The sequence below is a fragment of the Gordonia oryzae genome (genome assembly GCF_003797185.1).
In the GTDB taxonomy this organism is placed as follows: domain Bacteria; phylum Actinomycetota; class Actinomycetes; order Mycobacteriales; family Mycobacteriaceae; genus Gordonia; species Gordonia oryzae.
Map to the genome: position 1 here is coordinate 1 of NZ_RKMH01000019.1, position 57,671 is coordinate 57,671.

At 67.1% G+C, this 57,671-nt stretch carries 54 protein-coding genes and 1 pseudogene (1 of these 55 running past the window's edge); 22 read left to right on the forward strand and 33 right to left on the reverse strand.

What is annotated here, in order from left to right; all coding sequences use genetic code 11:
* The first annotated feature begins 172 nt into the window (after positions 1–172).
* From EF294_RS19240 to EF294_RS19260, 5 genes are all read left to right on the forward strand, one after another.
* Entirely contained in the window at positions 173–592 is a 420-nt protein-coding gene (locus EF294_RS19240) for a YbaB/EbfC family nucleoid-associated protein (RefSeq protein ID WP_246007969.1), read from the forward strand.
* An 89-nt stretch (positions 593–681) separates the two neighbouring features.
* Positions 682–2,340: an NCS1 family nucleobase:cation symporter-1 gene (locus EF294_RS19245; RefSeq protein ID WP_123932553.1), complete on the forward strand. Its 1,659-nt coding sequence runs from the start codon at positions 682–684 to the stop codon at positions 2,338–2,340.
* A 46-nt stretch (positions 2,341–2,386) separates the two neighbouring features.
* Positions 2,387–3,118 (forward strand): aspartate/glutamate racemase family protein, encoded by a 732-nt coding sequence (locus EF294_RS19250; RefSeq protein ID WP_123932554.1) that lies wholly within the window; start codon positions 2,387–2,389, stop codon positions 3,116–3,118.
* Positions 3,119–3,203: 85 nt separating this feature from the next.
* Entirely contained in the window at positions 3,204–3,779 is a 576-nt protein-coding gene (locus tag EF294_RS19255; protein ID WP_123932555.1) for a sigma-70 family RNA polymerase sigma factor, read from the forward strand.
* Positions 3,780–3,917: 138 nt separating this feature from the next.
* The gene (locus EF294_RS19260) at positions 3,918–6,218 is read left to right on the forward strand and encodes a heavy metal translocating P-type ATPase (RefSeq protein WP_123932556.1); all 2,301 of its coding nucleotides are present in this window, start codon (positions 3,918–3,920) and stop codon (positions 6,216–6,218) included.
* Between the two features lie 139 nt (positions 6,219–6,357).
* Here the strand turns inward: EF294_RS19260 and EF294_RS22800 are convergent, their stop codons facing one another.
* A complete protein-coding gene (locus EF294_RS22800) occupies positions 6,358–6,777 on the reverse strand; it encodes a zf-HC2 domain-containing protein (RefSeq protein ID WP_123932557.1) in 420 nt (139 codons plus the stop codon).
* Positions 6,778–6,911: 134 nt separating this feature from the next.
* The gene (locus tag EF294_RS19270; RefSeq protein ID WP_246007980.1) at positions 6,912–8,846 is read right to left on the reverse strand and encodes a cytochrome c oxidase assembly protein; all 1,935 of its coding nucleotides are present in this window, start codon (positions 8,844–8,846) and stop codon (positions 6,912–6,914) included.
* Between the two features lie 451 nt (positions 8,847–9,297).
* On the opposite strand from EF294_RS19270, the gene EF294_RS19275 reads away from it, so the two are divergent.
* Together EF294_RS19275 and EF294_RS19280 are read left to right on the forward strand one after the other, a co-directional pair.
* On the forward strand, positions 9,298–10,032 hold the full coding sequence (locus EF294_RS19275) for a DsbA family protein (RefSeq protein ID WP_123932559.1): 735 nt from the start codon (positions 9,298–9,300) through the stop codon (positions 10,030–10,032).
* A gap of 38 nt (positions 10,033–10,070) precedes the next feature.
* A complete protein-coding gene (locus tag EF294_RS19280) occupies positions 10,071–10,739 on the forward strand; it encodes a vitamin K epoxide reductase family protein (protein WP_123932560.1) in 669 nt (222 codons plus the stop codon).
* 21 nt (positions 10,740–10,760) lie between these two features.
* Here the strand turns inward: EF294_RS19280 and nicT are convergent, their stop codons facing one another.
* From nicT to mftE, 7 genes are all read right to left on the reverse strand, one after another.
* On the reverse strand, positions 10,761–11,879 hold the full coding sequence (nicT, locus tag EF294_RS19285; RefSeq protein WP_246007970.1) for a Nickel transporter NicT: 1,119 nt from the start codon (positions 11,877–11,879) through the stop codon (positions 10,761–10,763).
* A 225-nt stretch (positions 11,880–12,104) separates the two neighbouring features.
* The gene (locus EF294_RS19290; RefSeq protein WP_246007971.1) at positions 12,105–13,739 is read right to left on the reverse strand and encodes a copper resistance CopC/CopD family protein; all 1,635 of its coding nucleotides are present in this window, start codon (positions 13,737–13,739) and stop codon (positions 12,105–12,107) included.
* A gap of 50 nt (positions 13,740–13,789) precedes the next feature.
* A complete protein-coding gene (locus tag EF294_RS19295; RefSeq protein WP_246007981.1) occupies positions 13,790–14,431 on the reverse strand; it encodes a YcnI family copper-binding membrane protein in 642 nt (213 codons plus the stop codon).
* Between the two features lie 114 nt (positions 14,432–14,545).
* Positions 14,546–15,181, reverse strand: coding sequence for a DUF5134 domain-containing protein (locus EF294_RS19300; RefSeq protein WP_246007972.1), 636 nt, complete (start codon positions 15,179–15,181; stop codon positions 14,546–14,548).
* A gap of 128 nt (positions 15,182–15,309) precedes the next feature.
* A complete protein-coding gene (gene mftG / locus EF294_RS19305) occupies positions 15,310–16,695 on the reverse strand; it encodes a mycofactocin system GMC family oxidoreductase MftG (RefSeq protein ID WP_246007973.1) in 1,386 nt (461 codons plus the stop codon).
* Positions 16,696–16,723: 28 nt separating this feature from the next.
* On the reverse strand, positions 16,724–18,136 hold the full coding sequence (mftF, locus tag EF294_RS19310; RefSeq protein ID WP_246007982.1) for a mycofactocin biosynthesis glycosyltransferase MftF: 1,413 nt from the start codon (positions 18,134–18,136) through the stop codon (positions 16,724–16,726).
* Positions 18,137–18,162: 26 nt separating this feature from the next.
* Positions 18,163–18,876, reverse strand: coding sequence for a mycofactocin biosynthesis peptidyl-dipeptidase MftE (gene mftE / locus EF294_RS19315; protein WP_123932563.1), 714 nt, complete (start codon positions 18,874–18,876; stop codon positions 18,163–18,165).
* A gap of 183 nt (positions 18,877–19,059) precedes the next feature.
* Here mftE and EF294_RS19320 point away from each other — a divergent pair, with 183 nt between their 5' ends.
* The 3 genes and pseudogenes from EF294_RS19320 (at position 19,060) to EF294_RS19330 (ending at position 21,418) form a co-directional block, all read left to right on the forward strand.
* On the forward strand, positions 19,060–20,172 hold the full coding sequence (locus EF294_RS19320; protein WP_123932564.1) for a CaiB/BaiF CoA transferase family protein: 1,113 nt from the start codon (positions 19,060–19,062) through the stop codon (positions 20,170–20,172).
* Positions 20,173–20,195: 23 nt separating this feature from the next.
* A pseudogene (locus EF294_RS22805) lies at positions 20,196–20,498 on the forward strand (prolipoprotein diacylglyceryl transferase); the annotation flags it as partial.
* 104 nt (positions 20,499–20,602) lie between these two features.
* The gene (locus EF294_RS19330; protein ID WP_123932565.1) at positions 20,603–21,418 is read left to right on the forward strand and encodes a mycofactocin-coupled SDR family oxidoreductase; all 816 of its coding nucleotides are present in this window, start codon (positions 20,603–20,605) and stop codon (positions 21,416–21,418) included.
* Here EF294_RS19330 and EF294_RS19335 read toward each other — a convergent pair.
* The 5 genes from EF294_RS19335 to mftA all read right to left on the reverse strand — a co-directional run bounded on the left by EF294_RS19335 (position 21,343) and on the right by mftA (position 24,955).
* On the reverse strand, positions 21,343–21,795 hold the full coding sequence (locus EF294_RS19335; protein WP_123932566.1) for an SMP-30/gluconolactonase/LRE family protein: 453 nt from the start codon (positions 21,793–21,795) through the stop codon (positions 21,343–21,345). The two genes, EF294_RS19330 and EF294_RS19335, sit on opposite strands and share 76 nt — an antisense overlap.
* Before the next feature lie 55 nt (positions 21,796–21,850).
* Complete coding sequence (gene mftD, locus EF294_RS19340; protein ID WP_123932567.1) at positions 21,851–23,053, reverse strand: pre-mycofactocin synthase MftD; 1,203 nt, start codon at positions 23,051–23,053, stop codon at positions 21,851–21,853.
* A 97-nt stretch (positions 23,054–23,150) separates the two neighbouring features.
* The gene (gene mftC, locus EF294_RS19345) at positions 23,151–24,428 is read right to left on the reverse strand and encodes a mycofactocin radical SAM maturase (protein WP_123932568.1); all 1,278 of its coding nucleotides are present in this window, start codon (positions 24,426–24,428) and stop codon (positions 23,151–23,153) included.
* Between the two features lie 54 nt (positions 24,429–24,482).
* Positions 24,483–24,833 carry a mycofactocin biosynthesis chaperone MftB gene (mftB, locus tag EF294_RS19350; RefSeq protein ID WP_123932569.1) on the reverse strand — a complete coding sequence of 117 codons (351 nt, stop codon included), beginning with the start codon at positions 24,831–24,833 and terminating at the stop codon, positions 24,483–24,485.
* Positions 24,833–24,955 (reverse strand): mycofactocin precursor MftA, encoded by a 123-nt coding sequence (gene mftA / locus EF294_RS19355; protein ID WP_006367871.1) that lies wholly within the window; start codon positions 24,953–24,955, stop codon positions 24,833–24,835. Before mftA ends, mftB begins: the two co-directional genes overlap by 1 nt.
* A 130-nt stretch (positions 24,956–25,085) precedes the next feature.
* Between mftA and mftR the strand changes: the two genes are divergently transcribed.
* The 4 genes from mftR (at position 25,086) to EF294_RS19375 (ending at position 29,023) form a co-directional block, all read left to right on the forward strand.
* Positions 25,086–25,682 carry a mycofactocin system transcriptional regulator gene (mftR, locus tag EF294_RS19360; protein ID WP_123932570.1) on the forward strand — a complete coding sequence of 199 codons (597 nt, stop codon included), beginning with the start codon at positions 25,086–25,088 and terminating at the stop codon, positions 25,680–25,682.
* Positions 25,683–26,094: 412 nt separating this feature from the next.
* Entirely contained in the window at positions 26,095–27,165 is a 1,071-nt protein-coding gene (locus tag EF294_RS19365) for a ferredoxin--NADP reductase (RefSeq protein WP_123932571.1), read from the forward strand.
* A 1-nt stretch (position 27,166) separates the two neighbouring features.
* Positions 27,167–27,544 (forward strand): DoxX family protein, encoded by a 378-nt coding sequence (locus tag EF294_RS19370; protein ID WP_123932572.1) that lies wholly within the window; start codon positions 27,167–27,169, stop codon positions 27,542–27,544.
* Positions 27,545–27,667: 123 nt separating this feature from the next.
* Positions 27,668–29,023, forward strand: a complete 1,356-nt coding sequence (locus EF294_RS19375; protein WP_123932573.1) for a chloride channel protein — start codon at positions 27,668–27,670, stop codon at positions 29,021–29,023.
* A gap of 27 nt (positions 29,024–29,050) precedes the next feature.
* Here EF294_RS19375 and EF294_RS19380 read toward each other — a convergent pair whose 3' ends face one another.
* The 9 genes from EF294_RS19380 to EF294_RS19425 all read right to left on the reverse strand — a co-directional run bounded on the left by EF294_RS19380 (position 29,051) and on the right by EF294_RS19425 (position 36,375).
* Positions 29,051–29,770: a DNA alkylation repair protein gene (locus EF294_RS19380; RefSeq protein WP_123932574.1), complete on the reverse strand. Its 720-nt coding sequence runs from the start codon at positions 29,768–29,770 to the stop codon at positions 29,051–29,053.
* 13 nt (positions 29,771–29,783) lie between these two features.
* Positions 29,784–30,992: an NAD(P)/FAD-dependent oxidoreductase gene (locus EF294_RS19385; protein ID WP_123932575.1), complete on the reverse strand. Its 1,209-nt coding sequence runs from the start codon at positions 30,990–30,992 to the stop codon at positions 29,784–29,786.
* 65 nt (positions 30,993–31,057) lie between these two features.
* Complete coding sequence (locus EF294_RS19390; RefSeq protein WP_246007974.1) at positions 31,058–31,741, reverse strand: hypothetical protein; 684 nt, start codon at positions 31,739–31,741, stop codon at positions 31,058–31,060.
* Positions 31,687–32,310, reverse strand: a complete 624-nt coding sequence (locus tag EF294_RS19395; protein ID WP_123932576.1) for a hypothetical protein — start codon at positions 32,308–32,310, stop codon at positions 31,687–31,689. Before EF294_RS19395 ends, EF294_RS19390 begins: the two co-directional genes overlap by 55 nt.
* Complete coding sequence (locus EF294_RS19400; protein WP_123932577.1) at positions 32,307–32,855, reverse strand: hypothetical protein; 549 nt, start codon at positions 32,853–32,855, stop codon at positions 32,307–32,309. Before EF294_RS19400 ends, EF294_RS19395 begins: the two co-directional genes overlap by 4 nt.
* The gene (locus tag EF294_RS19405; protein WP_123932578.1) at positions 32,852–33,448 is read right to left on the reverse strand and encodes a hypothetical protein; all 597 of its coding nucleotides are present in this window, start codon (positions 33,446–33,448) and stop codon (positions 32,852–32,854) included. The genes EF294_RS19400 and EF294_RS19405 overlap by 4 nt, the downstream gene beginning before the upstream one ends.
* Positions 33,449–33,500: 52 nt before the next feature.
* Positions 33,501–34,373, reverse strand: coding sequence for an SDR family oxidoreductase (locus EF294_RS19410; RefSeq protein ID WP_123932579.1), 873 nt, complete (start codon positions 34,371–34,373; stop codon positions 33,501–33,503).
* Positions 34,374–34,429: 56 nt separating this feature from the next.
* Positions 34,430–35,053, reverse strand: a complete 624-nt coding sequence (locus EF294_RS19415) for a TetR/AcrR family transcriptional regulator (RefSeq protein WP_123932580.1) — start codon at positions 35,051–35,053, stop codon at positions 34,430–34,432.
* 335 nt (positions 35,054–35,388) lie between these two features.
* Entirely contained in the window at positions 35,389–36,375 is a 987-nt protein-coding gene (locus EF294_RS19425) for an o-succinylbenzoate synthase (RefSeq protein ID WP_123932581.1), read from the reverse strand.
* Positions 36,376–36,445: 70 nt separating this feature from the next.
* Between EF294_RS19425 and EF294_RS19430 the strand changes: the two genes are divergently transcribed.
* Positions 36,446–37,396 (forward strand): oxygenase MpaB family protein, encoded by a 951-nt coding sequence (locus EF294_RS19430; protein WP_123932582.1) that lies wholly within the window; start codon positions 36,446–36,448, stop codon positions 37,394–37,396.
* Positions 37,397–37,408: 12 nt separating this feature from the next.
* Here EF294_RS19430 and EF294_RS19435 read toward each other — a convergent pair whose 3' ends face one another.
* Together EF294_RS19435 and EF294_RS19440 are read right to left on the reverse strand one after the other, a co-directional pair.
* Positions 37,409–38,167: an alpha/beta fold hydrolase gene (locus EF294_RS19435; RefSeq protein WP_123932583.1), complete on the reverse strand. Its 759-nt coding sequence runs from the start codon at positions 38,165–38,167 to the stop codon at positions 37,409–37,411.
* A 55-nt stretch (positions 38,168–38,222) separates the two neighbouring features.
* Positions 38,223–42,047 carry an NACHT and WD repeat domain-containing protein gene (locus tag EF294_RS19440; protein ID WP_123932584.1) on the reverse strand — a complete coding sequence of 1,275 codons (3,825 nt, stop codon included), beginning with the start codon at positions 42,045–42,047 and terminating at the stop codon, positions 38,223–38,225.
* A gap of 157 nt (positions 42,048–42,204) precedes the next feature.
* Between EF294_RS19440 and EF294_RS22620 the strand changes: the two genes are divergently transcribed.
* Positions 42,205–42,603, forward strand: coding sequence for a response regulator transcription factor (locus EF294_RS22620; protein WP_342774373.1), 399 nt, complete (start codon positions 42,205–42,207; stop codon positions 42,601–42,603).
* A 202-nt stretch (positions 42,604–42,805) separates the two neighbouring features.
* Here the strand turns inward: EF294_RS22620 and EF294_RS19450 are convergent, their stop codons facing one another.
* A complete protein-coding gene (locus EF294_RS19450) occupies positions 42,806–43,777 on the reverse strand; it encodes an alpha/beta hydrolase (protein WP_123932585.1) in 972 nt (323 codons plus the stop codon).
* Between the two features lie 760 nt (positions 43,778–44,537).
* Here EF294_RS19450 and EF294_RS19455 point away from each other — a divergent pair.
* From EF294_RS19455 to EF294_RS19465, 3 genes are all read left to right on the forward strand, one after another.
* Positions 44,538–45,518: a TIGR04222 domain-containing membrane protein gene (locus EF294_RS19455; protein ID WP_123932586.1), complete on the forward strand. Its 981-nt coding sequence runs from the start codon at positions 44,538–44,540 to the stop codon at positions 45,516–45,518.
* Between the two features lie 70 nt (positions 45,519–45,588).
* Positions 45,589–46,437, forward strand: a complete 849-nt coding sequence (locus tag EF294_RS19460) for an MbnB/TglH/ChrH family RiPP precursor modification enzyme (protein WP_123932587.1) — start codon at positions 45,589–45,591, stop codon at positions 46,435–46,437.
* Positions 46,434–46,727 carry an SCO6045 C-terminal-like domain-containing protein gene (locus EF294_RS19465; protein WP_123932588.1) on the forward strand — a complete coding sequence of 98 codons (294 nt, stop codon included), beginning with the start codon at positions 46,434–46,436 and terminating at the stop codon, positions 46,725–46,727. Before EF294_RS19460 ends, EF294_RS19465 begins: the two co-directional genes overlap by 4 nt.
* Before the next feature lie 198 nt (positions 46,728–46,925).
* Here the strand turns inward: EF294_RS19465 and tuf are convergent, their stop codons facing one another.
* The 6 genes from tuf to EF294_RS19495 all read right to left on the reverse strand — a co-directional run bounded on the left by tuf (position 46,926) and on the right by EF294_RS19495 (position 53,065).
* Positions 46,926–48,116, reverse strand: a complete 1,191-nt coding sequence (gene tuf / locus EF294_RS19470; RefSeq protein WP_123932589.1) for an elongation factor Tu — start codon at positions 48,114–48,116, stop codon at positions 46,926–46,928.
* A 131-nt stretch (positions 48,117–48,247) separates the two neighbouring features.
* The gene (gene fusA, locus EF294_RS19475; RefSeq protein ID WP_123932590.1) at positions 48,248–50,353 is read right to left on the reverse strand and encodes an elongation factor G; all 2,106 of its coding nucleotides are present in this window, start codon (positions 50,351–50,353) and stop codon (positions 48,248–48,250) included.
* 35 nt (positions 50,354–50,388) lie between these two features.
* A complete protein-coding gene (gene rpsG / locus EF294_RS19480; protein ID WP_005199940.1) occupies positions 50,389–50,859 on the reverse strand; it encodes a 30S ribosomal protein S7 in 471 nt (156 codons plus the stop codon).
* Between the two features lie 6 nt (positions 50,860–50,865).
* Positions 50,866–51,237 carry a 30S ribosomal protein S12 gene (rpsL, locus tag EF294_RS19485; protein WP_006367844.1) on the reverse strand — a complete coding sequence of 124 codons (372 nt, stop codon included), beginning with the start codon at positions 51,235–51,237 and terminating at the stop codon, positions 50,866–50,868.
* Between the two features lie 581 nt (positions 51,238–51,818).
* A complete protein-coding gene (locus EF294_RS19490) occupies positions 51,819–52,091 on the reverse strand; it encodes a hypothetical protein (RefSeq protein WP_246007975.1) in 273 nt (90 codons plus the stop codon).
* 68 nt (positions 52,092–52,159) lie between these two features.
* A complete protein-coding gene (locus tag EF294_RS19495) occupies positions 52,160–53,065 on the reverse strand; it encodes an exodeoxyribonuclease III (protein ID WP_123932632.1) in 906 nt (301 codons plus the stop codon).
* A 300-nt stretch (positions 53,066–53,365) separates the two neighbouring features.
* Here EF294_RS19495 and EF294_RS19500 point away from each other — a divergent pair, with 300 nt between their 5' ends.
* Positions 53,366–53,707, forward strand: coding sequence for a hypothetical protein (locus tag EF294_RS19500; RefSeq protein ID WP_123932591.1), 342 nt, complete (start codon positions 53,366–53,368; stop codon positions 53,705–53,707).
* Positions 53,704–55,365, forward strand: a complete 1,662-nt coding sequence (locus EF294_RS19505; protein ID WP_123932592.1) for a sigma-54-dependent Fis family transcriptional regulator — start codon at positions 53,704–53,706, stop codon at positions 55,363–55,365. Before EF294_RS19500 ends, EF294_RS19505 begins: the two co-directional genes overlap by 4 nt.
* Before the next feature lie 176 nt (positions 55,366–55,541).
* Here EF294_RS19505 and EF294_RS22310 read toward each other — a convergent pair whose 3' ends face one another.
* Entirely contained in the window at positions 55,542–55,754 is a 213-nt protein-coding gene (locus EF294_RS22310; RefSeq protein WP_246007976.1) for a hypothetical protein, read from the reverse strand.
* A gap of 484 nt (positions 55,755–56,238) precedes the next feature.
* Between EF294_RS22310 and EF294_RS19515 the strand changes: the two genes are divergently transcribed.
* Positions 56,239–57,671 carry the 5' portion of an aldehyde dehydrogenase family protein gene (locus EF294_RS19515; RefSeq protein ID WP_123932593.1) on the forward strand. The gene runs 64 nt beyond the window's last position, so 1,433 of the gene's 1,497 nt are visible here — the first part of the coding sequence; the start codon lies at positions 56,239–56,241; the stop codon falls past the right edge of the window.

The following is a 57,671-nucleotide window of genomic DNA, read 5'->3' on the forward strand; positions in this document are numbered from 1 at the left end:
TCGCAGCCTCGGCGAAAAGATCGGCAGCACCACCAAACTCCGGCCGCATCCAAAAATCGGACATACTTCCCCCACAATCGGATTCACTTCTCGTAACTGGTTATCGAAGCTAACACACCGACAGGGAACAGGCAGGTCGCCGACTTCGGCCGCACCAGGCACAATAGCGGCCATGGGTTCGCCTTTGGACTTCGAATCGATCGTCGGCGAGATCGCTGGCAGCGTGCATCGATTCCGCGAAGAAACCGCCGCGATCACCGAGCGCGTGCGCGCGCTCACCGCCGACGCGTGGTCGTCCGACGAGCACGTCCGCATCTGGGTCAATGCCCGCGGCGTAGTCATCGACACCCACATCGACCTCGACGATCTGCACACCGTCACCCCCGACGAACTGGCCGCCTCGGTCACCGAGGCCACACAGAAGGCCGCGCGCGCGGTCGCGGCGAAGGCCACGGCGCTGCAGGATCAGCTCTGGGAGCACGCCACCAAGGACGGCCCCCGAATTGAGGGTCTCGAGCAATTCCGCGGCATCGAACCCGAGGTGTCGCTGGCGCCACCCACTGCCGAGGAGCGACGCCACCGAACCACCTGACGGCCGGGAGAATATATCCGTCGAGTAATCGTCGGGTAACAATACATTCGTAGGTTGTTCCTCAACTATTCGTGTGAGGAGCCGATCCCATGTCCGCAACCACCGCTTCCCCCGCGGCGCAGACGCATCACAGCGCCGCAGGCGACAGCGTAATCAAGCCAGGCTATGACCCATCTCTGACCAACGAGGACCTCGCTCCGCTCAAAGAGCAGAAGTGGACCTGGTACAACATCTTCGCGTTCTGGATGTCCGATGTGCACAGCGTCGGCGGATACGTGTTCGCGGGTAGCCTCTTCGCGCTCGGCATCGCCGCCTGGCAGGTCCTCGTGGCACTGCTCGTCGGTATCGTGGCGGTCAACCTGCTGTGTAATCTCGTCGCCAAGCCCTCGCAGAAGGCAGGCGTGCCTTACCCGGTGACGACGCGAATTTGCTTCGGCGTCAAGGGCGCCAACATCCCGGCAATAGTCCGCGGTGTCATCGCGGTGGTCTGGTACGGCATCCAGACCTATCTCGCCTCAGTCGCCTTCGGCCTGCTGGCGTTAAAGTTCTGGCCTTCCCTGGAGCAATACGGTGACACCGGAACGCACTCGTTCCTGGGTCTGTCGCCCTTGGGCTGGGCCGGCTTCGTTCTGATGTGGGTGCTACAGGCGATCGTCTTCTGGAACGGCATGGACACCATCCGCCGGTTCATCGACTTCTGCGGTCCTGCAGTGTATGTCGTGATGATCGCGCTGGCGGCCTACCTGATCGTCAAGGCCGGATGGAGTAACGTCCACTTCGATCTGTCCGAAGGGTCGGGAACCAGCGGCTGGGCGTCGGTGACGGCGATGATCAGCGCGTTCGCCCTTGTGGTGTCGTACTTCTCCGGCCCGATGCTCAACTTCGGGGATTTCTCCCGCTACGGCAAGACCTTCGGCGAGGTCAAGAAGGGCAACTTCTGGGGTCTGCCGGTCAACTTCTTGTTCTTCTCCCTATTGGTGGTGTGCACCGTTTCCGCCGGAGCGACCGTCATCGGTCGCGACGACAAGGGCAAGATCGTCACCGATCCGGTGCACATCGTCGACAAGATTGACAACACGACGGCCGCTGTGTTGGGCGTATTGACCTTTGCCATAGCGACCATCGGCATCAACATCGTCGCCAACTTCGTCTCCCCCGCTTTCGACTTCTCCAACGTCGCCCCGACCAAGATCACCTGGCGGATGGGCGGAATGATCGCGGCCGTCGGTTCGGTACTGATCACTCCGTGGAATCTGTTCAACAACGCCAGCGCCATTCACTACACCATGGACACCCTCGGCGCGGTGATCGGTCCACTGTTCGGCATCCTGATCGCCGACTTCTATCTCGTCAAGAAGCAGCAGATCGTGGTCGACGACCTGTTCACCCGCAAGCCCGAGGGCTCCTACTACTACCGGAACGGCTGGAATCCGGTTGCGGTGGTCTCGGTGATCCTCGCATCGGTCCTGCCGATCTCCTTCGTCATCTGGGGCACCCCCTACGAGGCCAGCTTCACCTGGTTCATGGGCGCAGGCGCCGGGCTGGCCCTCTACTATCTCGGAATGCGGTTGGCGCCCAACCAATTCGTGTACGGGCGCACAGATGCTCCGCGCCCCGCCACCGCGGGCTCCACCGGAGACATCTCGGTGTCGGCCGACGGCACGATGAGTCTCGACGAACCACCGACGACCGTCTCGGTCGGCGACGGCGAGGACGACGGGGGCACCGCATCCCTCACCACCGCATGACGACGCCGGTGGCAGCGAGACCGGTCGACATGGTGAACTCGCTGCCATGAGGCTCGTCGTCATCAATCCCAACACCACCACAGAGATGACTGCGGTGATCTCGGCCGCCGCCCGCTCCGTCGCACGGGCCGACGCCGAGATCATCGCGGTCACCTCGGCAACCGGCCCCGAGTCCATCGAGAGTCATTACGACGAGGCGCTCGCGGTGCCCGGCGTCCTCGATGCGATCACCGCCCACCCCGACGCCGACGGCTACCTGCTGGCCTGCTTCGGTGACCCGGGACTCGACGCGGCCCGAGAGCTGGCCGTCGCACCGGTACTCGGCATCGCCGAGGCCGCAGTACATCTCGCTGCCCCCCTCGGCCGCGGGTTCTCCATCGTCACCACCTTGTCGCGCACCATCGGCAGGGCACGAGATCTGGTCTCGCACTACGGTTTCAGCGATCGATGCCTCGGCATCCATGCGTGCGAGATCCCGGTACTCGACCTCGAATCCAACCCCGATACCGAGGCCATTCTCGCCAAGGCCTGCGCGCAGGCACTCGCCGACGACGGCTCCGACGCCATCGTGCTGGGCTGTGCCGGCATGGCCGATCTGGCTACGCGGATGTCGTCGCAGATAGGTGCGCCCGTGGTCGACGGGGTTGCCGCTGGCATCGGCATGCTCTCGGCGATGGCGGCGATGGGGCTCCGGACCGGTACCGCGTCCGGAGAGTTCGCCTCACCACCACCCAAGCGCTACACCGGGGTGCTGCACAGCTGGGGTATTCCGGGGTGACACATCCCGCAGCTGCCGTGCCGAGCGTGACCGGTGCACGGGTGGGACGCCGGATACGGTTCGCCGACCCGATAGGGTGTGCGCCATGAATGTCTGCCCCGACGACGAGTTGACGCGTGCCGCGTTGCGTGCGGCAACCGGCGACCGGGCAGCACTGACGGAATTTATCCGCGCCACGCAGAAGGACGTCTGGCGGTTCATCGCGCATCTCGGGCACGCGAACACCGCCGACGATCTCACCCAGGAGACCTACCTCCGGGCGATGAAGAGCATCTCCCGCTTCCGGGCGGAAGCCAGCGCCAAGACGTGGCTGTTGTCGATCGCGCGACGGGTGTGCGCCGACGAGGTCCGGCACGACCGGTCGCGCCCACGTGTCAGCCCCGGCGTCGACTGGATCTCGGCCGCCGAGGCCCGCAGCTCCCGGCCTCGCTGGGAGGACATGGTGGAGGTGAACCTTCTCCTCAAGGATCTGCCCGCCGAACGTCGTGAAGCACTTGTCCTCACCCAGATCCTCGGCCTGTCCTACCAAGAGGCCGCCGAGGTCACCGGCACCCCCATCGGCACCATCCGCTCCCGCGTGGCCCGGGCTCGCGAGTACCTGATCGCCGCGTCAGCGGCTCCGCACCGTCGATCGGTCCGAGGCCACACCCCGCACCCTTGATTGTGAGGCAGATCACTAGACTCGTCGGAACCAGAAGGCCAACCGGCCCGACCTATTCTGAGGACGAGTCTGTGTGAGGCGCCGACGGCCCCGCGAGGCGAGGTGCCGGGACGCCGGAGGCGAGAGATCGAGGATGATGTGACCACCCTGCACGACGTGAATCGCCACGATGCAAACTCCGGGGCCACTGCGAACTCCGGGGCCACCCGGACCGACGACCCGGCGATCGACCCGCGGCGTCAGCTCGACGTCACCGGCATGACCTGCGGCGCTTGCGCGGCTCGCGTGGAACGCAAACTCAACAAGGTCGACGGCGTGAAGGCGTCGGTCAATTATGCGACGCGGGTGGCCACCATCGAGGCACCGCCACGGGTGAGCACCGAGGACCTCTGCGCCGTCGTCGACAAGGCCGGCTACGGTGCGACCCCCCGCCCGCAGGTGCCCACCACGATTCCCGACACCGACGCCGCCGACGCGAAGCGCCTGTTCCGGCGACTGGCTGTCGCGGTGGTGCTGTTCGTGCCCCTCGCCGATCTGTCCATCGTGTTCGCGGTGGTGCCCTCGACGCGGTTCACCGGATGGCAGTGGCTGCTCATCGCGATGGCCGCGCCGATCGTCACCTGGTGTGCCTGGCCCTTCTACCGGATCGCGGCAAAGAATCTGCGCACCGGGGCGGCGACCATGGAAACACTGGTCACCCTCGGCGTGCTGGCCGCGACCGGCTGGTCGTTGTACTCGATGTTCACCACCGACCCCAAGGCCACCACTCACGGTCTGTGGGATGCCATCTGGAGCAGCGACTCGATCTACCTCGAGGTCGCCACCGGTGTCACCGTCCTCGTCCTGGCCGGCCGGTACTTCGAGGCGCGCGCCCGCTCACGAGCCGGCGGCGCACTGCGGGCACTCGCGGCGATCGGCGCGAAGGACGTCGCGGTGCTCCTGCCCGACGGCCGCGAGATGCGCATCCCCGCCGAAGAACTGTCCGAGGAGCAACGCTTCGTTGTGCGGCCCGGCGAGACCGTCGGCACCGACGGCCTGGTGATCGAGGGCAGCGCGGCCATCGACATGAGCGCGATGACCGGTGAATCCCGGCCGGTCGAGGTCACCCCCGGCGAGGCCGTCATCGGCGGCACCACCGTCCTCAACGGACGGCTCATCGTCGAGGCCGCCGCGGTGGGCGCCGACACCGCCTTCGCCGGGATGATGCGGCTTGTCGAGGAGGCCCAGTCGGGCAAGGCACGGGCCCAGCGCCTCGCCGACCGGATCGCCGGGGTGTTCGTCCCGATCGTCGTGGCCCTATCCCTGGTGACCCTGGCCGTCTGGCTGGGTCTCGGTCAGCCCGCCGACCGAGCGGTCTCGGCGGCCCTGGCCGTGCTGATCATCGCCTGCCCGTGCGCGCTGGGATTGGCCACACCGATCGCGGTGATGGTCGCCACCGGACGCGGTGCACAACTCGGGATTTTCCTCAAAGGCCACCAGACCCTCGACACCTCACGTCTGATCGACACCGTCGTCTTCGACAAGACCGGAACCGTCACCGAGGGGACGCTGTCGGTCGAATCAATCCATCCTGCACCGGGATTCGACGCCGATGAAGTCCTCGCACGAGCCGCAGCGGTCGAGGCGGCCTCCGAACACGCAGTCGGCGCCGCGATCGCCGCCGCAGTGACCGAAGAACACCGCGCCGAGGTCACCGACTTCACCACCGAACCCGGACGCGGCGTGAGCGGCATCGTCAACGGTCAACGGGTCCGCGTCGGCTCACCCCGGTGGGCCTCGCATGCGCTGGTGGTACCTGCCGAGCTGGCCCGCGCCCGACGCGACGCCGAAGCACAGGGCAAGACCGTGGTCTACGTCGTCGTCGATGATGTACCCGCCGCGGCGATCGCCGTCGGCGACACCATCAAGACCTCAGCGGCCACGGCGATCGCCGCGCTCAAGGCCGCCGGCCTGCGTACGATCCTGCTGACCGGCGACAACGAGGGCGCCGCCCGTGCGGTCGCCGAGGCGGTGGGCGTCGACGACGTCATCGCCGAGGTACTGCCCGATGAGAAGGTCGAGGCCCTACGCGCGCTGCAGGACGAGGGGCATGCGGTTGCGATGGTCGGAGACGGTATCAACGACGGCCCGGCACTCGCGACCGCCGACCTCGGGCTCGCGATCGGCCGCGGCACCGACGTCGCGATCGGCGCCGCCGACGTCATCCTGGTCCGTGACGACCTCCGGGCCGTTCCGGCCGCACTCAGCCTCGCCGGGGCCACCCAGCGCACCATCCGGACCAACCTGGTGTGGGCGTTCGGCTACAACGTCGCCGCGATCCCGATCGCGGCACTCGGCGTTCTGAACCCGCTGATCGCCGGCGCCGCGATGGCACTGTCGTCGCTGTTCGTCGTCACCAACAGCCTGCGGCTACAACACTTCGGCGACTCCCGACGATGAGCGGCTTCGGCTCCCGCAGACGCTGACAAGCGGCACCCGCTGTCGTTCGGCCAGCCTTGCGTTCTTCCCCCCGGAAACGTCCCGCGAACTAACGGAGCGCTTCAGGAAGAACACGGTGCGCCAGTAGGAGCAGCCCGCATCACCGCCGGGCACGCACCGTCAACCCGACGGTCACCAGCATCGCGGCCACGAACAGACCGATCGTCACCATCGATCCGTGGGTCACCACCGCCGACACGGCAAGCGCACCGGACGCGAAGGCCGCACCCCCTGCCATCAACCACCATGTGCGCGAAGAATTCTCGATGCCTCGCTCCGGCGGCGCAGCGGCGTCCGCACGCGCCGCGAGCATCATCTCGACGAGATCGGGGCCGTCGTCACCACGCACCACCCGCAGCGGCTCACCGATCTCGGGAATCGTGAAACGCTGCAACGCCTGGTACCACTGAGCGCAGTCGGCGCATCCGGCTACGTGTTCGTCCACACGCGCCGACGGAACGGTCTCCCGTTCTCCGTCGACACGCGCCGACAGCGCCTCCCGCGCGACCTCGCACCGCATGAATCCATTGTCCCGTCACGGTCAAGTCAGGCTCCGCCTCAGCCACAATCACCGGCTCCGCCTCAGCCACAATCACCGGCTCCGCCTCAGCCACAATCACCGGCTCCGCCTCAGCCACAATCACCGGCTCCGCCTCAGCGACGTGTCCGGGCCAGCTCGTCGAGCATCTTGTTGTAGTCGTCGAGCTCGGCATCCTCGTAGGTTTCGGCATGCCGGTCGGCCCGGCGCGCCTCCCGCCGATCCGACTTGGCCCACTGCGTCACGATCGCGATGACGACGAGCACCACCGGGACCTCGCTGGCGCCCCAGGCGATCGCCCCGCCGAGCCACTGGTCGTGCAGTAGATCGGTGGCCCAGGGTAGACCGAGCTGGCTATAGAACTCGCCACCGGTCACCGATGACATCGTCATCAGCGCGATACCGAAGAAGGCGTGAAACGGCATGACCGCGAACAGCAATCCGATGCGCGCGAGGTAAGGGATGCGCCGGGGTCCGGGGTCGATGCCGATGATCACCCAGTAGAAGAGGTAGCCGACGATGATGAAGTGGATCGTCAGCAGCACGTGACCCCAGTGGTAGCGCACGAAGGTGCCGAAGATGGCGGTGAAGTAGACGACGTAGAGCGACAACACGAACAACAGCAACGCGACCGCCGGATTCGACAGCACCCTGGTCACCGTGGAGTGCAGCACCCAGAGCAGCCATTCACGCGGACCGGGTGGGCGCGAACCCGCTGTCGGCAGAGCACGTAGGGCCAGGGTCGCCGGCGCACCCAGCACCAGTAGCACCGGCGCGAACATGTTGAGCGCCATGTGTTCTGCCATGTGCACGCTGAACATCGCCGAACCGTAGGCACGCACCCCCGATCCGGTCACGACGACGAGGACCAGGCAACCCAGCATCCATGAGAGGGTGCGGGCCCACGGCCATTCGTCACCCCGGCGGCGCAGCCGTAGCGCCCCGATCCCGTACAGCACGGCCGCGGCAACGGCCGCGGTGCCGACGAGGAAGTCGAATCGCCAGAAGGTCGCCAACCGCCACGCGGTCGGTGATCCCGGCAACTCGTAGCCGAGGAACACATCCCACGCAGTGAATGGGTGCGCGAGCAGGCCGGGCGCCACCCGGGTGTCCATGATCGCCCAGCACACGTATACCGCCGCCATCACCGCGACGGCAGCCATCTCGATCCGCCACAGCCGTGTCGCCCCGTGCGCCGACCGCAGCGCGACAACGCTCGACGCGGTGGCCGCGACCAACCCCACCAACATCACCACCGAGGTCACCCCGAAGGTCGTGGTGAACAGGTAGCGCATCGGCACCAGGAACGCGATCAGGATCACCCCGGAAATCAGTGCCAGCACGTCGGCGACGCCAACGATCCAGGTGTGGCGGCGATCGAGGATCACGCGGTCGGCCTCGGGTGTCACGGCCGGGGCGGCCACGTACGCGACGCGGTATCCGATGGAGACCGCCATCGCCAGCACCAGAACGATCACCAGGCTGGTGCCGTAATCGTGGTTGGGTCCCTGCGCACCGTTACCGGCCATCGGCAACGCGGCGACGGCGATTCCGGTGGGGATCAGCAGAACCGCATGCGCAATCCAGGACAGGAAGAATCGAACGACGATCGCGACGAGGGTAGCGAGGATAGCGACCACCAGCCAGGCCACCGACTCCTCACTGATGCCGATCGCCTCGAACAGCGCTCCCGAAGACACGAGGGTGCCGAGCGGGAGACCGTACCCGTCGGATGCGGCGACGCCGACCATCAGCCAGGCCACCACCGCCCACACCGGCGCTGCGCGCGAGACAAATAGGTGCGCGCGATAAACGGTGGCATCGATGATCCCATCGGAATCCGGTCGCGACCCGGCGACCACGAACGCCAGTGCTCCGACACACAGCGCGGCAACGGTGGCACCGACGACGTATCCGGCCACATCGAGTACCGCGATGGTCAGACCCGGGTAAGGGTCGCCGCGCTCGATGTGGCGGGTGGGACCCGACACCAGCGCGTAGAGGACCACGACGAGCAATCCGGCGGCGAGTACCGCGCCCACCCCGCGCATCGCGGCCACGTTCGATCGTTGTGCCGTTCCCGCGGGCGTGGCGCCGGTGGCCACCGGATTGTCGGCGGGATCAGCTGTCCCGGCGGGCGAGGGTCCGGCAGGCGCCGTGTCGACGGTCGCGGCAGCGTCGGTCGAGGTCGGCTGCACGCCGGGATCGGCGTGGGCATCGTCTGGGGCGGTCACAGCAAGGTCTCCTAGCAACGCCGCTGCGAGACGGCATCGTCGTCAGTCTACGACGCGGTGTAGGCGAGCCGAACACGCCGCCGAGGCCCGAATTCCCCTCACGTGACGAGAACCACCCGGGACCAACGTCCCACCGGCCCCCACCGCTCAGATGCTCCTCAGATTCCTGCCAGTACCCTGAACACCGGCATGGCGGTCCCTCCGGCCCTGCGCACCGACCGGAGCCCCAGACCGATGCCGGAGAACCCGCGGACCAGGAGAAGAAGAAGTGGCAGACAAACGCCGGAAGCCGATCGTCGATCCGCGAGCCGCCGAACGGCGCCGTTCGCTCGTCATGAAGATCGGGGCGGGTGTCGCGATCGTGGCTATCGCCGTCATCGTTGCCGTCGCGGTGATCCACAAAAACAAGTCCTCCACAGGTGACGCCACCGCGCCGTCGGTTGCGACCAACAGCTCGTTCCGCATCACCACCGCCCCCGCGGGCAGCACCCCGCCGGTCACCGTGCAGATCTACGAGGACTTCCAGTGCCCGGTCTGCAAGCAGTTCGAGCAGGTCTACGGCGACGCGTTGACACAGGTCCGCAGCAATCCCAAGGTCGCCATGGATTATCAGCCGGTGGCCATTCTCGACCGGATGTCGAGCACCAATTACTCCACCCGTTCGGCCAACGCGTCGGCGTGTGTGGCTGAGGCCACCAAGGGTGCCGACAACTTCGCGATCTGGCTCAAGTTCCACAACATTCTGTACGCGAATCAGCCCGAGGAGAACGGCTCCGGTCTGTCCGACGATCAGCTCGCTGCTTTCGCCAACCAGGCCGGCGCGCCCAACGTCAAGGAGTGCATCACCAACGGCCAGTTCAAGAACTGGGTTACTCAGCAAACCAAGGCCTCCCAGGTCCAGGGAACACCGACGGTGAAGATCAACGGTCAGGATTTCAACATCCAGCTGGGCCCTGATGCCTTCCTCGCCAGGATCAACCAGGCCGCCGGCACCGCACAGTAATCCCGAGACAAATCCACCCCGAGGCGAAGCGACCAGCAATGAGCAGCACCCCCGCTCCTTCCGGCCCCACCGGCGACCCTGAGGAACCAGCGGTCGAACCGCCCAACGACGCGATCACCGATGACCGGCCGTGGTGGCTCCTGCGCCCCGAGGTGTCCCCCGCGACTGGCATCGTGATCCTGATTCTCGGTGTCCTCGGGTTCATCTCGGCGGCGACGCTCACGATCGAACGCATCGAACTGCTCATCAACCCGCAATACGTGCCGAGTTGCAGCATCAATCCGGTGCTGTCGTGTGGCTCGGTGATGGTGACCGAGCAGGCACGGGTCTTCGGGTTCCCCAATCCGCTGATCGGTATCGCCGCCTTCTCGGTGATCATCGTGACCGGCGTGCTCACCACCGCCCGCGTCTGGCTGCCGCGGTGGTATTGGGCGGGTCAGACACTCGGGCTCGCCCTCGGTTTCGTCTTCGTCAACTGGCTCGCCTTCCAGAGCATCTACCGGATCAATGCGCTGTGCCCCTACTGCATGGTGGTGTGGACGCTGACGCCGATCCTGCTGATCCTCAGCGCCGGAAGGCTTTTCGGCGACTCACCACGAGCGCGCGACCTGCGCGGCTGGCTGTGGGTGCTGTTACCCCTGTGGTACGCGATCATCATCGTCGCGATCGGTGTGCACTTCTGGGACTACTGGTCGACGCTGATCTGAACCGTCTGACTTCCTCCGGGGTCAACGGCCACCGGCGCTCGGGGGAGTCGTGACCAGCCGGCGCTCCAGCTGCGCGAGTTTCCAATAGGCGATGGCGATAACCCACGCGACGATGAACATGATCACGATCGCGATCCCCGCGGTGTTCAGATCGAAACCGCTGATCCAGTTGGTGATCGGGTTGTCCCAGCCGAGATCGTCGTGCAGCACGCCGACCAGTTCGATGGTCCCGATGAGCAGCGCCACCGCGATCGACAGGCCGGTGAGGGTCAGGTTGTAGTAGATCTTGCGACCCGGATGGGCGAACGCCCAGTCGTAGGCCACGGTCATGAACATGCCGTCGAGGGTGTCCACCAGACTCATCCCGCTCGCGAACAGCAGGGGCAGAACGAGAATCGCATACCAGGGCAGTCCCGCGGCGGCGCTGGTACCGGCGAGGGCGAGCAGAGCCACCTCCGTCGCGGTGTCAAAGCCGAGCCCGAACAACACGCCCACTGGATACATCTGGAACGGATGCCGGATACGCCGCATCACCGGCCCGAGGAGTCGCGCCAGAAACCCACGGCCGTTGAGCGCCTCGTCGAGTTGCGCCTCGTCGAAGCTCCCACTGCGTAACGAGCGGAACACCCGCCAGATGCCGATGAGCGCAACGATGTTGATCAGCGCTATCAGATACAGGAACGAGCCGGACGCGACGGTGCTGATGGTGCCCAGGGCCTGCCGGGCGCGTGAATCGTCGTCGGTGAGTGCCGAGACCGCATGGGCGCCGACGATCACGAGTATCGCCATCACGAAGACGATTGTGGAATGCCCCATGGCGAACCAGAATCCGACCGATTTTGGGCGTTTGCCGTCATTCATCAGCGTGCGGGTGGTGTTGTCGATCGCGGCGATGTGGTCGGCGTCGAATGCGTGTCGCAGACCGAAGGTGTACGCCGTGACGGCGAGCCCCACGCTGAAGACCTGTTTACCCAGGCTGTAGTGGTGCGGAACGATGACCATCAACAGCACACCGAATGCCACGGCGTGCATCGCGGCGATGACGCCGAGTTGTACTGCGGCGTGGACCCAGTCGGTCCGGGTCCATCTGGTGCTGTCGGCCGAGCCGATCGGGTCGGCGGGCGAGGATGCAGAATTCACGTGAGAGCCTTTGGATTGCGCGTCCGAACAAGGTGACGTGGGGCAGGGTCTGGCTGACCGTGCCCGTTCGGCACGGATGACAGTGGCGCGACCGCACCGGATTCTCACCGGTTTCCTGGGTTCCCACGCGCTGACGAAGGACGTTACACCCTCGACGGTGACATCAATAGAGGAGGTATCTCACGGACCCGGGAATTCGCGTCGGGAACCCACGACCCGGGGGCATCACCACACAACAAATCCGACCGTGGTGACCTGCGCGTCGGAATCGCTGAACTGCACGGTCAGCGTCAGTGTCCAGGCACCGGCGACCGGAACCGACGCCGCGACGCTGCGCCAGCGAGCCGCCCTGAGCGAGCCGGTAACCGTTGTGTCCGATTGGTCCGGAACGAATTTCAGCACCAACGACGGAATGCCCGCCGACTCCGAGGACAACGTCGCGCGCAACGATCGTGCCGCGATCGGCCCACCGCGACCGCCATCAAGGGCCACATCCACCACGGTCGGACCGCGGCGCGTGGTCGATACCGACACCTGTGCCGAGCCGTCGTCGAGCGGGGCAGCCACCTGCACCGGCGGACCATAGGTGGTGCGCGCGGGCGGTTCGGTGACCAAGACGGAGGTGACGACGAGGACGGCGATCCCGCAGGCCATCTCGAGCGGCACCGAACGCCGAACACGGCTGAGGCCGAGGCGACGACGCGCGTATGCCGCCAGGCCGAGCATCGCCAGTACGAGAGCCGATTTGACGAGCACAACGACACCGTAGGTGGTGTCCCACAGCGCTTGCACCGGCCAGATCTGCCGCCACGCCTGGAATTCCCCGGAGAGTACCAGGACGACCACCATGGCGAACGCCCACCGCGACCACCGATGCAACACCGCAGGTGTCAGCAGCTCGGGCGTCGGCGGCGATGCGGGTGTCGGCCATTCAGACGTCACCGCAGCTGGGTTTCGGGAGTGCTTGTCGGGCAGCAAGATCAGCACCATCGAGAGCAGTCCGCCGAGCCAGAGTGTCATCGCCACCACGTGCAGCGTGGTGACCGGCATGGCCAGCCATACCAGATCCCCCACCGACGCATGGCCGTCTGCGGCGATGGTAACGGCGATACCCAGCCCGCAGGCCCCGATCAGCGTTCCACCCCACGCATGTGGGACTCGTCGGCGCGCGGCCGCGAACAGCACCGGCCCGAGCGCCACGACCAGGGCCGCTCTGACGAGCATCACCGTCGCATCGCCACCGTCGAGGCCGGAGGAGAGTACCGAGCCCGAGATTGCCTGGCTCACACCAACATCTGCCCTCTCGGCGGCCCGGACGAGTACCGTGCCCGCACAGGCCAGAACCGCCAGGACCCAACTCTGCGCCACCGTCCACCGGAACCGTTTGAGCGCCAACGTTCTCGGATACAGCATCAGCGACACCACCGCGAGACCCACAGTGCCCACCAGCCCCGCGTAGAGCAGCGCCTGCGATCCGCGATCGAGTGCGGTGACCGAGGCGGCGACCGGCGGTGCGGCCGGTGCGGGGGTTCCGGGGTCGGCCCGCACGCCGAACACGATGGACCCGGTGACCACGTGGGTGTCGGCGGAAATGACTCGCCAGGTTGCCGAATAGCTTCCGGCCGGCAGATCGGGGCGCATCTGGATGGCCAGGGCGTTCCCGGCCGCGGTCAGGTGTGACGCCCCGGTGTCGACACGATCACCCTGCGTCGAGATGACACGCGCGGGATCGGCTCCCACGCTGATGTTCTCGTCGAAGGTCAACACGACCTGGGACGGCGAGACGGCGACTCGCGAGTCGTCGGTGGGCACGCTGGAGACCAGGGTGGCGTGTGCGCCGGCCAGGCCAGGAGTGGCCATCGCCCACGCACACACCACCCCGAAGAACACCAGGAGCGCTGTGCGCCATCTCAATTCGATGAACGCCCCTTGCGAATCAGGGCCAGGTTGGCGACCCCGACCAGCAGAGCGACGATCGCAATGACCAACCCGGCGATGCCCGGCCACGACGGTGAGGAACTCGAGTCATCCGACATCGACTGATCGCCCAGATGTCCACCGGATGCCGCGGCGAGGGAGAGCACGGGTGCCGGATGCTCCGGCTCGGCCTGCCCGGAAACCGCTTTCTCGTTCCAGTTCACCACGGTGCCGTCACTGTAGGTCTGCTGGGCGGGAAGCGAGAGCGCCGCCTTGTCTGGCAGCGGTCCCGCCGACACGCTGAACGTATCGAAGTTGCCCGGCGCGATGGCGGCCTGCGGGGTCTGCGCCTTCCAGATCACTTGGGAGACATACTGGGTGATCTCGTTGCCGTCGTCGTCCTTCTGCGGTGTCGGCAGGCTCTTCTTGACCACCTGCACCGTCCATCCCGGCTTCGGTTGCGTCGACACCGAGATGATCGGGGTGTCGTCCGGGAAGGTCACCGCCAGTTCGGTGGTCGACGCGGTGTCGGATTCGGTGGGCACCCGGAAGGTCAGCACGCCGTATCCGCCCTCGGTGGCGTCGACTCCCGATACCTTGACATGCGCCGACGCCGGCCCGCAGAGACCGATCATCAGTGTCACCGCGGCTCCCGCCAGGGCAAGCACTACTACCACTAGTCTTCTCATCATCGATTTCCTCGTTCTCTCGTAATTTCACTACTCTCCGGTGGCGAATGCACCGGGGTCTCACATCAGGAGGGCGAAGGCCGCACCCATCCCGGTGGCCATCAGCACCTCGCCCCAGGGGCGCGCGGGCCCACGGATCAACGCGTAGAACCACCACAGAGCAGCCGCGAGGTAAGCGGCTGCACAGACCCCGGCGATCACCGTCACGCCGGTTGGCTGCGCCCAGCCCGCGGTGCCCGGCACTCCCATACCGCTCATCGCACCCATACCGCCCGCCGAACCCATGCCGGTCATCGAGCCCATTCCGGTCATCGACCCCTGGGCCGAGTTCGCCTCCGCAGAGCCGGAACTCACCGTCGCCGGCACCGACATCAGCACCGACATCAGCACCATCGACGCCATCATGGCAGCGTGGTACGCCCCGACCAGCAGGTGACGTCGCGTCGTATCGGCGTCGACGACCACGCGATGAGCGAAGAACAGGGCACCACCACTGAACAGCAGTACCGACACGATCGGTGCCACCCGCGCACCCCACGGCCAGACCATCGCTATCATCGCGACGGCCATCAGGACGTGCAGAATTCCGGCACATCGCATCAGTGGGGTCGGCGACTGCCACGCACGCATGAGGTAAATCACCGCGCACAGCGTGAACACGCCGGTGATCGCCACGGTAGCGGCCAGTTCGCCCACCCGCCTCTCGTCCGTCAGATGTAGTCGAGCCGCAAGAGTGGTCGGATGCCGGTGCACAAAGGTTCCCGGGGATCGATGAACTTCTTCCCGAAAGCGTGGTCGGGCGCGCAGGGACGTGGTCGGTGCGGTCAGTGCCCCGCCGCGAGCGCCACACCGATCCGGCGCGCCATCATCATGATCGTGGCGTGCGGTCCGCTGCGGCCCGGACTCGGCAGGATCGAGCCGTCCACCACCCGTAGTCCCCGCACGCCGACCACCCCACCCAACCAGTCGGTGCGGACGCCCATCGGCAGGCTGCCGAAAGCGTGCTGCGAACTGCGGATCACCGGATCGACCGAAATCGAATCGGGCTCCACCACCTCGTCGAACTCGGCGGACGCCAACATGTCCACCACGTCCGACGCCGTGGCCCACAACGGGGCCGCCGCCGACTCGTCGAGGTCGTCGAACCGTACGCGCACCGAACCGCCCGACGCCGATGAGAGACGAGCGGGCCCCGCATGGAGCATCCCACAGACCCCCATGACCTGTGAGCCGCCAGCCGATCCGGTCACGTACCGCTGGAAATCATCGGAGTAGCAGCGGATCTCGATACCGTCGTCGGTGTGCACCACGGTAGGCAGGAGTGGCCGCGGGTCATCAGCCGAACGCCTGCGGTATCCGACGAGCACCTCACGGTGTTCGCCGGCGACGAGCACGCCGGAGGTCCCGATTACCTCCGGGATCGAGCGCAGCAGAATACCTGCGGTACCGAGCGTTCCGGCGCACAGGATCACCTCACCGCAGGCGACGTCGGTGTCGACGCCCCCCGATCCCGTGGCCCGCAGATCCGTGGCCCGCAGACCCGTGGCCCGCAGACCCGTGGCCCACTGTCCCGCCATCAGTATCTCTCGTACCTGAATACCGGTTCTGACAACGAGATTCGAACGCGCGAGAGCCGGACGGAGAAACGCCTCCGCAGAGGTCGTGCGCAGTCGGTGCGCGTTGTTGCCCAGCACTCGGTTGAGACCGATGATCGGCCACCGGTCGGTCACCTCGCGGACCGGTACCCGCGTCGACCAGAATCGCTCGAAGGCGCGGGCGGCCGGCCCGAGGTCGTCCTCGCCGAACGGATACACCGACATCGGGCCGCCACTCTCGTCGAGTTCGCGATAGGCCGTCTCGACGTCGTCGACGCCCCAGCCGGTGGGCCACCCGGCGAAATCGTCGCGATGCCAGCGCAAGAAATATCCACCATTGATCGCCGAGGACCCGCCCAGCCCGCGCCCGCGGACCACGGTCTGGCCGGGCGGCGCGTCGTGGACGGTCACGAACCCCGACGACGCGCCGATCGGAAGTGTTCGGAGATCCCGAACCGCGGCGTCGGGCCAGCCGCTGCCCTGCTCGAGCAGCAGTACCGATCGGGTGCCGTCGCGGCTCAGTGCGTCGGCCAGTACCGAACCGGCGCTGCCGGCGCCCACGATGACGACATCTGCACGTCGGGGAATCTCACCGGTCACCGACGTCTCATCCACCGGTGTTCTCACCATCTTGATTCGGCGGTCAGCGCGTGACGACAGGTCGAAGGGCGCCGAAATCACGTTGACGCACAACACCTTCCCACAGTCCCGCACCGTAGGCGAGGTCGTCGAGACGGCGGCAGATCAGATAGGCGACGGGGCCGATCGCGGGACCGTGCGTGGTGTCGGCGAGGACGCCGCGCACCCACTCGGCGAGCCCCTCGGCGATGGCCACCTCGATGACGAGGATCCGGAATCGCTTGGAGATCAACGCCAAGAGAATTGCCACAGGCCAATAATGTCGACAGATCGCCCCGGCCGCCTGCAATAGTCCATATCCGGCCGCGCGGCCGGTCAGCTGAGCGGCCGCCACTGACGCGTCGGGCAGGTCGCCGAGCCGCGTCCGCAATCGATGTGCCACGCGGACCAGCACGAGGAAGGCGAGAACAAGTCCGAGCTTCGTCCGCGACAACAAGGCCGCCACCGCCAGCGCCATCGACGCCGTCATCACGATCGGCGCGGCGAGCGTGCCGTGCCGTGCAGCCAGCAACGCCGCTCCGGTGCCGTAATAGCGGCGTCGAGACAACACCTGCCGCAGGCTGGTGCGATGGTCGTGGGCAACCCGGGCGACCGGGTCGTAGCGCATCCGCCAGCCCGTCTCATGCAGTCGCCAACACAGGTCGACGTCCTCGGCCACCCGGAGGCTTTCGTCGAATCCGCAAAAAGCGCTGCGCCGCACGATCATTGCCGCACTGGGCACATATGGTACGGACGTACCGGGTACCACGGCGGCCTCGGTCGGCCCCATATCGAGAGACGAGTGACCGTTCTCGTAGCGCTCGGCCATCGACAGGCGTTCACCGCGCCGGGCCGACAACCCGACGATCCGGGGTGCGGCCAGCGCCACCAGCGGATCAGAGAAGTGCGCCAGGAGCATCACCAGCCAGTCTGGCTCGGGAACGACGTCGGAGTCGAGAAAGGCCACGAAGTCCGTCGTTGCGGCGGCCGCCCCCGCGTTACGGGCTGCGGCCGGGCCGCGGTTGGACTCGAATCTAATGACCTGCACCAGCGGCCCCTGCGCGACGAGGGGCACGGCCGAGCCGTCGTCGACCACGATGACGCGGGTACCGGCCACCGCGTCGAGGAGCCGGTCGACACCGGATTGGTTGTCGCGCACCGGGACCACCACGGTGACGTCATCGGGCGTGGGCCCCGACATGGGCCGTGGATGAGCGATGCCGGTCTCGAGTAGCGTCCGCGAGAGCGTGCGCGTGGCAGTGTTGCACACCTCGATGCGACCGTCGGCCGAGGTGAGACCGAGCGCGGTGTCGCTGAGCCGGAGCATTCGGGTCGGCGACCCACCGACGAGGTGGCGCAGGTCGCCGCGACGTGCGCACCGCAGATCGATCTGGATCTGGAAACCGTCCGGCAATCCGGAATCGCTCGGGGCGGGCATCTTCTGCGCGACCCATTCGGTCGTCGTCACCGCAGTCTCCCCTTATCGTCGACGGTCCACTCGCCGAGCGCCCGGGTCAGATCATCGACGACACGCGCGAGAAGTTGCGCACCGTGTTCGGCGGTGGCCGTTCGCGGGTCGCCCAGTATTCCGTTCTCGCTGACCGCGGCGACACCACCGGTACGCATCGGCGCCATCAACGCGCCGATCGGCTCACGGTTACCCGCCTCGATCCGGTCGGTTCGCACCAACTCCGGCGAAAGATACAGCAGCACAGAGGTTTCAGTGTGTCCAGCGTGAGCATCGGAATCGGCGAACATGCACGGATACCAGGCCACGTCGCGCGCCTCATAGCGCAGTTTGGCGACCGACGCGGCCAGCGTGGGGACGTTGCCGCCGTGACCGTTGACGAAGGCAATGCGCCGCGCCCAGCGGCAGGCGCTACGACCGTATTCGACGAGCAGGTCGGCCAGTGCCTGCTGCCCCAGCGAGATCGTCCCGGCGAAACCCTCGTGCTCACCGCTGGCTCCGTAGGCGATTTCCGGCGCGACCGCGACCGGGGCGCCCGCGGGCAATTCCGAGCGGACGGCGGTGGCCACCGCGACGGCGATGCGGGTGTCGGTGTCGAGCGGGAGATGCGGCCCATGCTGTTCGACCGAGCCGATCGGAACGAGAAGGGTCAGTTCTGCCGGCGTCACTTGCGGCCATGCGTATTGCCCCAGCGTCGCCGTTCGCACCATTCGGACGAGTCTAATGTGCGCGGCGCCTCGGGGTAAGCCGGTCGTCACCAATTGCACCACCATGATTCCCTCGTCGGACCCGCTTGGACGAGCGCTCGATCGGTTGTGGAATCCTGGACCACAGTATGCGTCGCAGAACACGGTCGGCACGGCAAGGTCGACACCATTCGAGGGAGGACGTCCATGACGGCAGATTCGACACCCACCAGCGGTAAGAGCGGACCGCTGAATCGATTGCGCGTGATCGAGTTCGCGGGTATTGGTCCGGGCCCGCACGCAGCGATGATGCTCGCCGACCTCGGCGCCGACGTCATCCGGGTGCAGCGGCCCGGAACCCTCCCGGTCGAGGGCCGCAATGCCGACGCGTTGCTACGCGGGCGTCGCGTCGTCGAGGCCAACCTCAAGGACCCGGCCGACCGCGACACCATCCTCGGGTTGATCGCGAAGGCCGACGTGATTATCGAAGGATTCCGCCCCGGCGTGATGGAACGACTCGGCTTCGGGCCCGATGATCTGGCCGAGGTCAACGCCGGCCTGGTCTACGGCCGCATGACCGGCTGGGGCCAGGACGGGCCGCGCGCCGAGCTCGCCGGCCACGACATCAACTACATCTCGCTGACGGGCCTGCTCCATGCCATCGGCCGTCACGGCGAGCGTCCGGTGCCCCCGCTCAATCTCGCCGGCGACTTCGGTGGCGGCTCGATGTTCCTCGTGATGGGAGTGCTCTCGGCTCTCGTCGAGCGCCAGTTCTCCGGTCGCGGCCAGGTGGTCGATGCCGCCATGGTCGACGGGGCTTCCGTTCTGGGGCAGATGATGTGGGCCTTCCGCGGTACCGGCCTGTGGTCGGACGAGCGCGGGGTGAACATGCTCGACACCGGCGCCCCGTATTACGAGGTGTACGAGACCTCCGACGGCAAGTACATGGCCGTCGGAGCGATCGAGCCGCAGTTCTATGCCGCACTCCTCAACGGTCTCGGACTCGCCGATGCCGACCTGCCGGACCAGAACGACATCGCGAGGTGGCCGGAGCTCAAGAAGGTCTTCACCGAGACCTTTGCCTCGCGCACCCGCGACGAATGGGCCAAGGTGTTCGACGGGACCGACGCCTGCACCTCACCGGTACTGACCTTCGCCGAGGCTCCCACCGACCCACACATGGCGGCGCGCGCCAACCTCCTCGAGATCGACGGCGTCATGCAGGCACAAGTGGCGCCGCGGTTCTCGCGCACCTCGCCGGAGACGCCGAGCGGACCGGCCCGCCAGGCCACCGATCCGTCCACCATCTGGACCGACTGACCGGATCCCAGCTCCTCGGTCAGATGCGGGGCGCCGACGATGTCGTCGGCGCCCCGTCTCGTCGCGACAGCTCTCTGCACCTCACCGACAGCGCCTTTCCTCGCGCCGACAGCGCCTATCTCCGCGCCGACAGCGCCTTTCCCCGCGCCGACAGCGCCTATCCTCGCGCCGACAGCGCCTATCCTCGCGCCGACAGCGCCTATCCTCGCGCCGACAGCGCCTATCCTCGCGCCGACAGCGCCTATCCTCGCGCCGACAGCGCCTATCCTCGCGCCGACAGCGCCTATCCTCGCGCCGACAGCGCCTATCTCCGCCCCGACAGCGCCTTTCCCCGCGCCGACAGCGCTCTCCGACGGCGGCCGCCCCAACGCCGACAGCGCATTCTCCCGGTAGCCCACCCCAACGAAATAGAACGTGTTACAGTTTTTTCATGGGACAGTTCGACGGCAAGGTCGTCTACATCACCGGCATCGCCCGTGGCCAGGGCCGCAATCACGCGATCCGATTCGCCCGTGAGGGTGCGTCGATCATCGGACTCGACATCGCCGGCGAAGTCGCCGACCACATCACCTATCCGGCGTCGACGTCGGACGATCTTGCCGAGACAATTCGCCTCGTCACGGAAGCCGGCGGCAAAATCCTTGCACGTCAGGGGGATACGCGAGATCTGGCGTTCCAGGAAGAACTCGTTGCCGACGGCGTGGCCCAATTCGGCCGCCTCGATCATGTGATCGCCAACGCCGGAATCCTCTCGTGGGGCCTCACCTGGGAACTGTCCGAACGCGAATTCACCGACGTCCTCGACGTCAACGTGGTCGGCACGTGGAAGACGTTGCGCGCCACCATTCCCTCGCTGCTGGAGACCGACGCCGAGGACCGCTCGATCGTCATCATCTCCTCGGTCGCCGGGCTCAAGGCGATGCCCGTCCAGGCGGCGTACTCGGCGTCGAAGTACGCGCTCACCGGACTGGCACAGACAACCGCCAAAGAACTCGCCCCGCGTCGCGTCCGCGTCAACTCAATCCACCCCTACGCCGTCAACACGCCGATGGGCATCGCCGACTCCGCGGCCATGAAGGTCTTCGAGATGGGCGAGTACACAAGGTATTTCATCTCGATGATGGATCACTTCCCGGTTGCCTCGCTCGACGACATCTCTGACGCCGTGCTCTACCTCACCTCACCACAAGCGCGCGCTGTCACCGGTTCGCAGTTCCAGATCGACATGGGAAACTCCAAAGTCTGAGCACCGTCGACGACCAATAGAGCGCCGTCGGCGAAATACACGGCGCCGTCGGCGAATAACAGAGCGCCGTCGGCGGGATACACGGCGCCGTCGGCGAATAACAGAGCGCCGTCGGCGAAATACACGGCGCCGTCGGCGAATAACAGAGCGCCGTCGGCGAAATACACGGCGCCGTCGGCGAACAACAGAGCGCCGTCGGCGGGATGCACGGCGCCGTCGACGACCAATAGAGCGCCGTCGACGAAATACACAGCGCCGTCGACGACCAATAGAGCGCCGTCGGCGAAATACACGGCGCCGTCGGCGAATAACAGAGCGCCGTCGGCGGGATACAGAGCGCCGTCGGCGACCAACAGAGCGCCGTCGGCGGGATGCACGGCGCCCTGTTGTTCGTAGCCCTGTTTGTGCCGGGTTCTTCCGACCCAGAGTTGCTCAGACGCCGCCGAAGGACCGCTCGAAGTCCTCGCCGATGATCAGGTCGTCGCGCGTCAGGTCGTCAATGCTCTTGTGGCCCAATCCCATCACCACGCTGTCGAGGCCCATGCGGAGCAAATCGAGGACGTTCTCGACTCCGGCCTGACCGTTGGCCGCCAGGCCCCACAGGTAGGCGCGACCGATCATCACCGCACGCGCTCCGAGTGCCAGCGCCTTGGCGACGTCGCTACCCCGGCGGATACCGCCGTCGAGCAGGACCTCGATCTGATCGCCGACCGCCTCGGCGATGCCCGGCAGGAGGCGGATGGTGGCGGGCGTGCCATCGAGGTTGTTTCCACCGTGGTTGGACACCGATAGCGCGGTCGCACCGATGTCGACGGCCCGCTTCGCGTCGTCGAGGCGGGTGACGCCCTTGACCATGAACGGTCCGCCCCACTGCTCGCGGAGCCACTGCAGGTCGTCCCAGGTGGGCGGGGCGGTGCTCATCCACTCGCCGTAGGCGCCGAAGAAGGTCGGTCCGGGCTGCCCTTTGCCCCTGGAGACGTTGGGCGCGCTCAGGTCGGGAATGATGATCTTGCCGTCGCGAATCCAGTCCATCGCATAGCGCGGCTTGACCGCGATCTCCGGCGCCAGCCGCAGCAGAGCCTTGACGTCGACCTTCTCCGGGATCTCCGGGCTGCCCCAGTCGCGACCAATGTTGAACACCCAGTCGGTCGTGACGATCAGACCTTTCGCGCCGGCCTCCTTGGCGCGCATGGCACGCGCCAGGATCTCGTCGCGACTACCAAGCCAGTAGATCTGGAAGAAGATCTTGTCGTTGACCGCGGTGACCTCCTCGACCGGTTGAGACGCGAAGCTGGACAAGCCCATCGCGGTACCGCGGGCTGCCGCGGCGCGCGCCACCGCGACCTCGCCGTCGGGGTCGACGGCCTGTACGCCGGTGGGACTGATCATCACCGGAAACGACAGGTCCTGCCCCATCACGGTGGTGGAGAGTTCGCGGTCGGGCTGCACGCCGATCACGTGCGGGGCCAACCCGATCTCGGAGTACGCGTCGACGTTGTCGCGCGCCGTCACGCCGGCCTGGGTGCCGGCGATCAGCGAGGAGTAGACCGACTTTGGCAGTCGCTTCTTGGCGCGGCACTGCGCTTCGTGAACGGTTTCGAACCAGGGGTTGCGGGCCCAGGGATTGGTGACCATTATGTGTTCCTACCTATTTTCTTCTCTTGTTCGTCGCAGCATCGAATCACCCAGGGCCCCCGACCCGGGAGCCCGACGATCCGCCACGCGGGGGGTACTACAGGGCGAATCCCGCCAACGGGTTCTCATCGCAGTTCTTCGACGGCGGCCCAACGATCGGGGTGATCTCGCCGTCGGGTTGCCTGGTCATCAGGGTCAACGGAGTACCTCGCGAATGATCTTTGTTCGCAGTTGGTTTGGCGCGCTCACCGGCCAGCAGCTCTTCGCCATATCCCTGCACGCACTCGGGGTCGGGTCCGGCCAGCGGCAGTCCGGTGAAGAATTTGGCCGCCATGCAGCCGCCGCGGCATGCGTCGAAATGGGCACAGCGCGTGCAGGCTCCGGCGTTCTGTGGCTCACGGAGTTCGGTGAAGAGGTCCGATTTCTGCCATATCTGCTGGAAGCCGCCGTCAGTCGTGATGTTTCCGGCGAGGAAGTTCTCGTGGATCGCGAACGGGCAGGCGTAGACGTCACCGACCGGGTCGATGAGACACACCACGCGACCCGCGCCGCATAGATTCAGTCCGGGCAGGCCGGACCCGCCGGCCCCACCGAACGCCGACAAATGGAAGAACGAGTCGCCGGTGAGGACGTTCTCGCCATGTGCGATGAGCCAGTCGTAAAGTTCGCGCTGCTGTTCGGGCAACGGGTGCAGGTCGTCCCAGACGTCGGCGCCGCGGCCCGACGGACGCAGCCGGGTGATGCGCAGAGTGGCGTTGTAGCGATCGGCGAGAGCCTTGAACTCGTCGAGCTGCGCCACGTTCTGCCGCGTCATCACCACCGATATCTTCGCGTCGGCGAATCCCGCCTCGTGGAGGTTCTCCAGCGCGCGCACCGCCATGTCGAACGAGCCAGGGCCACGCACGGCGTCGTTGACTTCTGCTGTCGCACCATCCAGCGAGATCTGCACGTCGACGTAGTCCGACGCGGCCAGCCGCGCGGCGACCGTCTTGTCGATGCGTAAACCGTTGGTGGAGAACTTCACTCCCACCTGGTGGCTGGTGGCGTAATCGACGAGCTCCCAGAAATCCGGGCGCACCGTCGGTTCCCCGCCACCGATGTTGACGTAGAAGACCTGCATGCGCTGTAGCTCGTCGATGATCGCCTTGCACTGTTCGGTCGACAGCTCACGCGGGTCGCGCTTGCCCGAGGACGACAGACAGTGCACACATGCCAGGTTGCAGGCGTAAGTCAGCTCCCACGTCAGGCAGATCGGGGCGTCGAGCCCTTTCTCGAACTGATCGACCAGACGCCCGACCTGGGGGGGCGCGCTGGGACGGCGCGACGGCATGGCGGCGAGTTCGGTTGCAGTGGGCGGCAACTCGAGTGTGGTCATCTTCAGGTCTCCTTGGGCTCGAGGAGCGGTGGTGGATGGTGGAGAATGCGCCCGTCAGCGGCGGACAATCATCCCGGAGTCGGCCAGGGCGGTCAGCGCCTGCACATAGAGCGCGCGCTCGGCGGCTTCGATCCCGGCAACAGCCAGAGCGGCCTCGGCGTCGGCGTGCTCGGCGAGGGACCGCACGATCCCGACGACGGTCAGGTTCTTGAGGAATGAGAGCTTGCGAGTACCGAAGTGATACAGCAACGCCCCGAAGGGTTCCGGGCGTAGCGCGACCTTGGGGTTGAGCTCCCAAGCGGCGTCGAGATCGAACGTGGACACGGTGGCGGGGGTGTCGCGCCGGTTGCCGGCGACCGCGAAGCCGCGATCGCCGGCAACCGGAGCAGATGTCGGGGTAGACATCAGTACACCCCGCACATCCCGTCGATCGAGACCTCTTCAACGAGGGATTCACCCACGAGCTCGGTCTCGACGTCGGCGGGCACCGACACGTCCTGAGCTGCCTTGGCAGTGTGATCGGCCATGATCCAAACCTCCTAATATTTGGGTAGTGATGTGAATCACCGATCAGTATAATGGCACCGAGTGCAGAATTGCACCCCCCAGCCGAAAACTGACCACCCGGACGGGCACCGACCTGGTGAGAGAGGTCTGATGACGACCGAGAACTCGACGGCGCCGGGCCGACGCCCGCGCACCAGCCGTGCACAGATCAGCGCGACCGCCATCGACCTGTTCACCACCGTCGGCTTCGAGGAAACCAGCGTCGACGATATCGCCGACGCCGTCGGCATCGCGCGTCGCACACTGTTCCGCTATTTCCCCTCGAAGAACGCGATCCCGTGGGGCGATTTCGACGCCCACCTCGACGACCTGCGCGCACTACTCGCCGAGATCCCCGACGACCTCTCCATCGCCGAGGCCGTCACCCGGGCGCTGATCGCCTTCAACGAGGTGCCTGCGGAGTTTCTCGACGGACACCGCCGACGCATGCAGCTACTCCTGGGGGTGCCGAGCCTACAAGCACATTCGATGTTGATGTACGCCGACTGGCGCCACGTCATCGCCGAGTTCTGCGCCCATCGGCTCGGCCTGGATGAAGTCGCCCACCTCCCGCAGACGATCGGCTGGCTGTGCCTGGGCACCGCTCTGGCCGCCTACGAACAATGGCTCGCCCATCCCGACGCCGACCTCGACGCGCTCATCCGGGCGGGGTGCGCGACGCTGGCCGCAGGGCTGCAGGGGCTCTAGAGTGCTCATCACCATCGAGAGATCCCGTCTGCGACTCGGCGACGTGCGTGAAGTCCTCGATGGCGAGGTTCGCGATCGACGGGTTCGCCCGAGCCGGACCCGTCGACTCAAGCCCCGTCGACGAGATCTGGGGGCGCTGTCGAGGAGACCGAGAGCGCTGTCGAGGAGACCAAGAGCGCTGTCGAGGAGACCGAGAGCGCCGTCGAGGAGACCGAGAGCGCTGTCGGCGAGAAACAGAGCGCTGTCGAGGGAATGCCTGCGACACAGCCGCCACCGACCGCCCCTCTACCCTGGAACCGATCGCCTTGCCGGTGTCCACAGCCCGACATCTAGGCTAGGCTCAAAGTAGAACGTGTTCTAGTTTCTACACTGTCAACTCTTGCACCTTCCCCGACGCCAGGAGACCTGAGGCATGACCGGACCGGACTCGACTGAACTGACGCCCCACGGCTCGCGCAGCGTAATCCTCACCGTGGCCGAGATCATCGACGAGACCCCCGACGCACGGTCGATCGTCTTCGAACTCCCCGACACGGCCAAAGAGGCGTTCACCCAGTACAAGTCGGGCCAATTCCTCACCCTGCGCATCCCGAGCGAGCAGACCGGGTCGGTGGCCCGATGCTACTCGCTGGCCTCCTCTCCCGGCCGCGACGAGTTGCCCAAGGTGACGGTCAAGCGCACCGTCGGCGGCTACGGGTCGAACTGGGTGTGCGACAACCTCTCCGCGGGCTCGCAGATCGAGGTACTACCCCCGTCAGGGGTGTTCACCCCGCGATCGATCAACGAACCGCTCCTGCTGATCGCCGCGGGCAGCGGGGTGACCCCGGTGATGTCGATCCTCAAGACCGCGCTGGCGTCCGGAAGCAGCACCATCGCGTTCTTTTACGCCAATCGCAGCCCCGAAGACGTCATCTTCGCCGATGAACTGCGCGAGCTGCAGACCGCACACGCAGACCGGCTGGTCGTGATCCACTGGCTCGAGACCCTGCAGGGCCTGCCCCGCGCCGAGTCCCTGGCAACGATCTTCGGCGCCTTCCGCGGCCACGCCGCCTACATGTGCGGCCCCGGCCCCTTCATGGACACCGTGCACCAGGCGCTACACACTGCGGGCTTCGCCCACCACGATGTTCACGCCGAGGTCTACAACTCACTCTCCGGTGATCCTTTCGTCGACGTCGTCCTCGATGAGGTGAGTGCCGAGGAGCAGGCCGATGCCGCGACCGTTGAGGTCCAACTCGACGGCGAGACCCACGAACTGACCTGGCCCCGCACACGCACCCTGATCGAGATCATGCTCGAGGCCGGACTCGATGCGCCGTACTCGTGCCAGGAGGGCGAATGCGGTTCCTGCGCATGCACTCTCACCGATGGAAGCGTCGAGATGGACAACTCGGGTGCACTCGATCCCGAGGACATCGCCGACGGCTATATCCTCGGATGCCAGGCCCATCCGACGTCCGACCGACTACGAGTCGAGTTCTGAGGTGCTCTCACGCCTATCCCCCAACCAGCTCGCCCGCACCCTCGCCGGGATGCTGCTGACCATCGGCACCCTGCACTTCGTAGCGCCGAAACCCTTCGACGAGATCATCCCGGAGGAGATCCCTGCCGACCCGCGCATACTGACCTACGCATCCGGTCTCACCGAGGTCACCCTCGGCGTGGGACTTCTCGTCCCGGCCACCCGCAAGTCGTCCGCCGCCGCAGCCGCGGCCCTGTTCGTCGCGGTGTACCCGGCCAACATCAACATGGTCCGGCTGTGGTGGCACAAGCCTGTGCTCTACAAGGCGATCGTCCTCGGACGACTGCCACTGCAGTTCCCGCTGATCGCTGCCGCGATCAAGGTGTTCCGCGCGTCCTGACGATCGAGAGCGCTGTCGGCCAACCCTGGGCGCGAGGGTGCACTCGGCCGAGTTCTACCGTGGATCGGTGTCCGCGACCCGAATTTCCCAGCCCGGTGATCACCAACGGCCCGGTGACGACGCGTGAGGGCGCCGGACTCCCGTGATCTCACACCGGAAACGCCCGAACAGGACACCGGTGCACGGGTTCTCGTCTGGCTGACCATTGTCGCCACGATCGCCGGTGCGATCACCGGCCTGATCGGCGGGACATTCCGGTGGCTGCTGATCCGCGCCGATCACCTGCGGGCCGATCTGATCGACTGGACCCATCATCACGGACCCGCCGCCTGGCTGATACCCGTGGTGATCTCGGCCGCCGCGGCGCTCGTCGCGGCGCTGATCACTCGAGGGGAACCGCGCGCCGCCGGCAGCGGCATCCAGCATGTGGAGGCCGTCGAACGCGGCGAGGCCGCACCACCTCCGGCCTCGGTCATCCCGGCCCGCTTTGTCGGCGGCCTGCTGGTCATCGGCGTCGGTGGCATGGTCCTCGGTCGGGAAGGCCCGACGGTGCACATGGGCGCCGCGATCGGCGCGCTCACCGGACGCGTGTGCCGCGCCACGCTGCGCGAGATCCGGGTTCTGCAGACCACGTTGTCGGGCGCGGGCCTCGCCGTCGCATTCAACGCACCGATCAGCGGCACCCTGTTCTGCATCGAGGAGATCGCCAAGACCGTCAAGGTGCGCTACGTCCTCTGGACGATGGCCGCAGTCGCCGCAGGCACCGTGTGCAGTCGCTTGATCGTCGGCAACCATCCCGACTTCGTCCTCCCGCAGATCACTTCCGTTGCGTTGTCCTCACTTCCGGTGTTCGTCGTCTTCGGCGTCGTGGTCGGGATGCTCGGCGTCGCCTATAACTGGCTGATCCGTGCATGTCTGAGCGGCTTTGCGGCCATCCCCCGGGTGCCCGGCCCGGTGAAGGCCGCGATCATCGGGGCGATCATCGGGGCGGTGCTGACCATCGACTCTGATCTCGGTGGCGGCGGTGACGATCTGACGCAGAACATCCTGTCCGGTCAGCATCTGGCCTTCTGGGCGATCGTGATGCTGCTGGCGATCCGCTTCGTCGCCGGTCCGGTGTCGTATTCGGCGGGCACGCCGGGCGGCATCTTCGCCCCCATGCTGGCGCTCGGCGCGATGACCGGCCTCATCGCCTCCCGGCTGATCGATCTGGTCTCGCCGGGCTACGGACACGAGTTGTTGTTGCCACTGATGATCGTGGGCATGTCGTCGTTCTTCACCGCCGTGGTCCGGGCGCCGTTCACCGGCGCGGTGCTGGTGATGGAGATGACCTCGACGACCTCGGTCGCGGTGTCGGTGCTCGCCGCCGGGGCCGCCACGATGATCGTCGCCGAGTTGGTGCGTTCGCCGCCGATCTACGACGATCTACGCGAACGCATGTTGCGTCAGTGGAAGGGACGCGAGGCCGAAGGCGTCTGAGGCGCCGGTGCCGACGGCCCGTGCGACTCACCGCAACGCGCGGTAGCGGACTCGCGTCGCGGGATCGAGATGCTCGATCGCATACCGCAGTGCGGTGCGCCCCATCGACGCCGCGTGCTCGTCGAGATAGTCGGTGAGCGTTGACCTCCCGACGCGCTTGCCCATCTCGCGCAGCATCCAACCCAAGGCTTTCTGAATGAGGTCACGCCGATCGTCGACGACGAGCGGCGCCACCGCCAGCATGGGGCGGGCATCGCCCTCACGCAGGTGGGCGTGGGTACCGACGATACCGACCCGCCGGTGCCAGAGCCGTTCGTCGGCGGCGAGGTCGACGAGCGCGAAGTGGTCACCGATCCGTTCACACCAGCGCCCGAGAACCGGTGCGGCCGAGGTGTCGACGAGATCCCAATTGTTCACATACCCGTTGTCGACGGCCCTGCGGTAGTCACCGACCCACGCGCGAGCGCCGGCACCGTCGGCCCGCGTGGACTCCTGTGCCATGAGAAGCAGTGCGAGAAACCGGATCTCGTGGACCGGTGAGCTCAGCAGCTCACCGACCGCACCGCGGTCGACGCCGCGCCACCGACGGGCGAGCGCGCGCAGCTGCGGCACCGCGACCCCGACGAACTCGTCGCCCTCACCGTAACCACCGGGCCGCGCCTGCAGATAGCGCGCGATGCGCGATGCCTGCTCTGGGTCGCCGAGTTCGCGGACCGCAGAAATCACCTGCGCGGGAACAGAATCCACGGGCACCGCGCGGTCAGAGAAGGTCCGCGACCGGTGTCGGGGTCGCCAGCTTGGGGCGTGTCTTCATCACCGGACCCGCCTTGCCCGCGCCGACCACCCCGGTGAGGATTCCGTCGCGACTGTAGTAGGCCAGGAACTTCGTGCCGTCGTCGGAGACGATGTGCACGTCGTCATCGGCGCGCGGATGCCCGAGTGCCTGGATCTTCACCGTGAACTGGTCACTCCAGAAGTACGGCACCGCGGCGGTGATCAGCGCCCCCTCACCTCCGGCGATCTGATGGGCGACCACCGCAGCCTGTTCGACGGTGTGATTCCAGTGCTCGACCCGCCGTGCGGCGGGCGAACCGTCGGCCCAGTTGGCGACGTCCCCGATCGCGTATACGTGTGGTGCGCTGGTCTTTCCGACGCCATCGCAGGCGATCCCACCGCCGGTCTCACGCGGGGCGAACCCGATACCCGATCCCTCGAGGTAGTCGGTGACCGGGATCGAGCCGATGCCGACGACGACGATGTCGGCGGGCAGTTCTGCGCCATCGGCCAGACGGACCGCCCGCACCGCACCCGAGTCGTCGCCGACGATCTCCGAAACCCCTATGCCCGCACGGACATCGACCCCGTTGGCGGTGTGCATCCGGGCCACCAGTGTCCCGATCGGTTCGCCGAGCGCCTGCGCCAGCGGGGTCGGCGCCGGTTCGACGAGCGAGACCCGTACACCGCGTTCGGTCAGGCTCGCCGCGACCTCGCAACCGATGAAGCCGGCACCGATGACGACGGCGGTCTGCGCACCGTCGATGTCCGAGCGCAGGGCGACCGCGTCGTCGAAGGTGCGCAGGGTGTGCACGCCCGCAAGGTGTTCAGCACCGGGAAAGGCCCGCGGGGCAAGCCCGGTGGCGAGCACCAGGTCGTCGTAGGGGACGCTCTCGATGTCATCGGTACCGGGGCCATGCACGGTGACGGTTGCGGCCCGCGGGTCGACAGCGGTAACCCGTTGACCGAGTCGCAGGGTGATCGACGACTCGGTGTAGAACTCGGCCGGCTTGAGCTCGACGCGGTCCTCCTTGCCCAGCAGCACCGTCTTCGACAGCGGCGGCCGATCGTAGGGAGCGTAGGGCTCGGCGCCGATCAGTGTGATCGGCTCCTCGTGTCCATTGGTACGCAGGTTCTCTGCGAGGCGGACGGCCCCGAGTCCCGCACCGACCACCACGACACCTGCTGCACTCATCCTCGGTTCTTGCCCTCTCGTCGACTGTGCTGCCCGCGTCAGCGGATCGAATGTCGCTGCCCGCATCAGCGGGTGACGTCCCCCACCGGTCGGACGTCGGCGAGCAGCCAGATGTGGTTCACCTTACGCATGACCAACCACTTTGCGGTAGATGCATGGTCGCCGCCCGCACCGGCTCCGGCCCCCGGTGGACCGGCTCCGCCCCCGCGCGCACTCCCGTCGGGCACCGCCACCGTCTGGTCGAGAAAGGCGAGCAGACGTGCGTCGTCGGCGTGGAACTCCCCGACCGCCATGCCCACCACGCTCACCGTCATCTGGGCCGACGCGGCAACCGCATCCGGCAGGACGACGTCGGCACGCTCGGCGTCGTATCGCGTGAGCAGCGGGTCGCTCAGATGGGCGCGCACCGCGTCGGGCGCCGGGGGGTGCGGCCCGCCGAAGGTCATCAGTGCGGTGACGGCGCTCGTCGCGGCCCGTTCGAGGTCTGCACGGTCGGTGTCGGTGGGACGCGGGGTCTGCCGATACGCCTGGGTCCAGGCGACGGCGGCGACCACCAGCGCGGTCAAGGTCAGCGCCGCGATCGCCACCAGGGCCCGGCGTGCGCGCCGCGACATCCGCGGCGGTGCGGCGAGCGGCCGGACTCGGTGACGCTGAGTCCAGGAGAGCCGCCGGCTCGGGGTGACACGCGGCGCGATCATGCCGGTACCGCCGAGTCGACGAGCCAGCCGGCGTCGGTGCGGGTCATCCACACCGTGAGGGTAAGGCGGTCGGCCTGCGGATCTCCGCCGAGCAGAACGGCATTGGATGCCTGTACGACCACCAGCACCTGTGCGCGGGAACCGGGATCATCGGACCCGGGATCGGTGACGAGCCCGGCCGAGAGCACCCGTCCGGCACTCGGCGCGGTCTGGGCGGCAACGGCAGCCGACAGGGCCGCGCCGGCCAGCTCGAGACGCTTCTTCTGCGCGCCGGTACTCAGGGCAAGCACCCGTTGGACGTAGGCCTCGGCGTGTGCCGGGTCCGAGGTCACCATGCTCGTGGTGGCCGATCGGGCCGCCGCGAGGACCTCGCCGTCGAGGTCGGTGCGCTCGGTAGCCCGGTGATCGAGCACCGCGAGCGTGCTCGCCCCGACGATCAGCACCACCGCCACCAGTGCGGCGACCACGAGCGCGCGACGCACCCATCGCGAACGCCTCACCGCGCGTGCCCGCAGGTCGTCGGCGGCGGCGATCCGCGCGACGCGGGCAGCGCGCAGGGCGTGTATCACCCGCTCCTGCGCGAGGCGTTGCCGCGCAGTGGGGTCGGTCGGCGGGGTCACGAGACCACCTCGGCATCACGTAGCAACCATCGTCGGTCGTGACGCACGAAACCCGCTCGGAGCGTGAGATGTTCGGCGCTCTCCTGTACTGCATTCTCCTGACCGGAGTTCTTCGGACCGTTCTCGCTGCGGGTCAGCACGGTCGCACGGATCAGGGCGTCACCGTCCTCGCGACCGGTGTCGATGATCGCGACCGTGTCGGGATGCCACCGGACCGACACCGTGCCCGCGGGCGGAGCGCGATGCAGTTGCGCGGCAAACGATCCGACGAAGTCTCCGGCCACCAGGGTGCGGGCGCGAGCCCGATCGGTCTGCCAAGTGGCGGTGTCGACGGAGAACACCTGCGCGACGATCTCACCGGCATGAGCACGCAGCGAGTCCCGATTGTCGGCGGTCCGTCGCTGATCGATCGACGAGGTCGCGGCGGCGATCACCACGGCCACCAGTGCGGCGATCATGACGACTGCCATCACCGCAGCCACCAGCGCCGCGCCGGGTGCGACGATGCGGTCACGAGTGGCAGAGGTGCGCGGAAAAAGCCTCATGGGAGGTATTGCACCGCCGCGACCTTGAGCCGGCCGGAATCGTCGGCGACGGCCAGCCGCAACCGGAACGCACGGTCGGCCACGGCCTGCCCAGTGTGCTGGTAGGCCACCGTCGCCGCGACGAGCACGACGGCGGAATCGGTGGTGCGCGTGACGATTGCGGCGCCGTCGATGGAGGCACTCGCCGCGGTTCCACTGCGCCGGACGAATGCCGTGTAGGCGTCCGCCGATTGGGCGAATTCATCGTAGAAGGCACCGGTCGCATCATCGAGTACCGTTTGAACCCGTTGCGGTGCAGCCTGATCGGGACTCAACAACTCTGCGACGAGGTCGGTGGCGACGGCGGTGAAATCGGCGTCTGTCCAGGAATTCGAGGCACGTATCCAGGCCGCCACACCGAATCCCGCGACCACCACTGCAGCGGTCAGGACCAGCGCGCAGGCCGTCCACCACCATCGCGACAGCGGGGCGATCCGACCGTTCGCCCGGCGCACCTCGTCAAGATCGTCGACCGCGCGCCGCAACTCACGGCGGGCCGCCCGGTCCGCCCGGATCGACGGGGATGCCGATGTCGGCGGTGTCGGCCACGGCATCGTCAACGCCTCCTTGCCAGCACCGCACGATCATAACGCGGCGCCGTGACGCTCAGGATATCGCGCGCCCCCGCATCCGGGCATCGTAGTCGGCTCGGCCGGCCGAGTCGTAGTCGAGGAAGATCCGGTCGAGTCCGGTGTGTCGGCGCGTCAGACGTTTGAATGCCTGCGGGAAGACCGGATTGGCGTCCACCCACCGCATCGCCCGCGGGGCGGCCACACGGGTACGCGGCTCGGCGATGACCCCGACAACGGCGGCGGCCACGACCTCGGGTTCGACGGTCTGGATGTAGCGATTGGTCGCCAGGCCCGAGATCAGGCCGGTGCGAGTGAAGGTTGGCATCACGGTGCTCACCCGCACACCGTGGTCGGACAGTTCGGCGTCGAGGGCCTCGGAGAACTCGATGACCCCCGATTTCGCGGCGTTGTAGACGGCCAAACCCGGCATCGGCAACCGGCCGGCAACCGAGGCGATGTTGACGATCTGCCCGGACCGCCGGGCCATCATTCGTTGCGCGGCAAGCTGACTGCCGGTGATGACGCCGATCAGGTCGATATCGAAGGTCCGGCGGATCAATGCCTCGTCAAACTCGAGGAAGGAACCGACGGGCATGATCCCGGCGTTGTTGATCAGCACATCCACCGGCCCCAGGCGCCGTTCGACCTCGTCGAGGAAGGCGGCGAAACTCGCCCGGTCGGTGACGTCGACCTCGACCCCCTCCACCCCGAGGTCGGCGGCGGCCTTGGCCAGGACCTCGTTGTCGACGTCGCCGATCGCCACCCGCGCCCCGAAGTCGAGGAGTTGACCGGCGGTCTGACGGCCGATACCGCGTGCGCCGCCGGTGATCACCACGACCTTGTCGGCCAGCCGGGCCCGCACCTCGTCGTGCCCGATTCCACCGAATCGGTTGCTGCGCATACTCATCGATTACTCCCCTGGGTGAGATCACGGACTGACTTCGGTTGTGCCGCCCTGGGCGGTCACCAGATCATCGGTGCGAGGAACTTCTCCGCGAAGGCCCGCACCCGCTCCGGCTCCCGCCGCGCATCGTCGGAGGCCGGTGTCTCCAGGAATGAGATGACCAGGCGCACATGAATTTCGACGGCCTCGAGAAGATCCTCATCGGGCATCTGCGCACCGGCGGTGCGCAGGGTCGCGGCGACACGTCCAGTGGCGACGTCGATGAACAGGGCGGTCACCGACGCGGTGATCGGTGCCATGTCGTGGTCGGTCAGGACGAGCCGGCGCATCAGGGGTTCGTCGGAGATCATCGCTGCGCCCGCGGCGAAGGCCTCGACGACCGCCTCACGCGGACCGAGGCCGCGGACCGCGTCGACCAGCCGGGCCATGCCGCGTTCGTAGAGTTCCTCGGCTACGCCGAGCAGCAGCGACTCCTTGTTGGGGAACCGCCGATACAGCGTGGACCGGGAGACACCGGCGCGTGTGGCGACCTCGTCGACGTTCGCGCGGCGCACCCCGACCTCGGTGAACTCCGCCTCGGCCGCGGCGATGATCGCGCTGTTCTGATCGGCGGGACTATCGGTGTTGCGCACTTTGCGGCGACGGCCCTGCTCGGCGTGGGAGCCCGGCGCGCCCGGGGTCATCGCAACCCCCGAACGGTGACCGGTACTCCGGAGTTGAGACCCCACTCGATGCGACGACACTCGGCGCATCCGAAGGGATCGCGACACATCGACATGATCTCGAGGATGCCGCTGCGGTGTGCGCATCGAGTCGCCTGCGGGTCGCTGCCGGGTGGCGGTGACGCGAGGGTCGGCGACTTCCCGGCAGAGCGCATCCGAGACACCGACGAGGACGCCGTCATGACAGCTTCCTGCGACCGCACGAGTCCACCCCGCTCCTGTGAGCCACGCAACATCATGGAACAAACTCTACGATATGTCTCTATCGACTGCCACCCTCAGTTCGGGAAACTTCCTCAGCCGAGCCGGTGCCCGCGTGCGGTCAGGACCTCGTGAGCGCGCCGCAGCCGCCCGTTCCACCACTGCCGGCGGTCCTCGGCGACGCACAGCGTCGACGGAACGTCGAGGCCACCGGGCCCGAACCACCGTGGCCGCAGGTAACCGTCGTCCGGGGTACCGCCGTCGGCGACGTCTCCGGTGAACAACGAGCCGGTGCCCAGGCCGCAGGCGAACGGCAGCTCGGGCAGCGCCGCGGCCGCCGCCACGCCGGCGGCGATGCCGACCGCAGAGTCCAGCGCACTCGAGATCACCACGGGCAGACCGATATCACCGGCCAGGGTGAGCACGGCCCGCATGCCGCACAGCGGCGCCACCTTGAGCACCGCGATGTCGGCGGCCTCGGCGGCGACCACCCGCATCGGATCGGCGGCCTTGCGGATCGATTCGTCGGCGGCGATCGGTACGTCGACCGCACGACGCACCGCGGCCAACTCCTCGACGGTGGCGCACGGCTGCTCGGCGTACTCGAGGTCACCGATCGCACGCAATGCCGTGATCGCTTGTGCCACACTCCATTTTCCGTTCGCATCGACGCGAACCCGGCCGATGAGCTCGCGCGTTGCAGCAACCCGCGCGACATCGTCGTCGAGAGTCTGCCCCGGTTCGGCAACCTTCACCTTGGCGGTGTGCGCCCCCGGAAACCGCGCAAGGATGCCCGCGACCTCCGATGCGGGGACCGCCGGCACGGTCGCATTGACGGCGATCCGATCACGACGTGCGGGGGGTGGTCCGAGATACGCCGCCTCGATGCCCGCCGCGAGCCATGCCGCGGACTCTTCGTCGTCGTACTCGACGAACGGCCCGAATTCACCCCAGCCCGCCGGCCCCTCGACGATCATCACCTCGCGCGTGGTGATGCCCCGGAAACGGGTGCGCATTGGCAGGCTGAGCACCACCGCATGCTCGAGCAGCTCCTCCGGCGTCGGCAACCTCTGACCGGTCACGATTCTCCTCCCTGACCAGACCGATGAAACAAATCTGGAAACTCGTTTCTTCGTGCGATAGGGTCTCGCCATGACAGTGAATCAGGATTTCGACTCGGCGATCCGTGAGGCGCAGCCTGTCCTGGTCGAGGCCGGTCCCGAGCATCCCACTCCGGAGAACGACACACTGCCGACTCCGCGGCTCGGCGCCGACTCCCTCATCTGGAAGTTCTATGGCGACATCCGCGGAGTCCTCGGATTCCAGCGCCTTGCCGGCACCGAGAACTGCATCGAACAACTCGGTCAGGGCGTGCTCGACCACTCGGTGATCTTCGACGACTTCCTCGGCCGCGCCCGCCGCACCGGTCCGCCCGTGATGCGTACCGTCTACAGCACCGAGCCCGCCAAGTGGGGGCGCACCGTGCGCGATTTCCACCGCGACATCAAGGGCACGATCAGTGACGGTTCGCGCTATCACGCGCTCAATCCCGAGCTGTTCTACTGGGCACACGCCACTTTCGTCGATCAGGTGCTCTACATCACCGACACCTTCATCCGCAGGTTGTCCGAGGCGGAGAAGGAGCAGATCTTCACCGAGAGCAAGGTCTGGTACGAGCTCTACGGCGTCAGCGCGCGCAGTCAGCCGCAGACCTACGCCGAGTTCCGCGAGTATTGGGACTGCATGCTCGAGCGTTTCGTGCCGCACAAGACGGTCGTCTACGCCACCGGATACATCCGCAAGGGCCTGCCGCGGCCGCGCCGCATCCCGGCGCCCGCGTGGCGCGTCATCTCCGCCCCGCTCAACGCGTTCATCCGCACCGTGGTGGTCGGCACCCTTCCGCAGCAGATGCGTGAGGTCTGCACTCTGGAATGGGATGCAAAGCGCGAAAAGAACTTCCAGAGATTTGCCAGGTTCATGCGGGCACTCAACCCGGTGTTCCGCCGACTACCGGTGCGATGGCTATACGTGCCGTGGGCCGCCGAGGCGTGGGAGGCGGTCGGCGTCGACCCGCGGCCGCTGCACAACAAGCCGGTCACGTAGGGACCGCCGACGTCACTGCACCAGGAAAGTTCCTGCCATCGATGTGAATTCGCGACGACGGTCCCGATGGACCGAGTGGCCTGCGTCGATGACGTCAAAGCGGCCGTCGGGCAACGCCTGCGCCAGCGCCTGTAGATGCGGCGGGGGAAGAAAGCTACGCGAACCACCGGAGATGACGAGGGTCCGGGCCGACACCTCGGTCAGACGACCCCACCACTGTGGGTCGGCTCGCTCGAACTCGGCACCGACCTGCGTTCCCACCGCGCGATGAAATCGGACCACCGGCATCGGGTTGCGCATCAGCGCGCCGATACCGCGCACACGTTCACCGAAGCCCGCCGACATGACGATATCCTCGTCGAGATCTGCTTGGTCGCGTGGCATCGGCGGCACTTCCTCGAGCACCAGCGACCGGATCCGGCCGGGATCGTTCATCGCCATGCGCAGTGCCGCGTGCGCACCGAGCGAGTGGCCCACCACATCGACCCGCTCCACCTCGAGCCCATCGAGCACGAATCCCAGGTCGGCAGCGAACGTCTCGAGCGCGTAGTCCCCCGGACGGCCGCTGCGGCCGTGTCCACGCAGATCGACCGCAATGACCGCGCGGCCGGCGCGGCGCAGGGCCGACGCGAAGGGTCGCCAGGTGCTGTGGTCACTGCCCATCCCGTGGACCAGCAGAACCGGCGGTGTGCGGCTGTCGGCGAGATCGCCGTTGACGGCAACCGCGAGGGTGAGTTCGCCGTGCTCGATGGGGCGCTGCAACAACCGCACTGGGACCAAATTACCAGCGTCGATATCGACCCGGAACCGGCCCCCGCGACCGGAATCACCGGCGGCACGGAGGTTGGTAACCCATGCCGTGGACGTAGGTGGCCCACTCCCCCTTGGTGATCTGATCGCCGGCCTGCGCGCATTGCGCATCGATGAGTGCACTGGTGTCGAGGCCCCACGACTCGATCACCCCGCCCTCACCGGCGGCGAGGATGCGATCGTCAGGGGCGAATCGTACGTCATACACCCGTCCGGGGAACGAGCGCAACACAACGTCCGCCGACCCTCCGTCGGCGAGATTCCACACCCACACCTCGGAATTCCCGCCACCGGCGACCACGTGGGAACCGTCTGCGGAGAAACCAGCGCTGTACAGCTGGCCCGCCGGGCCGCTCAACGTCGCGACGGTATGTGGCGCTTGCGGATTCGAGACATCGGCGACGACGACCGTACGTTCCTCCGAGGTCGCCACGATCCGGTCGCCGCGGGCGGAGAAGCGCACCGCGAGCGCCGCTCCCTGGAAGGCGATCGGATGCGGATAGGCCCGTGGTGCCGCCGGATCGGTGAGATCCACCAGTTGCACGACACCGGTCGAGGTCGCCACCGCGACCCGACGACCGTCAGGGCTCAGCGTTGTCCACCACACGCCACCACCGGCGTTGAAGGTCGACACCACCTTGGGCGCAGCAAGATTTGAGGCATCGATGACGGTGAGGATGTTGCTGTCGGTGGCCCCGGTCACGGCCAGATGCGACCGTTCACTGTAGTCCACGGTCTCGTTGAGGGTGTGCTGCGCGTCGACCGAGCCCACCAGATGCGGGGCGGCGGGATCGGACATGTCGGCGAACTGCACCGCTCCGCTGACCGTCCCCATGGTCGCGATCCGGCCCGACGACGACAGCGTCACCGCTCCCGAATACACCATGCCCGGCGGCGGAACGAGGTCCGGTCCCTCTCGACGCAGTCCGCTGGACTCGATGTCCCACTGGGTGATCCGTCCGTCGGTACCGCTGTCAGCGGCGAGCAGCCGGGTCGTCGAGCCGTTCGCCGGGATCTGGTAGACGCTGTTGGTCCCGATCACCGTCCGATTCGACGTCAGCGGCCAATCCTGCACCCGGCCATCATCACTGGACGCGATGACATGGTCTCCGGCGAACACCACCGACACCGGGTTCGACTCCGAGGTCAGGATCCGCGGTGCGGCCGATGGATTGGTCAGGTTGAAGATCCGCAGTGTGTTATCGGCGCCCGCGCCCGCGATCTCGGTGCCCGCGGCGTTGACGGCCACCGCCGTCACGTAGCTGTCGAATCCGCCGAATCCCGCGATCTTGCGCGGCGCCTCCGGAGCGGTGACGTCGACGACGTCGATCACTCGGCTGCGCAGTGCCGCAACCAGCCGCGTACCGTCCGGCGTGTAGGTCAGACCCTGCGCGAGTTCGATGTCGCGCCACGCATCGAGCGGGATCTCCCCCGTCGTGACGATGGCATCACCGTCGATGCGCCACAGATCAATGCGACGGTAGGCGCTGCTGGTGGCCAGCGAGCGGCCGTCGGGACTGAACGCAGCGGCGCCGGCAACCCCGGCGGCCTTGCCCGGCAACGGCACCGAACGCCACACGCCGGCCGAGTTCACCCACGCCTGCACCCCCACCTCGGGCTCACTGGCGACGACGAACCGGCCGTCGGGACTCACCGTGAGTGCGTTGACGTCGCCGCGGACGGCCGGGAAATCAAAGGCGCGCACCGGATGTGTGGGGTCGGCGACATTCCAGGCGGTGAGGGTGCCCCGACCACCGAGAAGCACCGTGGACGTCCCCGGCAGGACGGCCACCCCACCCAATCGGCCACCGCCGTCCGGCGCGTGGAAGGCACCGACTTGTCGGTCGATCCCACGATCGGACACGTCGAACAGGCGTACCTGCCCGCCGCCTCCGGCGGCGGCGATCAGTGACCCCGAGCGGGCCAGCAATACCGACCCGGCCTCGCCGACAAAGCGATCCGGGACGCCGCGTGCGGTCGCGTCGATCAACCGCGAACGCGCCTCGAGGGTCGGCGAGGTCTGATAAGCGACAATGGCCAACTGTGCGGCGAGAAACGGGTCGCGATCGCCCAACTCGCTCGACTGGATGGCCAACTGTCGGCTCAGCGCCTGATTCCGGGCGGTCTCGGCCTGCTCGCGCTGACCCACTGCATGCACGCCGGAGATCACCGCGATGACCGCCGCCACGACCGCCACGATGCCGAAGATCCCGGCGGTCAGGGCGATTCTGCGCAGCTGACGACTGCGGCGTCGATTCTGGGCATCCTGGGCACGTACCCTCGCCTGTCCGGCCTCCAAGAAGCCACGACTGGCCTGGTCCAGCGAAGCGCCGTCGTCGGCGAGCGGCCGGAACATCTCCAGCCGGGCCCGCATCGGTAGCAGGTCGTCGGGCCGTCCGTTGGCCTCCCACGTGTCGTGCAAGGTCTGTAACCGACGCCGCAGCAACAACCGTTCGCGGTCGGCGTCGATCCACTCGCCCAGCCGTGGCCAGGCCGTCAGCAGCGCCTCGTGCGCGACCTGGGCGTGCGAGGTCGTCAACGTGACCAGACGTGCCGCGGCGAACGTCTCGAGCACATGACGGTTGTCCGCAGCCGGATCGTCGGCGTCGAGATCGGCGAGACGTACGGTGCGCCGGGTGACGGTCTCCTCGTCGACGTTGACCATTTCCAACAGGATTCGGCGCGCCACGGCCCGCTGCACGTCCTCGAGTGAGTCATACACCGACTCCGCGGTCTGTTCGACGGCCCCCGAAATGCGGCCCGTCGCGACGTAGTCGCGCACCGTGAGTCGCCGGCGATCGGACTTCTCCCACGTGGCGCGCAGGGCATGGGACAGCAGTGGGAGCACACCCGCTCCGACCGGCCGCGCGCTGGTCGACGGCGCCACGTCGTCGAGCAGCATGGTCACCAGATCGTCATCGACGGTGAGCCCGGCGACCTCGGCGGGCCGCACGATCACCTCCCGCAGTTGTTCGGGGACCATCGGCGTGACGAGTAGCTGCGAGTCGGCCAGCACCGAAGCGATGATCGGACCGGCGGCGGCACGTTCATAGAAGTCGGCGCGCAACACTCCGATCACCACGGTGCGTCGGCGCGCGGCGTACTCGGCCAGCCGGGTGGTCAGCCTCGCCCGCCCGGCCGAATCACCCTGGGTCCACAGTTCCTCGAGCTGATCGATCACGAGCAGCGCCGGACCGTCGCCGGGCGTCTCGTCGAGTGTGGCGACGGCCTGCTCGAGTGCTGCGGCCGGATTATCGCCGGGTGCCATGACCGCCGCACCCCAGTCGGTGAATGGCTCCTGGGTGCCCACGCGCGGCAACAGACCCGCCCGCACGAGCGAGGACTTACCCACTCCGGATGCCCCGACCACCGCGACCGCGTGCAACCAGTCGGGCCCACCGTCTCCGACCGACCGGTCCGGCTCCGGACCGGGACCGGGCACCGCCTCGGGAAGCCGGGAGCGAACCATCTCGGCGAGCCGGTCGATCAGTTCGTCGCGACCGAAGAACCAGGCCCCGTCGTCGACCGAGTACGGTGCGAAGCCCCGATACGGGGACACCGACGATGCCGACTTGCGCGTGCGCCGCGACGACCGCTCGGCCGCGGCCCACCACCGCTGGGCATCGGCGTCCTCGACGACACCGCAAACGGCGAGGACGCGCTCGAACATCTCCCGGCTCGCCCGTGTCGGGGCGTGCTGTCCGGCGAACCACCCCGCGACCGTTCCGAGCAGCGCATCGGCGTCGGACGCGACGTCGCGCACACTCATCCCGGACCGTTCGCGGAGCCCGGTGAGGGCACGGCCGAGCTCGTCGCGGGTGTGCACGGAATCGGGTCCCATGTCGAGAGAAGTCCTTGTCGTCGGACCAGATTCGCACTGGTCAGCGTATCGAGAAATGTATCGACTTTCGATTCTCGGCCACAGCAGCGCGCTTCGTCATCCCCGCCGCACCAAGATTGGTCCGCGCGGACTACACCGCAACTCATCAACTCATCAATTGATCTTCGCGCCGGCGAGTCGGGCTGCGGCGCGAATCCATCAGGAGGTCATCATCGCCCCCGGTACCGAGGAGCCGCCGTTGCATCGGCGACCCCAGCACGATCCCCGATCCCACTTCCCTCTCGATCCCCGCCATCGCCACCTGCACGCGGGCAACCGTCCCCCGAGCCGACGCCCCGATCTGTCGCGCCGGGAGGTCGAGGTACTCGTCGCCTGGTTGCGCTCCGAGTCCAAGGAGGAGGCCGCCAGGACACTGTTCATCAGTGTGTCGACGGTGAGCTCCCATGTGGCTCGCATCCGGGCGAAGTACGAGTCGGTCGGCCGAGCGGCGAACACCAAGTCGGCGTTGTTCGCCCGTGCGATCCAGGATGGTTACGTTTCACTCGACGAGTGGTGAGTTCGGGCCGCGGCCCGGACTCCTGACGGCCCGAACTCCTGACAAGCCGAACTCCTCACAGCCCGAACTCCTCACAGCACCGTCGACGACGCGGTACCCGACCCCGAGGAGGGTCCGATGCCACGTCGCCGACGGTTCCGCCACGCACCCGCCGGTCACCCCAGGCAAGGCGCCGCATCCCCTGTCGGCGCCTGTCCGGTGATCAGCGGTCCCGGAACCAACCGGAGTTCTTGGCACGCCAGACCATGTCCTGCCAGTAACCCCAGGTGTGTGTCCCCACGCTCGGGAAGTCGGTGGTGATCCGGATGCCCTGTAGTGCGGCGGCCACCTCGAATGACCGGGTCTGCGCAAGTGCGACCGCCTCGAGTGGAGTGCCCTTCACGGAGTTCACTGCGTCGGTGTTGTAGCGGCCCCACGCGGCCGATCCCGCGGCGACCCGGATCGTCATGCCGCGCATCCGCGGCAACTGGACGAGCGCGTCGTTGCGCTGCCAGCGATCGCTCCACGGCGGGCCCCACATCGCATCCGCGCTGAACGGACCCACTCCGGCTTCGACGCCCGCGTCGATCAGCGCCAGTCGCACGGCCTCTCGCATCGTCGGGGCCGACAGGTTCACATAGCCCGACATCGAGAACACATGCGAGATCCGGTTGCGGTGATACGCGCCGTAGATCATCGCCGAGCCGCCGCCCATCGAGATGCCCATGATCGCGTACTTGCCCCGTGGCCCGACTGCGAGCCCGCGCGCATCCAGGGCGGCGACGATCCGGTCCAGCCGGCAGGTCCACATGTAGCGGTACTTGATCTTGTTACCGGGGCTGGCGGTGTCCCAGTTGGTGTAGAAACTCGCCAGACCACCGACGGGTTCGACGACGTTGACGCCCGAGTCGGCAAGGCGGGCAATATTGGTCTCGTGACGCCAGCCGCTCATGTCGCTGGTGGCGCGCAGTCCATCGAGGGCAATCACCGTCTTGTAGTTGCCCGGCCGGGCCCAGATATCGACCGGGCTCGCGGGCATCCCACACCCACCGACCGAGATCCGGTTCAGCGATGCGGCATCGGCGTCACCGACACCGCTGGACAGGGAGATCACCAACGCCGACGCCACGATGGTCGCGGCGACGATTCGCCGGCCCAGGCGCTTGTGGACCGACCGTCTCAGACTTGAACGCACGCCGAGGACATTAGGGCGGCCCGCACCGCTGTCACCAGGCTCGTAACCACAGGGCACCGACATTGAGACCAGTCAGTTACTCAAGTGGTAATTGTGAAGTAGTGTGACTAAAGTGATGTGTGAGGTCTAGGTTGCCTGGATTTCGCTGCGCGAACCATAGGAAGACCGGGATCGGTTTCAGCGCTGGAGTAACCGAGGGCGTCGCCACCGGACCCGCTACGCCGCACCACCTGATTTCGGGTGGTCCACGACTCCGGTCTGCTACCGAAACCGTTCGCCGAACCCGCGAAGGTGTGCCCGGCGATCGAAAGCATGAAACACCGGATCGTCGGAGCCACGTGGACCGGCATCCGCAGTACTTCCTACCTGGTCACCAGCACGGCACTGACTGCCCACGGGCCGGGGACAGGTCTGCCGAACCACATCGACAACCGGCGGCCAGCAAGAGCCCAGACACATCGCACCCGTTCACCGGCGCGCGCGATATCTGTGAGCATCCGATGGAATCGGTCACGAATCGGCCACGGCGGGCCTGCACCACTGGCGCATTCGCACGGCGCGTAGATACTGAGATCACCTGACACGCAGTGACTCTCGGGCCGAAAGCAACAACCGAACGGCCGCCGCCGCATCGAGTGTCGGACCTGCGCAACGTCGCGTCGTCCGACGACGTCTCCACCCGCGCCTCGCAATCGGGCGGGTTCACCTCCGCGCATGCCTCGTGGCCAGACGTGCGCACCGGGAGAAAGCCGGTGACACCATGAACGGTACCGACACCTGGGGTATCCCCAGCACGACCTTCCTCACCCTCTACGCCGTCGTCTCGGTGGCGGCTCTCGCCGTTGTCATCGTGCGGCGAGGTCCTGCCCGCCAACGGGTCGATGATCTCCCCGACCTCACTCCGACACAGATCGGAGCACTGGTGTCCGCGGAGAATGCGGTCCTCGCCGCGGTCGCCCAGCTCCGGGCGGCCGGCTATATCACCTCGAATGGACGAGTAACCCATCGACTGAAAGCTGCACCCGCACAGAATGATCGTCTTGTGCGGGCGGTCGGTGACCGTTATGCGCGACGCGGCACGGGTGCCCTGCGTGACGTGTCGGCGCCGTTGCGGCAGGTGCACTCAGAACTCACCGAAGCGGGCTTGCGCCACGCACGCCGACGCGCGGTCGGGGTGGCCGTCCTGATCCCGGTACTCGCCCTCGGGGTGGCGCGGATTGTGGCCGGGCTCGCGCATCGCAAACCGGTCGGCTATCTCGTCGTCATCGTGATATGTCTTGCTGCGGTGTGTATCTGGTGTGCCGTCCATCCTCGCGAGAGAACCGGACGCGGCGATTCGGTACTCACTGAACTGCGTCGTCGACACCGGTTGCTCGCGCCGCAGTACCGGCCCGCGCTCGCCACTCTGGGCACACACCACGCCGCAGTGGCCGCAGCCCTGTACGGCATCGAGGCCCTTACACTGCTCGATCCGCGTCTGGCCGCCGACCCGCTGCTCCGCCCGCCGACGACGGCTCCCGAGCCGGTGATCGCCACGCCCACAACACCTGTCATGCAGAAGGGCCGCTCGCGACGTGCCACAAGCAGCAGCGGAGCATCGTGGTTCGGGTCCGCCTTCTACGGCGGCAGCGACGGCGGCTCGCATCACGGGGGTTCGTCACACAGTTGCGGTGGGGGCTGGAGTGGCTGCAGCAGCGGCGGATCCAGCTGTGGAGGCGGTGGCGGCGGATGTGGCGGGTGATCACCGCGTACGACCATCGCGGGACAGCTCGATCACCACGAGGCGGGGCGCTTCAGAGAAAGGGTTCGTCATGAGCAGATCACGTAGTTCGTCACAGGTCGCCGGTATCGGGATCGGCTGGCGCCCGGAGATCGCGGCCGTCGTCGACGACCTTCCCGGCCTCGGATTCTGTGAGGTGATCGCCGAGTCGGTGCCCTTCATCGACGTCGAACCGCTGACGGCACTGAGGGTACCGGTGATCCCGCACGGCGTCGGCCTGTCGTTGGGCGGTGCCGAGCCGGTGACCGACGACCGGATCGACATTCTGGCGAGTGCGGCTCACCGCCTGCGGTCGCCGCTGGTCAGCGAGCACATTGCGTTCGTCCGGGCGGGCGGCATCGAGGCCGGGCATCTGCTACCCGTACCCCGAACGAGAGAAGCGCTGGAAGTATTGTGCAACAACATCACTCGCACCCAGGACCGGTTGTCGGTGCCGCTGGCGGTGGAGAACATCGCAGCATTGTTCTCCTGGCCCGACGACGAGTACACCGAGGGTCAGTTCCTCACCGAGGTCGTCGAGCGTACCGGGGTTCGGCTGCTGCTGGACGTCGCGAATGTGTATGCGTGTGCCCGCAACTCGGGTGCCGATCCGGCCGTCGAACTCTCACGGATGCCGCTCGAGGCGATCGCCTACTGTCACGTCGCAGGCGGAGAATCCGACGGGGTGCTTTATCACGACACCCACACCGCGCCAGTTCCCGACGCGGTGCTCGACCTCGTCACCCGGCTTGCCGCCACCGGGCGCGCACCGGCGTTCATGCTTGAGCGCGATGGCCGGTATCCGCCGGTGACCGAGCTCCTTGGTGAACTCGATGCGATCGCCGATGCCGCACGGATCGACCGAATCACCGTCGGCAGCCGTTGGTGGGCGGCGTCATGACCGGCCTCGCACAACGGCAAGAGGACCTCGTGCGCGCTCTCGTCACCGGTGCGCCGCTGCCTGCGGGCTTCGACCCGACACGGCTGCGCGCCGTCGAGGATGCTCTTCTGCGCAAGCGGTCCGGTGAGGTGGCCCGACATCTACCGCTGCTGTGCGCAGAACTCGGGGAACGCAGGTTCACCGAGTTGTTCTGCGCGTGGGCGCGCGGACGGGAACGGGGCGGATCGTGCGCCGATGCCGGGGCATTCGCCGCGCATCTGTGCGCCGACGTGGCACAAGGTCACGCGTAGGGCACACCCTCTACTGCGTCAATGGCAACAGCGCCTGGCGCAACGAGAAAGGCGCCCCCACCGCGAAGCGGTCGGGGCGCCTTGATAACCCGGTGAGTCGGTGACTCGGTGAGTCACAGTGTCACTTGACGATCCGTGACGCAGGCCCGTGCCCACCTGACAACGCTCTCACGCCGCCACAAAGGGCACGGGAAATCGTCACTTGACGATCTTCGTGACTCGACCCGCACCAACGGTGCGGCCACCCTCGCGGATGGCGAAGCGCAGGCCCTCGTCCATGGCGACCGGCTGGATGAGCTTGACGCTCATCTCGGTGTTGTCGCCCGGCATGACCATTTCGGTGCCCTCGGGGAGGGTCACGACGCCGGTCACGTCGGTGGTACGGAAGTAGAACTGCGGACGGTAGTTGTTGAAGAACGGGGTGTGACGGCCGCCCTCGTCCTTGGACAGGATGTAGGCCTGGCCCTCGAACTCGGTGTGCGGGGTCGTGGTGCCCGGCTTCACGATGACCTGGCCACGCTCGACGTCCTCACGCTTGAGGCCGCGGAGCAGCAGACCGGCATTGTCGCCCGCCTGCGCCGAATCGAGGAGCTTGTGGAACATCTCGATGCCGGTGACGGTGGTCTTGGTGGACTTGTCGCGGATGCCGACGATCTCGACTTCCTCGTTCACGTTGACCTCGCCGCGCTCCACACGACCGGTGACCACGGTGCCGCGGCCGGTGATGGTGAAGACGTCCTCGACGGGCATCAGGAACGGCTTGTCGGTCTCGCGAACCGGATCCGGGATCGACTCGTCGACCGCGTCCATGAGCGCCTCGACGGACTTGACCCACTCCGGGTCACCCTCGAGGGCCTTGAGCGCCGACACCTTGACGACGGGGGCTTCCTCGTCGAACTCCTGGGCGGCCAGCAGTTCGCGGACCTCCATCTCGACGAGTTCGATGATCTCTTCGTCGTCGACCATGTCGGCCTTGTTCAGGGCGACCAGGATGTAGGGCACACCGACCTGGCGGGCCAGCAGCACGTGCTCACGGGTCTGCGGCATCGGACCATCGGTGGCCGCGACCACGAGGATCGCGCCGTCCATCTGAGCCGCACCGGTGATCATGTTCTTGATGTAGTCCGCGTGACCCGGGGCGTCGACGTGAGCGTAGTGACGCTTCTCGGTCTCATACTCCACGTGCGAGATGTTGATCGTGATACCACGAGCCTTCTCTTCGGGAGCCTTGTCGATCTGGTCGAACGCGAAGCTCTTGTTGAGCTCCGGGAACTTGTCGTGCAGGACCTTGGTGATCGCCGCGGTCAGGGTGGTCTTGCCGTGGTCGACGTGACCGATGGTGCCGATGTTCACGTGCGGCTTGGTCCGCTCGAACTTCGCCTTCGCCACTTGATTGTCCTCCTGGACTTGTTGCTCTACTGGGCGGATCCCAGCAGGGGTTTTCTCTTACGTTGTTCGCGCCGTGTCACCACGACGTCGGTCGCCGTGAGCGCTTCGCGACAGACCGCGCAGCGAGTGACTTACTCGCCGGTGGCTTTCGCGATGATTTCCTTCGACACGTTCGCCGGAACCTCGGCGTACGAGTCGAACACCATGGAGTAGTTAGCCCGGCCCTGGGTCCGCGACCGCAGGTCGCCGATGTAGCCGAACATCTCCGACAGCGGAACCTGTGCCTTGACGACACGGGCACCACTGCGCTCCTCCATGGCCTGGATCTGGCCACGGCGGGAGTTCAGATCGCCGATCACGTCACCCATGTAGTCCTCCGGGGTCGTGACCTCGACGGCCATGATCGGCTCCAGGATGACCGGGCTCGCCATCCGCGCAGACTCCTTGAGAGCCTGCGCACCGGCGATCTTGAAGGCCATTTCCGAGGAGTCGACGTCGTGGTACTGACCGTCGAGCAGGGTGACCTTCACGTTGACCAACGGGTAACCGGCGAGCACGCCGTACTGCATCGCGTCCTGCGCACCGGCATCCACCGAAGGGATGTACTCGCGCGGCACACGACCACCGGTCACGGCGTTCTCGAATTCGTAGGTCGCACCATCCTCGGCGTCCACCAGCGGCTCGAGCTTGATGATGACCTTCGCGAACTGGCCGGAACCACCGGTCTGCTTCTTGTGCGTGTACTCGTGCTTCTCGACGGTCTTGCGAATCGTCTCGCGGTAGGCCACCTGCGGCTTACCGACGTTCGCCTCGACCTTGAACTCGCGACGCATGCGGTCGACGAGGATATCGAGGTGCAGCTCGCCCATGCCGCCGATGACGGTCTGGCCGGTCTCCTCGTCGAGGTGGACCGAGAATGTCGGATCCTCTTCGGCGAGCTTCTGGATCGCGGTACCGAGCTTCTCCTGGTCGGACTTGGTCTTCGGCTCGATGGAGACGTTGATGACCGGGTCCGGGAAGCTCATCGACTCGAGCACGATGGGCGCGTTCGGGTCGCACAGGGTGTCACCGGTGGTGGTGTCCTTGAGTCCGATCATCGCGTAGATGTGTCCGGCCCAGGCCTCATCGACCGGGTTCTCCTTGTTGGCATGCATCTGGAAGAGCTTGCCGATGCGCTCTTTCTTGCCCTTGGTGGCGTTGAGCACCTGGGTACCCGCGCTGATGTGACCGGAGTACACCCGCACGAAGGTCAGCTTGCCGAAGAACGGGTGCGCGGCGATCTTGAACGCCAGAGCCGAGAACGGCTCGTCGGCACTGGGCTTGCGAGAGAGGGTCTCCTCCTCGTTGCCCACCGCGTGGCCCTCGACGCTCGGCACGTCCAGCGGGGACGGCAGGTACGCGATGACGGCGTCGAGCATCGGCTGGATGCCTTTGTTCTTGAACGCCGAACCACAGATCACCGGGTAGTACTCGCGAGCGATCGTGAGCTTGCGGATCGCGCCCTTGATCTCGTCCTCGGAGAGCTCCTCGCCACCGAAGTACTTCTCCAGCAACGCCTCGTCGCTCTCGGCGACGGTCTCGAGCAGCTTCTCGCGGTACTCGGCGGCCTGATCGACGAGATCGGCGGGGATCTCCTCGAAGGTCGGCTCCGCACCGATCTCGACGGTGCCGCGCCAGGTGATCGCCTTTTGGGCGATCAGGTCGACGACGCCGTCGAAGTTGTCCTCGGCACCGATCGGCAGCTGCAGGACGAGCGGCTTGGCGCCGAGGCGCTCCTCGATGGTGCGCACGGTGAAGAAGAAGTCCGCACCGAGCTTGTCCATCTTGTTGACGAAGCAGATACGCGGGACGTCGTACTTCTCGGCCTGTCGCCAGACCTGCTCGGACTGCGGCTCGACGCCTTCCTTGCCGTCGAAGACGGCGACCGCACCGTCGAGCACGCGCAGGCTGCGCTCCACCTCGACGGTGAAGTCGACGTGACCAGGGGTGTCGATGATGTTGATCTGGTTCTTGTTCCAGAAACAGGTCACCGCCGCGGAGGTGATGGTGATCCCCCGCTCCTTCTCCTGCTCCATCCAGTCCGTCGTCGAGGCGCCGTCGTGGGTCTCGCCGATCTTGTAGTTCACACCGGTGTAGAAGAGGATTCGCTCGGTCGCGGTGGTCTTGCCGGCATCGATGTGGGCCATGATGCCGATGTTGCGAACCTTGTTGAGGTCGCTGAGCACTTCCTGTGCCATTCCGTTCCCTTCGGGAAATCGTGGGTGGAGTTAGGTCACCAGCGGTAGTGCGCGAACGCCCGGTTGGCCTCGGCCATCTTGTGGGTGTCCTCGCGACGCTTCACCGAGGCGCCCAGTCCGTTGGAGGCGTCGAGCAACTCGTTGGCCAGGCGCTCGACCATCGTCTTCTCGCGACGCTGCCGGCTGAAGGTCACCAGCCAGCGCAGAGCGAGGGTGTTGGCACGATTCGGCTTGACCTCGATCGGCACCTGATAGGTGGCGCCGCCGACGCGGCGGCTCTTGACCTCGAGGGTCGGCTTGACGTTGTCGAGGGCCCGCTTGAGGGTGACGACCGGGTCGGTGCCGGTCTTCTCGCGGGCCTGCTCGAGTGCGCCGTAGACGATGCGCTCGGCGGTCGACTTCTTGCCGTCCAACAGGATCTTGTTGACCAGCTGGGTGACCAGCGGCGAACCGTAGACGGGATCGTTGATCAGCGGGCGCTTGGGCGCGGGTCCTTTACGTGGCATCGCTGATCAGCTCCCCTTCTTCGCGCCGTAACGGCTGCGGGCCTGCTTGCGGTCCTTGACACCCTGAGTGTCGAGCGAGCCGCGGATGATCCGGTAACGCACACCGGGGAGGTCCTTCACACGACCACCACGCACAAGCACCATCGAGTGCTCCTGCAGGTTGTGGCCCTCACCCGGGATGTAAGCGGTGACCTCGACGGCACTGGTCAGGCGCACACGGGCAACCTTGCGCAGCGCGGAGTTCGGCTTCTTGGGAGTGGTGGTGTAGACGCGGGTGCACACGCCGCGACGCTGCGGGCTTCCCTTGAGCGCTGCGGTCTTCTTCTTCGCAGCTTTGTCATGACGGCCCTTGCGGACCAGCTGATTGATCGTTGGCACTGAGTATTTCTTCCTTTGTCGGCACGTTCGCCCGCACACGAGGTGGAGCTCTCGATGGTGTTGTCGTCGTGGTTTGTGCTCCGGGCAGGTCGGCGGAATCGGTCGGGACCGGACTTCCGACGACCTCCACGACTCGCCCCACCAGGGCGTAAACCCTGGTCAGTACAGTTATTGCTACCCCGAGGTCGGGCGTGTCGAGCACCCGACAGCGGAATCGCTTGTCAGTCCGGCCACCCCTCGCACGGGCGGGAGTTCCCATGCAAGCTGTCTACCTCCGTCGCCGTTGGCCGAAGACCTCAGGCGGCGTGGGCAGGGCACGCGGACTGGCCCGGCTGTTGCCAGGCACCGACGGTCCACTCTACCGATGGGGTTCACACAGGTCAAAAATCGGATCCAGACGGCCAACGCGACCGCAACCCGGGGTGATCGGCAGATGACCGGACATGGTTGATCTACCACTGACCTGGCCGAACATTCCGCGCGGGAAATCGGGCACGCCTGAGCGCGCACAAACCGCCGAGGACATGATGGGCAACCGCGTCGCGCGCCTCGTCAAGGATTTCGCGGCGCAGGTCGGGTCGTTAGGCTTCGGCGGCGCTGACGTCGGCGCCCTCATCGTCGGCGGCGCGATTGCCGCCGGAGCTCTCGCGCGCCTGGCGAATGTTGGACCATGCAGGCAGATCTGCGAGGACGTGCGCGATAGAGGTGATCAGGCTGGTGCCGAGGACGATCAGCACCGCACGACCCTCTCCGATTCCACCCGCCGAGACGAGAACGATCGCCGCGGACCCCAACAGGTGGCTGCAGTCGTGAGCCGCGAGGCCGCATGCGCCTGCGAGGGCGGTCCGCCGCATCGCTCGGTGAGGACTCCACAGTGGGCGCCGACGTGCATCGTTGTCGGCGGCGCCGGTCCCAGCGTCGTTCAGGAGGAGACCCGGCCCGGGCCGACCTCCTTGGCCTGCGGCAACGACACCTTCGACGATCCGCGGCGCGCCGGAGTGGACGGCGGCGGAACCATCGGTCCGATGTCGCCGTCGGGGGCGTCGTCGATGTCGACGATGACCGGTGCGTGATCGCTCGGCTTGGACCCCTTGCGCGCCGCGCGATCCACCCAGGCAGCGGCCACCCGAGGGGAGGTGTCGGCGCCGGCAAGGATCAGATCGATCCGCATGCCGAGATCCTTGTGGAACATTCCGGCACGGTAGTCCCAATAGCTGAAGACACGTTCGGACGGCCACCGGGTGCGCACCACGTCGGTCAGGCCGAGATCCTCGAGACCGGCGAGCGCCGCACGCTCGGGTTCGGTGACGTGGGTGTGGCCCTCGAAGGCCGTCGGGTCGAACACATCGGCGTCGGCGGGCGCGATGTTGATGTCACCACACAGCATCGTCGTGGCCGCTTCGGGCGCGACAACGTCCCGGAGCCGGTCGAGCCACGCGAGCTTATAGCGGTAATGATCGGAGTCGGGCTCGCGGCCGTTGGGTACATAGAGGGAGTACACGCGCACTCCCCCGCAGATCGCCGACACCGCCCGCGCCTCGGGCGCCGACTCGGGGTCGGGATAGCCTGGCGCACCGTCGAATCCGCGGCGGACCTCGGACAAACCGACCCGGGAGAGGATCGCGACCCCATTCCACTGCCCCTGCCCGACGTGCACGAACTCGTAACCGCGGTCGGTGAATTCGGGCCCGAGGACGGTGTCGAAGACGTCGTCGGAGAGTTTGGTCTCCTGCAGGCACACCACATCGGGGCGCCGCTCATCCAGCCAGGGCAGCAGTCGAGGAATCCGCTGTTTCACCGAGTTGACGTTCCAGGTTGCCACGCGCATACGACCACGGTATCGCCGGTACTCGTCGGGCTCGCGGCATCCCACCCGCAGATCCGATCCGCTCAACGGCGGACCGCGCACGCGACCACCATCGGTCGGGTGACAACGTCGATCGCAGACCGGTCGATCGCAGACCGGTCGATCGCCGACCCGCCGCCCGAGCAAGGGCGCGAGCCCTCACATTGCGAGTCGGCTCGACCTTCGCCGGATACACCCCGCTCGCCCCACTTGGCCTTCTGTACCGAAATCACACCGAAATCCGTTGCGTCACAATGGCGCAGGGCACAATCGGACAGACGTATGGCGATCACCGGTATCGTCCGCGCCCTGGCGCTCTCGCGCATCGACGCGATGCCGACCATCGAGTGGACCAACCCGGTGCTACACCGTGGACAGCCGCTGGTCCTGCCCGTCGACCGGATCGCGGTGCGACCGCGCCACCTATCCGCACGCCCAGTGTTGGCCGGGCTCGGCGTGGCCGTGTGCGTCCTGGCGCGGGCCGCTGCGTTGCGTGGAAAGCGCCGAATCCACCGGCTGAGCACGCGACTACGCCCATACCGACCGGTTTCCGTCGACACCCCCCGGCCCTGGAGGGCCGACCAGCGCCTTTCGCGAGCATCCCGACATGTGCCATCGTTGTGACCATCGACACAACAGCGGCAGCGGACCCCGATCCGTGCGATCGAACTCCCGGCCGACAGGTCATCGCAGCGTCCTGGCGGCGGTCGGCGCTGTCCGGAATCCGCCCCGACCGCGACGTGCTGCCCGCTCCGGTCGACATCTCGTCGGCCGACCCGCTCCTCGATGCCGCCCGGCCTGTCCTCGACGACGCCGCCTCGAGGATCGTCGGCAGCGAGATGTCACTCCTGCTCGTCGACCACGAATGCCGCATCGTCTCCCGGGTCACCGGCGGCACCACCATCGAGCGCGCGCTCGACGGCGCCGGCGCAGCCAGCGGGGTGCCCTTCGGCGAAGCCGCTGTCGGCACCACCGCGCTCGGCACACCTGCCGAGATCCGTCGCGGCGTGATGGTCAACGGCTCCGAGCACTACCTCGAGAAGTTCAAGCGACTCAGCTGCTTCGGTCAGCCGATCATCCATCCGGCCACCCGACGCCTCGTGGGTAGTCTGTGCATGACCGAGGTCGCCGACAACACCAACCCGTTGGCGGTACCGTTCGTCAACGGCATCGTCGCCGACATCGCCGATCGGCTCCTCGATCGCTCCCGCTCACATCAACGACGGGTGCTCGACGCGTTCCAGCGCGCCGCCCCGCGCCGCGATGTGGCGGTCGCCGCCATCGGTGACGACATCCAGCTCACCAATGCCCTTGCCGCCGAACTACTCTGCGCGTCCGACTTCGGCGCGCTGCGGGCCGTAGTGGCCGACCCGGCGCTGCGCCCGACCACATTGTCGCTGACCCTGACCGGCGGGACCGCCGTGGAGATCGTGGTCGAACCGGTGGCGGGAACCCATAGTGCGGCGCTGTTCCACCTGCGACCGCTGACGATCCGCGCCACTCCGACACCCTCCCCCGTCCGCCCGGCATCGATAGCCGCGGGCATCGCGATCACCGGTGAGCCGGGTACCGGACGCAGCACGGCGGCCCGCTCGCTGGCCGCCGACCTCGGCGGTAGTCACCGCCCACCGATCGTCGTCGACGTCGCCGACGCCCTCATCGACGGGAAAGCGCCGGACATCGCAGCGGTGCTCGCACGGTGTCGTGCGGAGTCGGTGTCGCTGGTCGTCGACGGGGCCGAACTCCTCGACGACCGATCGCTGACGCTGCTCCGCCATGCCGCGGGCCGGGCCACATCGGCCGCGCCGGTGATCGTGGTGACCGGTCCACCGGCGCAACTCGGCGTCGGCGCCGCTGCCCTCATCGGACACTGCCCGCGCCGGGTGGACCTCCCGCCGCTGCGCCAACGCAGCACCGAACTCCCCGCGATCGCCAGTGGCATCGTCGCCGACCTCGCGCCGGGCACCACACTGTCGAGCGGGGCCACCGACTGCCTGCTCAGTCAGGAGTGGCTGGGAAATCTCACCGAGTTGGTGGCGGTGCTCGACGAAGCGGTGGCCACCTGCCAGTTGCGGTCGGCGCGCACGGTCGAGGTCGCCGACCTCCCCGAGCGGTACCGCACCACAAGCCGCGCCGCGCGCCTCGCCGGCCGCGAACAGGCCGAGCGACAGGCGATCATCGACGCGCTGGAACACTGCTCGCACAACAAGGTTCAGGCTGCCCGGGAACTCGGGATCTCCCGGACCACGCTGTATGCGCGGATGCGGGCACTCGGGATCTGAGCCGCACCACCGCAACTTTCCGGCACCGTCAGTCTTCCCGGTGACCTCGTTCCCGCCGCTGCGCAGGGCGTCGTGAGGGCCGTGATGAGATCGATCTGAAACACCACTCCCACATACGCGCCGTCGACGCCGACGCGCGGTCGCGGGATGAATTTGTGCTCACCGAAGAGGTTGCGCTAGTTCCGCGCCCGGTCCAGGCAGCCACCGTCACGAGATCCCTGCGACATCACCGACGCCACCACCACTGGCCCCGTGACGTGCCCGGCGGCCTTCGGTCCGGCGGCCACGAGCCGCGCCGCGGCGCCGACGGCGACCGGTGCCACGGCGACCGGTGCCACGGCGAAACGCAGTCCGAGCGCACGCACGGTGTCGGGGGGCCAGAGCCGCACACAGTGCCACCGCACTCGCGGGCGGATGCCCGACAGAGGATCCTCACCGCGCCGGCTGCCCCGACCGCCAGGGTCACCCGCACCGTGGGCTGGACGACGCCGAGCGGGATCCCCACCACCGAGTTCGCCGAGACACAAGACACGATCCGAGCCCCGCGCGCGGGGTCTCCCGCGGCGAGCCCGCGCCGGTCGCCGGCCCGAGCACGTGCGCACTTCGCCCGAGGGCACCGGTGATCCTCGGGCGCATCGCCGACCTCTCAGAGATGAGGTGAGTGCGACCTCATCACTCTCGGCCGGCGGCTCTCCGGCGCCGAGGTCGGCACCTGTACAGCACGGTGTTCAGTTTCTGTACACCTCGCCCGACCTATGCGGTGGCAGAAATAGAAGCAGGACCGAATATGACCCCCGTCACAAATGATCGTCATTGATGACACCGCCATGTTCGCCCCCCCTTCCTTCACCACTGAGTCGAGCAGGAGACCCTATGACCGCCGTCGCAACCGACCTCCTCCCCCGGGTACGGGATTTCATCTCGTCGGAGAAGAAGATGCTGATCGGGGGTGAGTGGGTGTCGGCGGAGTCCGGGCAGACGTTCGAGACGATCGATCCCGCCACCGCCCGCCCCATCACCAGCGTCGCCCACGGCGGTGCTGCCGACATCGACCGCGCGGTGCGCGCCGCCCGTGCCGCGTTCGACGAGGGCGCGTGGGTCCGGATGAAGCCCAACGAGCGGGAACGTCTGCTGTGGCGGGTGGGTGACATCCTCACCGAACGCGCCGAGGAATTCGGCCAGCTCGAGGCGCTCGACAACGGCAAGGCCGCGACCATCGCCTCCGCCGTCGACACCAACTGGTCGGCCGACATCTTCCGCTACAACGCGGGTCTGGCCACCAAGATCACCGGATCGACCGTGAACGTCTCGATGCCGTTCGTCCCGGGCGGCGAGTTCCACGCGTACACGCTGCGCGAGCCGGTCGGGGTCTGCGGGCTCATCGTGCCGTGGAACTTCCCACTGCTCATGGCGTCGTTCAAGCTGGCTCCCGCTCTCGCCGCCGGCAACACCGTGATCCTCAAGCCGGCCGAGCAGACCCCGCTCACCGCCCTGCTGCTCGGTGAGGTCTTCCAGGAGGCGGGCTTCCCGCCCGGCGTGGTCAACATCGTCACCGGTTTCGGCGATGCGGGCGCTGCGCTCTCGGCCCACGACGACGTCGACAAGATCGCCTTCACCGGTTCGACCGAGGTCGGCAAGAAGATCGTCGACGCCGCCAAGGGCAACCTGAAGAAGGTCTCGTTGGAACTCGGCGGCAAGAGCCCCAACATCGTGTTCGCCGACGCCGACTTCGAGAAGGCCGTCGCCGGGTCGGTGGCCGCGTGGATGTTCAATCACGGCCAATGCTGCGTCGCCGGTACCCGCCTGTTCGTCGAGCGCCCCATCTTCGACGACTTCACCGCCGCCGTTGCCGAGGCCGCCTCGCAGGCCAAGATCGGACCGGGTCTGGACCCCACCACCGAGCTCGGACCGTTGGTCAGCCAGGAGCAGTTCGATCGCGTCTCGGGGTATCTCGCGGCCGGACTCGCCGACGGAGCTCGCGCCCTGACCGGCGGAAAGCGTTGGGGCAATGAGGGTTTCTTCATCGAGCCGACCGTCTTCGTCGACGTCGAGCCGGACTTCTCGATCGTGCGCGAGGAGATCTTCGGCCCCGTCGTGGCCGCCCTGCCCTTCGACGCCGACACCGGTGTTGCCGCGGCGGCCAACGATTCCATCTACGGTCTGGCCGCCGGGATCTGGACCCAGGATCTGTCCAAGGCGCACAAGACCGCTCGCGCGATCAAGGCCGGCTCGGTGTGGGTGAACCAGTACAACGGCTTCGATACCGCGATGCCGTTCGGCGGCTACAAGCAGTCCGGGTGGGGCCG

Bases quoted from the DNA above. Each gene is read 5' to 3' on its own strand.
- EF294_RS19465 (WP_123932588.1), top strand. From the start codon at position 46,434: ATGACCGGCCTCGCACAACGGCAAGAGGACCTCGTGCGCGCTCTCGTC.
- mftB (WP_123932569.1), bottom strand. From the start codon at position 24,833: ATGTCTACCCCGACATCTGCTCCGGTTGCCGGCGATCGCGGCTTCGCG.
- EF294_RS19290 (WP_246007971.1), bottom strand. From the start codon at position 13,739: ATGGCCACTCCTGGCCTGGCCGGCGCACACGCCACCCTGGTCTCCAGC.
- mftD (WP_123932567.1), bottom strand. From the start codon at position 23,053: ATGGTCACCAATCCCTGGGCCCGCAACCCCTGGTTCGAAACCGTTCAC.
- EF294_RS22800 (WP_123932557.1), bottom strand. From the start codon at position 6,777: ATGCGGTGCGAGGTCGCGCGGGAGGCGCTGTCGGCGCGTGTCGACGGA.
- EF294_RS19495 (WP_123932632.1), bottom strand. From the start codon at position 53,065: ATGCGCGTGGCAACCTGGAACGTCAACTCGGTGAAACAGCGGATTCCT.
- EF294_RS19405 (WP_123932578.1), bottom strand. From the start codon at position 33,448: ATGCCGTGGCCGACACCGCCGACATCGGCATCCCCGTCGATCCGGGCG.
- EF294_RS19245 (WP_123932553.1), top strand. From the start codon at position 682: ATGTCCGCAACCACCGCTTCCCCCGCGGCGCAGACGCATCACAGCGCC.
- EF294_RS19440 (WP_123932584.1), bottom strand. From the start codon at position 42,047: ATGGGACCCGATTCCGTGCACACCCGCGACGAGCTCGGCCGTGCCCTC.
- EF294_RS19255 (WP_123932555.1), top strand. From the start codon at position 3,204: ATGAATGTCTGCCCCGACGACGAGTTGACGCGTGCCGCGTTGCGTGCG.
- mftF (WP_246007982.1), bottom strand. From the start codon at position 18,136: ATGCCCGCCCCGAGCGATTCCGGATTGCCGGACGGTTTCCAGATCCAG.
- fusA (WP_123932590.1), bottom strand. From the start codon at position 50,353: ATGGCACAGGAAGTGCTCAGCGACCTCAACAAGGTTCGCAACATCGGC.
- EF294_RS19410 (WP_123932579.1), bottom strand. From the start codon at position 34,373: ATGAGTATGCGCAGCAACCGATTCGGTGGAATCGGGCACGACGAGGTG.
- EF294_RS19240 (WP_246007969.1), top strand. From the start codon at position 173: ATGGGTTCGCCTTTGGACTTCGAATCGATCGTCGGCGAGATCGCTGGC.
- EF294_RS19320 (WP_123932564.1), top strand. From the start codon at position 19,060: ATGACGGCAGATTCGACACCCACCAGCGGTAAGAGCGGACCGCTGAAT.
- EF294_RS19250 (WP_123932554.1), top strand. From the start codon at position 2,387: ATGAGGCTCGTCGTCATCAATCCCAACACCACCACAGAGATGACTGCG.
- EF294_RS19430 (WP_123932582.1), top strand. From the start codon at position 36,446: ATGACAGTGAATCAGGATTTCGACTCGGCGATCCGTGAGGCGCAGCCT.
- EF294_RS19490 (WP_246007975.1), bottom strand. From the start codon at position 52,091: ATGCGGCGGACCGCCCTCGCAGGCGCATGCGGCCTCGCGGCTCACGAC.
- EF294_RS19500 (WP_123932591.1), top strand. From the start codon at position 53,366: ATGGCGATCACCGGTATCGTCCGCGCCCTGGCGCTCTCGCGCATCGAC.
- EF294_RS19365 (WP_123932571.1), top strand. From the start codon at position 26,095: ATGACCGGACCGGACTCGACTGAACTGACGCCCCACGGCTCGCGCAGC.
- EF294_RS19270 (WP_246007980.1), bottom strand. From the start codon at position 8,846: ATGCGCGGGGTGGGCGCGGTACTCGCCGCCGGATTGCTCGTCGTGGTC.
- EF294_RS19415 (WP_123932580.1), bottom strand. From the start codon at position 35,053: ATGACCCCGGGCGCGCCGGGCTCCCACGCCGAGCAGGGCCGTCGCCGC.
- EF294_RS19460 (WP_123932587.1), top strand. From the start codon at position 45,589: ATGAGCAGATCACGTAGTTCGTCACAGGTCGCCGGTATCGGGATCGGC.
- mftC (WP_123932568.1), bottom strand. From the start codon at position 24,428: ATGACCACACTCGAGTTGCCGCCCACTGCAACCGAACTCGCCGCCATG.
- EF294_RS19280 (WP_123932560.1), top strand. From the start codon at position 10,071: ATGAGCAGCACCCCCGCTCCTTCCGGCCCCACCGGCGACCCTGAGGAA.
- mftR (WP_123932570.1), top strand. From the start codon at position 25,086: ATGACGACCGAGAACTCGACGGCGCCGGGCCGACGCCCGCGCACCAGC.
- EF294_RS19330 (WP_123932565.1), top strand. From the start codon at position 20,603: ATGGGACAGTTCGACGGCAAGGTCGTCTACATCACCGGCATCGCCCGT.
- EF294_RS19385 (WP_123932575.1), bottom strand. From the start codon at position 30,992: ATGAGTGCAGCAGGTGTCGTGGTGGTCGGTGCGGGACTCGGGGCCGTC.
- EF294_RS19400 (WP_123932577.1), bottom strand. From the start codon at position 32,855: ATGAGGCTTTTTCCGCGCACCTCTGCCACTCGTGACCGCATCGTCGCA.
- mftA (WP_006367871.1), bottom strand. From the start codon at position 24,955: ATGGCCGATCACACTGCCAAGGCAGCTCAGGACGTGTCGGTGCCCGCC.
- EF294_RS19455 (WP_123932586.1), top strand. From the start codon at position 44,538: ATGAACGGTACCGACACCTGGGGTATCCCCAGCACGACCTTCCTCACC.
- mftE (WP_123932563.1), bottom strand. From the start codon at position 18,876: ATGGTGCGAACGGCGACGCTGGGGCAATACGCATGGCCGCAAGTGACG.
- EF294_RS19295 (WP_246007981.1), bottom strand. From the start codon at position 14,431: ATGATCGGTCTCTGCGGGCCGGCGTCGGCGCATGTCAAGGTATCGGGA.
- rpsG (WP_005199940.1), bottom strand. From the start codon at position 50,859: ATGCCACGTAAAGGACCCGCGCCCAAGCGCCCGCTGATCAACGATCCC.